Source organism: Enterococcus sp. BSD2780061688st2 D3 (assembly GCF_005844145.1).
GTDB classification, from domain to species: domain Bacteria; phylum Bacillota; class Bacilli; order Lactobacillales; family Enterococcaceae; genus Enterococcus_B; species Enterococcus_B durans.
Genome location: NZ_SPHN01000010.1, coordinates 1 through 57,671 on the forward strand (window position 1 = coordinate 1; position 57,671 = coordinate 57,671).

At 36.4% G+C, this 57,671-nt stretch carries 50 protein-coding genes and 3 pseudogenes (1 of these 53 running past the window's edge); 37 read left to right on the top strand and 16 right to left on the bottom strand.

Features of this window, described 5'->3' with window-relative positions; all coding sequences use genetic code 11:
• Nucleotides 1-360 precede the first annotated feature (360 nt).
• Together FGQ66_RS09125 and FGQ66_RS09130 are read left to right on the top strand one after the other, a co-directional pair.
• On the top strand, nucleotides 361-1,641 hold the full coding sequence (locus FGQ66_RS09125; RefSeq protein WP_138302246.1) for a radical SAM/SPASM domain-containing protein: 1,281 nt from the start codon (nucleotides 361-363) through the stop codon (nucleotides 1,639-1,641).
• A gap of 106 nt (nucleotides 1,642-1,747) precedes the next feature.
• Nucleotides 1,748-2,941, top strand: coding sequence for an MFS transporter (locus tag FGQ66_RS09130; RefSeq protein ID WP_138302247.1), 1,194 nt, complete (start codon nucleotides 1,748-1,750; stop codon nucleotides 2,939-2,941).
• Nucleotides 2,942-3,127: 186 nt separating this feature from the next.
• On the opposite strand, the gene FGQ66_RS09135 is transcribed toward FGQ66_RS09130, so the two are convergent.
• Both FGQ66_RS09135 and FGQ66_RS09140 read right to left on the bottom strand, forming a co-directional pair.
• Complete coding sequence (locus tag FGQ66_RS09135) at nucleotides 3,128-3,757, bottom strand: helix-turn-helix domain-containing protein (RefSeq protein WP_138302248.1); 630 nt, start codon at nucleotides 3,755-3,757, stop codon at nucleotides 3,128-3,130.
• A 608-nt stretch (nucleotides 3,758-4,365) separates the two neighbouring features.
• The gene (locus FGQ66_RS09140; RefSeq protein WP_138302249.1) at nucleotides 4,366-4,731 is read right to left on the bottom strand and encodes a lactococcin 972 family bacteriocin; all 366 of its coding nucleotides are present in this window, start codon (nucleotides 4,729-4,731) and stop codon (nucleotides 4,366-4,368) included.
• 126 nt (nucleotides 4,732-4,857) lie between these two features.
• Between FGQ66_RS09140 and FGQ66_RS09145 the strand changes: the two genes are divergently transcribed.
• The 3 genes from FGQ66_RS09145 to FGQ66_RS09155 all read left to right on the top strand — a co-directional run bounded on the left by FGQ66_RS09145 (nucleotide 4,858) and on the right by FGQ66_RS09155 (nucleotide 8,294).
• Complete coding sequence (locus tag FGQ66_RS09145; protein ID WP_138302250.1) at nucleotides 4,858-5,370, top strand: helix-turn-helix domain-containing protein; 513 nt, start codon at nucleotides 4,858-4,860, stop codon at nucleotides 5,368-5,370.
• A gap of 156 nt (nucleotides 5,371-5,526) precedes the next feature.
• Nucleotides 5,527-7,680: a bacteriocin-associated integral membrane family protein gene (locus FGQ66_RS09150; protein ID WP_138302251.1), complete on the top strand. Its 2,154-nt coding sequence runs from the start codon at nucleotides 5,527-5,529 to the stop codon at nucleotides 7,678-7,680.
• Entirely contained in the window at nucleotides 7,677-8,294 is a 618-nt protein-coding gene (locus FGQ66_RS09155; protein ID WP_081135202.1) for an ABC transporter ATP-binding protein, read from the top strand. The genes FGQ66_RS09150 and FGQ66_RS09155 overlap by 4 nt, the downstream gene beginning before the upstream one ends.
• A 155-nt stretch (nucleotides 8,295-8,449) precedes the next feature.
• Here the strand turns inward: FGQ66_RS09155 and FGQ66_RS15690 are convergent.
• Together FGQ66_RS15690 and FGQ66_RS09165 are read right to left on the bottom strand one after the other, a co-directional pair.
• Nucleotides 8,450-8,578 (bottom strand): annotated as a pseudogene (locus tag FGQ66_RS15690) (DUF3788 family protein); the annotation flags it as partial.
• A 110-nt stretch (nucleotides 8,579-8,688) separates the two neighbouring features.
• Complete coding sequence (locus tag FGQ66_RS09165; protein WP_171024592.1) at nucleotides 8,689-9,561, bottom strand: Rgg family transcriptional regulator; 873 nt, start codon at nucleotides 9,559-9,561, stop codon at nucleotides 8,689-8,691.
• 506 nt (nucleotides 9,562-10,067) lie between these two features.
• Between FGQ66_RS09165 and FGQ66_RS09170 the strand changes: the two genes are divergently transcribed.
• The 3 genes from FGQ66_RS09170 to essC are packed head-to-tail and all read left to right on the top strand — an operon-like array spanning nucleotide 10,068 to nucleotide 15,182.
• Nucleotides 10,068-10,418 (top strand): EsaB/YukD family protein, encoded by a 351-nt coding sequence (locus tag FGQ66_RS09170; protein ID WP_230315265.1) that lies wholly within the window; start codon nucleotides 10,068-10,070, stop codon nucleotides 10,416-10,418.
• A gap of 32 nt (nucleotides 10,419-10,450) precedes the next feature.
• Complete coding sequence (locus FGQ66_RS09175; RefSeq protein WP_113846395.1) at nucleotides 10,451-10,681, top strand: type VII secretion protein EssB/YukC; 231 nt, start codon at nucleotides 10,451-10,453, stop codon at nucleotides 10,679-10,681.
• Nucleotides 10,665-15,182, top strand: coding sequence for a type VII secretion protein EssC (gene essC, locus FGQ66_RS09180; RefSeq protein ID WP_138302253.1), 4,518 nt, complete (start codon nucleotides 10,665-10,667; stop codon nucleotides 15,180-15,182). Before FGQ66_RS09175 ends, essC begins: the two co-directional genes overlap by 17 nt.
• Nucleotides 15,183-15,213: 31 nt before the next feature.
• Here essC and FGQ66_RS15205 read toward each other — a convergent pair whose 3' ends face one another.
• A complete protein-coding gene (locus FGQ66_RS15205) occupies nucleotides 15,214-15,396 on the bottom strand; it encodes a hypothetical protein (RefSeq protein ID WP_171024593.1) in 183 nt (60 codons plus the stop codon).
• 394 nt (nucleotides 15,397-15,790) lie between these two features.
• Here FGQ66_RS15205 and FGQ66_RS15210 point away from each other — a divergent pair, with 394 nt between their 5' ends.
• The 10 genes from FGQ66_RS15210 to FGQ66_RS09225 all read left to right on the top strand — a co-directional run bounded on the left by FGQ66_RS15210 (nucleotide 15,791) and on the right by FGQ66_RS09225 (nucleotide 24,042).
• Complete coding sequence (locus FGQ66_RS15210; RefSeq protein ID WP_171024594.1) at nucleotides 15,791-15,937, top strand: hypothetical protein; 147 nt, start codon at nucleotides 15,791-15,793, stop codon at nucleotides 15,935-15,937.
• A 91-nt stretch (nucleotides 15,938-16,028) separates the two neighbouring features.
• The gene (locus FGQ66_RS09185; RefSeq protein ID WP_138302254.1) at nucleotides 16,029-17,114 is read left to right on the top strand and encodes a DUF4352 domain-containing protein; all 1,086 of its coding nucleotides are present in this window, start codon (nucleotides 16,029-16,031) and stop codon (nucleotides 17,112-17,114) included.
• Complete coding sequence (locus tag FGQ66_RS09190) at nucleotides 17,107-18,183, top strand: YvbJ-related protein (RefSeq protein ID WP_138302255.1); 1,077 nt, start codon at nucleotides 17,107-17,109, stop codon at nucleotides 18,181-18,183. The genes FGQ66_RS09185 and FGQ66_RS09190 overlap by 8 nt, the downstream gene beginning before the upstream one ends.
• A 184-nt stretch (nucleotides 18,184-18,367) precedes the next feature.
• A complete protein-coding gene (locus FGQ66_RS09195; RefSeq protein WP_081135221.1) occupies nucleotides 18,368-18,559 on the top strand; it encodes a hypothetical protein in 192 nt (63 codons plus the stop codon).
• Nucleotides 18,560-19,098: 539 nt separating this feature from the next.
• Complete coding sequence (locus tag FGQ66_RS09200; protein WP_138302256.1) at nucleotides 19,099-19,479, top strand: hypothetical protein; 381 nt, start codon at nucleotides 19,099-19,101, stop codon at nucleotides 19,477-19,479.
• A 10-nt stretch (nucleotides 19,480-19,489) separates the two neighbouring features.
• On the top strand, nucleotides 19,490-21,019 hold the full coding sequence (locus FGQ66_RS09205) for a cutinase family protein (RefSeq protein WP_138302257.1): 1,530 nt from the start codon (nucleotides 19,490-19,492) through the stop codon (nucleotides 21,017-21,019).
• A gap of 17 nt (nucleotides 21,020-21,036) precedes the next feature.
• Nucleotides 21,037-21,330: a hypothetical protein gene (locus FGQ66_RS09210; protein WP_138302258.1), complete on the top strand. Its 294-nt coding sequence runs from the start codon at nucleotides 21,037-21,039 to the stop codon at nucleotides 21,328-21,330.
• Between the two features lie 7 nt (nucleotides 21,331-21,337).
• Nucleotides 21,338-21,649, top strand: coding sequence for a hypothetical protein (locus FGQ66_RS09215; protein WP_138302259.1), 312 nt, complete (start codon nucleotides 21,338-21,340; stop codon nucleotides 21,647-21,649).
• An 823-nt stretch (nucleotides 21,650-22,472) separates the two neighbouring features.
• Nucleotides 22,473-23,306, top strand: a complete 834-nt coding sequence (locus FGQ66_RS15215; RefSeq protein WP_171024595.1) for a GHKL domain-containing protein — start codon at nucleotides 22,473-22,475, stop codon at nucleotides 23,304-23,306.
• A gap of 4 nt (nucleotides 23,307-23,310) precedes the next feature.
• Nucleotides 23,311-24,042 (top strand): LytR/AlgR family response regulator transcription factor, encoded by a 732-nt coding sequence (locus FGQ66_RS09225; RefSeq protein WP_230315266.1) that lies wholly within the window; start codon nucleotides 23,311-23,313, stop codon nucleotides 24,040-24,042.
• A gap of 28 nt (nucleotides 24,043-24,070) precedes the next feature.
• On the opposite strand, the gene FGQ66_RS09230 is transcribed toward FGQ66_RS09225, so the two are convergent.
• On the bottom strand, nucleotides 24,071-24,805 hold the full coding sequence (locus FGQ66_RS09230) for a CPBP family glutamic-type intramembrane protease (RefSeq protein WP_138302262.1): 735 nt from the start codon (nucleotides 24,803-24,805) through the stop codon (nucleotides 24,071-24,073).
• 510 nt (nucleotides 24,806-25,315) lie between these two features.
• On the opposite strand from FGQ66_RS09230, the gene FGQ66_RS09235 reads away from it, so the two are divergent.
• Nucleotides 25,316-26,965, top strand: coding sequence for a MutS-related protein (locus tag FGQ66_RS09235; RefSeq protein ID WP_081135248.1), 1,650 nt, complete (start codon nucleotides 25,316-25,318; stop codon nucleotides 26,963-26,965).
• Between the two features lie 508 nt (nucleotides 26,966-27,473).
• Here the strand turns inward: FGQ66_RS09235 and FGQ66_RS09240 are convergent.
• Complete coding sequence (locus FGQ66_RS09240; protein WP_113846381.1) at nucleotides 27,474-28,706, bottom strand: MFS transporter; 1,233 nt, start codon at nucleotides 28,704-28,706, stop codon at nucleotides 27,474-27,476.
• Between the two features lie 125 nt (nucleotides 28,707-28,831).
• Between FGQ66_RS09240 and FGQ66_RS09245 the strand changes: the two genes are divergently transcribed.
• The 5 genes from FGQ66_RS09245 to FGQ66_RS09265 all read left to right on the top strand — a co-directional run bounded on the left by FGQ66_RS09245 (nucleotide 28,832) and on the right by FGQ66_RS09265 (nucleotide 33,926).
• Nucleotides 28,832-29,686, top strand: a complete 855-nt coding sequence (locus FGQ66_RS09245) for a helix-turn-helix domain-containing protein (protein WP_113846380.1) — start codon at nucleotides 28,832-28,834, stop codon at nucleotides 29,684-29,686.
• A gap of 694 nt (nucleotides 29,687-30,380) precedes the next feature.
• A complete protein-coding gene (locus tag FGQ66_RS09250) occupies nucleotides 30,381-31,316 on the top strand; it encodes an ABC transporter ATP-binding protein (RefSeq protein WP_005879070.1) in 936 nt (311 codons plus the stop codon).
• Nucleotides 31,309-32,079: an ABC transporter permease gene (locus tag FGQ66_RS09255; RefSeq protein ID WP_081135255.1), complete on the top strand. Its 771-nt coding sequence runs from the start codon at nucleotides 31,309-31,311 to the stop codon at nucleotides 32,077-32,079. The genes FGQ66_RS09250 and FGQ66_RS09255 overlap by 8 nt, the downstream gene beginning before the upstream one ends.
• 248 nt (nucleotides 32,080-32,327) lie before the next feature.
• The gene (locus FGQ66_RS09260) at nucleotides 32,328-32,849 is read left to right on the top strand and encodes a GNAT family N-acetyltransferase (RefSeq protein ID WP_005879074.1); all 522 of its coding nucleotides are present in this window, start codon (nucleotides 32,328-32,330) and stop codon (nucleotides 32,847-32,849) included.
• A gap of 108 nt (nucleotides 32,850-32,957) precedes the next feature.
• Entirely contained in the window at nucleotides 32,958-33,926 is a 969-nt protein-coding gene (locus FGQ66_RS09265; RefSeq protein ID WP_005879075.1) for a tRNA dihydrouridine synthase, read from the top strand.
• A 291-nt stretch (nucleotides 33,927-34,217) separates the two neighbouring features.
• Here FGQ66_RS09265 and FGQ66_RS09270 read toward each other — a convergent pair whose 3' ends face one another.
• Entirely contained in the window at nucleotides 34,218-35,201 is a 984-nt protein-coding gene (locus FGQ66_RS09270; protein WP_171024596.1) for an AraC family transcriptional regulator, read from the bottom strand.
• Nucleotides 35,202-35,312: 111 nt separating this feature from the next.
• Between FGQ66_RS09270 and FGQ66_RS09275 the strand changes: the two genes are divergently transcribed.
• The 6 genes from FGQ66_RS09275 (at nucleotide 35,313) to fucO (ending at nucleotide 42,088) form a co-directional block, all read left to right on the top strand.
• Nucleotides 35,313-36,620 carry an MFS transporter gene (locus FGQ66_RS09275; RefSeq protein WP_113846378.1) on the top strand — a complete coding sequence of 436 codons (1,308 nt, stop codon included), beginning with the start codon at nucleotides 35,313-35,315 and terminating at the stop codon, nucleotides 36,618-36,620.
• Complete coding sequence (gene rhaB / locus FGQ66_RS09280) at nucleotides 36,617-38,074, top strand: rhamnulokinase (protein ID WP_138302263.1); 1,458 nt, start codon at nucleotides 36,617-36,619, stop codon at nucleotides 38,072-38,074. The genes FGQ66_RS09275 and rhaB overlap by 4 nt, the downstream gene beginning before the upstream one ends.
• A 57-nt stretch (nucleotides 38,075-38,131) precedes the next feature.
• Entirely contained in the window at nucleotides 38,132-39,394 is a 1,263-nt protein-coding gene (gene rhaA, locus FGQ66_RS09285; RefSeq protein ID WP_113846376.1) for an L-rhamnose isomerase, read from the top strand.
• Between the two features lie 66 nt (nucleotides 39,395-39,460).
• Nucleotides 39,461-40,294, top strand: coding sequence for a rhamnulose-1-phosphate aldolase (gene rhaD / locus FGQ66_RS09290; protein ID WP_113846375.1), 834 nt, complete (start codon nucleotides 39,461-39,463; stop codon nucleotides 40,292-40,294).
• Nucleotides 40,291-40,602, top strand: coding sequence for an L-rhamnose mutarotase (gene rhaM, locus FGQ66_RS09295; protein WP_113846374.1), 312 nt, complete (start codon nucleotides 40,291-40,293; stop codon nucleotides 40,600-40,602). Before rhaD ends, rhaM begins: the two co-directional genes overlap by 4 nt.
• Nucleotides 40,603-40,933: 331 nt before the next feature.
• A complete protein-coding gene (gene fucO / locus FGQ66_RS09300) occupies nucleotides 40,934-42,088 on the top strand; it encodes a lactaldehyde reductase (protein WP_113846373.1) in 1,155 nt (384 codons plus the stop codon).
• A gap of 155 nt (nucleotides 42,089-42,243) precedes the next feature.
• Here fucO and FGQ66_RS15695 read toward each other — a convergent pair.
• Nucleotides 42,244-42,354 (bottom strand): annotated as a pseudogene (locus FGQ66_RS15695) (DUF3788 family protein); the annotation flags it as partial.
• A 438-nt stretch (nucleotides 42,355-42,792) separates the two neighbouring features.
• Between FGQ66_RS15695 and FGQ66_RS09310 the strand changes: the two are divergent.
• Nucleotides 42,793-44,286, top strand: a complete 1,494-nt coding sequence (locus FGQ66_RS09310; protein WP_113846372.1) for a phytoene desaturase family protein — start codon at nucleotides 42,793-42,795, stop codon at nucleotides 44,284-44,286.
• Nucleotides 44,270-45,160, top strand: a pseudogene (locus tag FGQ66_RS09315) (phytoene/squalene synthase family protein). Before FGQ66_RS09310 ends, FGQ66_RS09315 begins: the two are co-directional and overlap by 17 nt.
• A 300-nt stretch (nucleotides 45,161-45,460) precedes the next feature.
• Here FGQ66_RS09315 and FGQ66_RS09320 read toward each other — a convergent pair.
• The 3 genes from FGQ66_RS09320 to FGQ66_RS09330 form a co-directional block, all read right to left on the bottom strand.
• Nucleotides 45,461-46,714 carry an ROK family transcriptional regulator gene (locus tag FGQ66_RS09320; RefSeq protein ID WP_113846370.1) on the bottom strand — a complete coding sequence of 418 codons (1,254 nt, stop codon included), beginning with the start codon at nucleotides 46,712-46,714 and terminating at the stop codon, nucleotides 45,461-45,463.
• 223 nt (nucleotides 46,715-46,937) lie between these two features.
• Complete coding sequence (locus FGQ66_RS09325) at nucleotides 46,938-48,530, bottom strand: hypothetical protein (protein ID WP_113846369.1); 1,593 nt, start codon at nucleotides 48,528-48,530, stop codon at nucleotides 46,938-46,940.
• Between the two features lie 128 nt (nucleotides 48,531-48,658).
• Nucleotides 48,659-49,126: an Rrf2 family transcriptional regulator gene (locus FGQ66_RS09330; RefSeq protein WP_081135275.1), complete on the bottom strand. Its 468-nt coding sequence runs from the start codon at nucleotides 49,124-49,126 to the stop codon at nucleotides 48,659-48,661.
• 125 nt (nucleotides 49,127-49,251) lie between these two features.
• On the opposite strand from FGQ66_RS09330, the gene FGQ66_RS09335 reads away from it, so the two are divergent.
• From FGQ66_RS09335 to FGQ66_RS09345, 3 genes are all read left to right on the top strand, one after another.
• Complete coding sequence (locus FGQ66_RS09335) at nucleotides 49,252-50,097, top strand: SDR family oxidoreductase (protein ID WP_095443651.1); 846 nt, start codon at nucleotides 49,252-49,254, stop codon at nucleotides 50,095-50,097.
• 459 nt (nucleotides 50,098-50,556) lie between these two features.
• Nucleotides 50,557-51,831, top strand: coding sequence for a glycoside hydrolase family 73 protein (locus FGQ66_RS09340; protein WP_113846366.1), 1,275 nt, complete (start codon nucleotides 50,557-50,559; stop codon nucleotides 51,829-51,831).
• Nucleotides 51,832-52,026: 195 nt separating this feature from the next.
• A complete protein-coding gene (locus tag FGQ66_RS09345) occupies nucleotides 52,027-52,467 on the top strand; it encodes a DUF2798 domain-containing protein (protein WP_005876920.1) in 441 nt (146 codons plus the stop codon).
• A 116-nt stretch (nucleotides 52,468-52,583) separates the two neighbouring features.
• Here the strand turns inward: FGQ66_RS09345 and FGQ66_RS09350 are convergent, their stop codons facing one another.
• Nucleotides 52,584-53,099, bottom strand: a complete 516-nt coding sequence (locus tag FGQ66_RS09350) for a PadR family transcriptional regulator (RefSeq protein ID WP_115234868.1) — start codon at nucleotides 53,097-53,099, stop codon at nucleotides 52,584-52,586.
• A 114-nt stretch (nucleotides 53,100-53,213) separates the two neighbouring features.
• Between FGQ66_RS09350 and FGQ66_RS09355 the strand changes: the two genes are divergently transcribed.
• Both FGQ66_RS09355 and FGQ66_RS09360 read left to right on the top strand, forming a co-directional pair.
• Nucleotides 53,214-54,407 (top strand): MFS transporter, encoded by a 1,194-nt coding sequence (locus tag FGQ66_RS09355; RefSeq protein WP_138302264.1) that lies wholly within the window; start codon nucleotides 53,214-53,216, stop codon nucleotides 54,405-54,407.
• Between the two features lie 117 nt (nucleotides 54,408-54,524).
• Nucleotides 54,525-54,836, top strand: coding sequence for a hypothetical protein (locus FGQ66_RS09360; RefSeq protein ID WP_138302265.1), 312 nt, complete (start codon nucleotides 54,525-54,527; stop codon nucleotides 54,834-54,836).
• Nucleotides 54,837-55,228: 392 nt separating this feature from the next.
• Here the strand turns inward: FGQ66_RS09360 and FGQ66_RS09365 are convergent, their stop codons facing one another.
• The 3 genes from FGQ66_RS09365 to proB form a co-directional block, all read right to left on the bottom strand.
• Nucleotides 55,229-55,573 carry a hypothetical protein gene (locus tag FGQ66_RS09365; RefSeq protein ID WP_005876910.1) on the bottom strand — a complete coding sequence of 115 codons (345 nt, stop codon included), beginning with the start codon at nucleotides 55,571-55,573 and terminating at the stop codon, nucleotides 55,229-55,231.
• Between the two features lie 97 nt (nucleotides 55,574-55,670).
• On the bottom strand, nucleotides 55,671-56,915 hold the full coding sequence (locus FGQ66_RS09370; RefSeq protein WP_081135686.1) for a glutamate-5-semialdehyde dehydrogenase: 1,245 nt from the start codon (nucleotides 56,913-56,915) through the stop codon (nucleotides 55,671-55,673).
• Nucleotides 56,912-57,671, bottom strand: partial view of a glutamate 5-kinase gene (proB, locus tag FGQ66_RS09375; RefSeq protein ID WP_005876906.1) — the 3' portion only. Its footprint extends 47 nt past the window's final position; the window shows 760 of its 807 coding nt (coding positions 48-807); its start codon lies off the right edge, out of view; the stop codon is at nucleotides 56,912-56,914. The genes FGQ66_RS09370 and proB overlap by 4 nt, the downstream gene beginning before the upstream one ends.

Below are 57,671 nucleotides of genomic sequence, written 5' to 3' on the forward strand. Positions count from 1 at the left end.
TGGTAACTTCAATATAACATGGAATTCACGTGGCGTTTTTTTTATTTTAAATGGCTAAGTTCATTATAAAATCCGCCGTATGAAAAAACCAGAATTCATTCAAATCAATGCTTCTAAATCAACATCTCTACGTTTAGGTTCCACTCCAAAACGTTGCCAAAAAGGAAGAGTTTAATTACTCAAAGTCAAAGTAGGGATAGAATGATTTTAAACAAGTTATCTTTTTGACTAGATTACAAATGTGATTAAAGTCTATGGGTATAAATTGTTTCTAATCATTCTTTTCTATTTATAAGCACATTAAAAAATGTAAGTTTTGTTATTTTATAATATCTAAAATTTTGTAGAGGTGAAAAATTAATGTATCTATCACTGAAATCTGGAAATTTTGTTTTAAAACAACCTGATGGAACATTTTTTTCGTATTTATTTAATGATACAAGAATGACCATAGGGATAAATGAAAGTGCTGAGGAAATATTGACTTGTCTTAATGGTCAGTATAGTTATGATATGCTTATTAATTATTTTAGTAAAAAATACGAAGAATCGATTGAAGAAGTTAATTACCTCTTAAGAGATTTTATTGATAATTTGAAAAATAACAATGTCTTAATGGAAACTGTAGATAAGAAAGAACGAATGACCGTTAGAGGAAGTAAAGATTATTATACTCCAGAACATATTACTCTGGAGCTTACTCATAAATGTCCGTTGAATTGTAAGCATTGTTTTTTAAGTGCTGGAGTATTGGGAAATGAAATGCCTTTAGAAAAATCTATTTATTTGACCAAAGAACTACTTAATAAGGGTGTCCGTATTTTTCAACTAACAGGGGGAGAGCCATTCACTTTTGTAGGAATTGGAAAAATTATCAATCTGTTGATAGAAAACGATGCTTCAGTCCATGTTACTACTAGTGGGTACATTAATACAAAAAAAGTGAAGTCATGTTTAGACAGTTTAGCAGTTAGTAAAGATCCACTAATTCAAGTTTCAATTGATGGTACCGAACGTATTCATAATAATATTAGGGGCAGAAAAGATGCCTACAGAAGAACTATTCAGTTTATTAAAGAATGTAGAAGCAGAAATTTACCTACAATAGTTTCAACAATTCTTATCGATCAATCCTTGGAAGAAATAATAGAATTGACAGGAATAATTAAAAAATTAGGAGTCAAAGAACAACGATTAGGAATAATCACAAATCAAGGGAGAGCAGTGGAGAATCGATTGGATGGATATACGTATAAAAAATATAAATCTATTTTGCAATATTTAAAATCAACATTTGATGATGACAATTTTACCGTAGAAGAGATTGAAGAAGAGTGCAACGACCTAAAAGACTGTGGTGCAGGTTATAAAACATTGAAAATCACTCCTAAACTTATGGTTACACCATGTGCAATGATGCAAATGAACATTGGAAATTTAAATAGAGAATCTCTTGAAAAAGTACTGATTAGAAGTTATCAAACTTTTTCCAAACTTGAATTTCCGTCATCAAAATACTGCAAAGATTGTGTCCAGGAAGAATATTGTAAGGGATGTATTTCGGAAGCAGTTATACGAAAAGATACAGTTGATGAATGTAAGTGGCAAAATTCGCAAGTTCTAACAGAAACTTTAAGTTAAGTGAGGCAGTAGGAAAGGAACAATTTATGAAAAAAATTTAGAATATCTTACTTAGATAGAAAAAATTAAGAAGAACGATTGTTTCTTCTAAGTAAGGATGAGAAAGATGAAAAATAATCAAGCGTTTAAAAAATTAGTAGTAGGACAGATTCTAGCAAATATTGGTGACACAATCTATACTGTAGCAGTAGTCAGTTCAATTTTTTCCTTAACTCATTCGGCTTTGGCCGCCTCTATTGTCCCAGTACTAATCACAGGTGGAACGATCATTTCAGGTTTGCTTGTTCCTATAATAACCACTCATTTCTCTATAACTGGTGTTATCAAAGTAAGTCAATCCTGTAAAGTATTGATTTTGTTTTTCTTAGCAATCTATTTGCAATACAGGATAGCTCAACCTAACGTCATTATCATTTATTTATTAGTTGCGGGTATTTCTTTTTTTGATGGTTTCACCGATCCAATAAGTATGGCGCTGGTTCCACACTATGTAGAAAAAGAACTTTTGATGAAGTCTAATAGCTTGTTTAGTACACTACTACAACTTGTAAGTATCGGAAGTTGGGCAATCGGCTCTTCACTTCTTATAGTTTTTACAATCAATGAAATCGTATGGTTAGACCTGCTTATATTTATCATATCTGCCACGATTTTTTGGTTTCTACCTAAAATTCAAATAGCTGTTAATGTGAAGAAAAATAAGAAAGAAAATTTATTGAGTGGCTGGCATGAAATCCGAACACATGAAATCATCAGGACGGTCGTAGTGATGGATGTTCTGGAGAGTATTGCCAATACTGCTTGGGTCTCTGCGATAATTTTAGTTTTTGTAAGAGAAGTATTACATGTTTCTGATAATTGGTGGGGCTACATCAATGCAACCTATTTTATTGGAGCCATGATAGGAAGCCTAATCGTGATGAGATTATCCAAATGGATCAATAAAAACAAATCTAAATCTATTTATTGGGGTTCTTTTATTGGTGCGATAGCGACAGTGATTGTCTCCATAAGTTGGAACCCAATACTTATATTAGTATGTTCTATTTTCATTGGATTGTTTTCTCAAATCAAGAATATTCCGCAAGCCACCGCTGTACAACAAAAGATGTCTAAGAGTAAATTGGCTGCTATCTATGCATCCACGGGGGTCTTATATACAGGAGCATTTTCTATATCCATACTGTTAATGGGAGTTATTTCGGATTTGTGCGGTGTCAGAATTGTTTTCATACTTTCGGGAGCACTGTTATTACTTGTTGCAATAATAGCAAGAAAAAAGAAAAACTTGTTTGACTGATCGAGAATCATTGAAAACCGACTACCAATCAATTGTATCGTTTCAAGGCACTTTCCATATTTGAGAGTGCCTTTTTTATTTAACAAAAAGCTTGGTGGTGATTTTTATCTCGCAACTAGCTGTAAATTTCTAGTTGGTCAAAAAAATTACCAAGGAATCGTGTCTCAAATTCCTTGAAAATAGACATTATTTGTATCGAATATTTATCTCTTTGATATGTGAATAAGAACTTAGATCGATGTCAACCAGACCATTGTGCGAGACCTTTTTCTCACGCACACCTTCGTTAATAAATTTATACATGTCTATAGTAACGATTCCATTTTTATTGTCTACGTCTGTATAATATCCTGCGAAAGTGTTCTCCTTCGGTAGATTGAATAGCACTTCTACTTTTTTATTTTTTATTGCTATGTTTTTTAGATCTTTCTTTGTGAAAAGTCCAATATCAGAAGTACTCGGTTCATCGGACTTGATAAAATTAACTGTGGGTCTTTTTGTAGAAAATAGAAAGATACTAACACTTATCGAAACTACTAATAATGTTGCAAGTACTAAACTTAATTTTTTTAGCCATTTTTTCTTAGATAAGTCTTCGTCGATCTTCTCAACGATAGTATTATCTGTATTCAATAAAAAGTCTAAAGACACATCTAAAATTTTTGATAAATCAATGAGTGTTTGAATATCTGGATAATTTCGACCAATTTCCCAATTCGAGATAGCTGAACGACTAACATTTAATTCTTTTGCCAATCTTTCTTGAGTAATACCTAATGAAGTCCTTCTTTCTTTTAAAATTTCACTAAATTCCATAGTGTTCCTCCAAATGTATGTAGCGCGTGGAACAAAAGTAAGAAACACTTTTGTCTCATTCTTTAAAAACGAATAAACGGTGGGAACAGAAGCAACTCCTTCGGAAATAAGCCGAAATTCACAAAAATTTGAAAAGCAATTTTCGTTAATTTCTTCTTATTTCTTGGAGTTAAACACTTCTGTCCCAACCTCATAAAATCATTCGTTCTTGTAGTGAGTATAAAAAAGAAACCGGTATTTTTAAAGCCACAATTTGTGACAATGCTATTTGAAGGTGATTTGTGACACATAGTAAGTGAAGTAGAGTACTATAACGAATGCGAATGTTTGTGAAGCTTTTTTGTTGTAGAAATTATTATAGTGGCTACTTTTTGTTAGTGCTATAGAACCCCAATAGAAGAGGTCTTAATCAGACAACACGAAAACAAGCAAACTACACTCATCTAAATTCTTTCTCCGCCAAATGAGATAAAATGGCGGAGAAAAAGGATGAATGACGGTGAAAGAATATGATTATCAGTAGTTGAAAAATTGTTCTTTTTTTTGCATTATGTACGGGAAATCCTAGTAGAATCATTTTTGTAGACTGTATTCAGGCGAAATTTCTATTATTTAACATTGTTGTTCCACCAAACTGTATTGCCAGTAAGTGTAGAGTTTACTTGAGAAAATGCCTGCACTCCAGCAGCTCGAGTATCTCGTTTTCCAGCACCGTTACCATTTTTGGCGGTAGCTGAATGTTTTTTTGTTAGATGCTGGTAAGCAGAGGAATGTTTGGTGCCGTTAAAACCATAGATCCAAGTTCCGCCCCCGACTTGTTCAGTGGTTCTTAATTTCGGGCTATAGTTGTCCATATTGACCATTCCCTCAGTAGGTTCTGTATTCCCAAATTCATCAGCAAAGCTAATTCCTCCTAAAGCGATTGTTCCAATTGAAGCAATTGTGAGAAGACTAGTTATTCCTCTTTTTTTCATATTTTTCACTCCTTTCTGGATTAAACAATACTACATTTGTCAAAGAAATCTAGTAAATACTAATTTACATAGATATAATGAAAACAAAGTTTACATAAAGAAAAATAAAGAATAGGAGGGATTGAAATGAGCTTGGGGAAAAAACTAAAGTATTTAAGAAAGTTAGGAGGATATTCGCAACAAGAGGTAGCGGATTATCTTAATGTATCAAGGCAGTCGCTATCTAAGTGGGAGAATGATAATGGTTTTCCAGATGTGAATAATTTGATTCAATTGGCTTCTTTCTTCAATTTGAGTATGGATGAATTAGTGAATGAGAAACTGGTAGACTCCAAGCATCCAATCAGAAGAGAGGATCATTACAAACGAGTAAAAAATTTCTTGAACATTTTTAGTATTTTACTGTTGGTAGCAATTTTTTTCTTACTGATAAAATTCAGATTTTACTTTTACAATCATAGTATCTATGCGTGGGTATTCATGATTTGTACGTTGTTTTCACTATTATTTTTCATATTAGGTACTTCCGAACATATTGCAAAGAGGAGTCGAACATATTTTATTGTAGCAGCGATTGGTTTTGTTTCTTTCGTGTTGTTCGCTTTTTTATTGAGTATTTTTCTTCCTCAAACATTGTAAATATTGGTTTACATAACAGAATGACACTATATATTGAACTCTTCTCTATAGTTTTTCTTGGTATGATATGAGAAACATTATTTATTCCATTTTTACCGAAATTGTTTAGGAAATTTAGGTTGGAGTGGAATAAAGGAAGTAGGAGGGGGTTCATTGATGGTAAAAAAACTGATTATTTTAGGTCATTCGTTTTTCTTCTTTTTTGTACTCCTTTTTTCAATCGATTTTTGGTTGGATAAACAAATTGACGAATTTCTTTATAAAGACATTCAACAAGTTCAGATTTTATTTAATGAGAATCATTCAAAGCAGGAATACTTGGATTTTGTGAATCAATATTCGGAAGAGAATGGGCTAAATGTTAGTCAATATACTTTTCCGGAAAAAGATAAGATACTGATTTACTGTTCAAATCCGCAAAGTCAAGTCAATTGGAAGAAGCGACTGAATGCAACAAAAAAGTACTCACCAAATCCAACTGATACAGATAGTTATAGTATGATGGCGAATAATAGGTTCCAAATAGAAATGAAACCGTTAAATGATATGGTTAACACAGGCATAGGGAATTCATTTTATTTTAGTGAAATCAAAAAAGATACGCTTAGTAAATTTTCAAGATTTGGTCAAGTGAAAATAATTCCAGAATATCAGATGGATCGTGCAGCCATCTATACAGTCAATGGAGGGATTGTAGTCATCGCATTGTATCTGCTGACGTTCTTGCTATTCCTATTAGTGATAAATTTGTATACACGACTGAATGTAGTCTCTATAAAAAAGTCGTTGGGCTATCAAAAATGGGAGATATTTATTCAAGAAATACTTGATCTGTTTCCCTTGGTACTTTTTACAAATGCGATTATTTCACTTTTGTTTATAATTTATGACTTTGCAAAGAATTTTTCTGATAAATCATTTAATACTGTGCCAATTCTTGTGATTGGAATAACTATAACGTGTATTTTCTTAGCAATGTGTAGTGTTGTTAACTTCTTTGCTTGCTTTATCAAGTATAATGCTGACTATATTAGAGGGAAAAAATCATCAAGATATTTATTGCTGTTTTTTTATTTATTTTGTTTTATGGCTATGGTAGGATTCCTCTACTCTTTTAACTATGCGGGACAGAAATATCAAGAGTATAGTTACGAATCGGCAGCATTGAAAGATTTTTCGAAATACAAGGATGTCTATATGACGAATGTAACAAACCAGATAAAGCGAGAGGATGACCTTGTTGAAGCGGATTATGCAAAGAAAGCTAAAAATTTATACCGTGATTTGTCTCAGCAAAAGGATACCTTCATTGTCACAGCAGATAATTTCTCAATAGTAAATGGTGACCCGAATAATCCAATTTTTCTTTATCACATCAATACGGAAAATGAACATGATAAGATAGTCAGCCCTTACGGCAGATCTATAATCGTAGATGCCAATTACATAAAGAAGAATAATATACAACTTGTAGAAACAGGGAAAGTAGAAGAGCTTCTGCATTCGGATAAAGGAACGCTAACTATAGTAGTTCCAGAAAAATATAAACAGTATGAACATGAAATCAGGGAAAATTATTTGAAGGACTACCAGTTTCGGATGATTGAAATTGAGAATATGCTTAGGGATCGGCAAGCAGGCAATATTGATGAAACGTCTTTAAGTTTGTCGGTCAATATTGTCTATGCAAAAAATAATCAAACGTATTTTACATTTAATACTAACCATGGAAGTGCTCAGGACAGATATAGAATTGAAGATCCAGTTGCGATCATTTTTGAAGATAACTTAGATGGTGTATTTTATGGGAATCTCTTCACTTCAGGAGGAGGATTTTATTTTTACGAAAGCCATCCGAAGCCGTATGCTAGTATCTTGGATATTCTTATAAAAAATGATTTAGGAGCTATTATAGATCAAACACAATCTCTCTATTCTCAAAATGGATTAGCGCTAATGAATGTAAGATTTCAACTGATTAACAGTATTGTAAGTATTCTGATATTATCTATTTTGAGTATATTCCTACTTCTATCATTTCTTAAGCTATTATATAAATATTACGAGACAATCTACTTTTTAAAAACTTCGCTTGGTTACAGTTTTTGGAAACGTAATATCTTTTCTTTACTAACTACTTTTGTAATGGATATTTTATTGATAGGATGCACTATTGTATGGAAATTAAAGATGGGATCGGGCATTTTGTTACTCGGTATCATTGTTTTAGGGTTTGTTGCAATTGTTTTTTGTGACAAAAAGTATGCAACACGCTATTTTGAAAAATTCATAAGAGGAGGTTCCTTATGATAAAGATAGAGAATGTCCATAAATCTTACAAAGGTAAAAAAGTAATTGAAAATTTCTCGACTACAATCTCAAAAGGGGAATTTATATGTATATTGGGGGAGAGTGGCTCTGGAAAATCTACTTTATTGGGTTTGATGTCTTTGATGATCAAACCGGATGCTGGTAGTATTATTTATAAAGAAAAAAGTAGTCGATCGTCAAGTGAAATTCAAAAAATCAGGAGGAATACTATTGCCTATTTGTTTCAAAATTTTGCACTCTTAGATGATAAATCTGCTAAGTATAATATAGATTTGGGTGCTAAATTAAATCCGTCCTTTGAAAAGGAAGACTTGAGGGAAATTATAGAAAAAGTTGGTTTGACGGAATCGATACTTACTAAAAAAGTTTATGAATTAAGCGGGGGAGAGCAACAAAGGATTGCTTTAGCTAGAGCATTATCGAAAAAATTCGATGTTCTTTTTACGGATGAGCCAACTGGAAATTTAGATCATAAAAATACAAAGCATGTTTTAAACATTTTCAAAGACCTGTGTAAGAGTGGCAAATCTGTCGTTGTGGTTACACACGATATTGAGATAGCCGCATTCGCAGATAAATTGATCTATCTATAAGAACAACAATAAGAATCATGATTGGATTTTAAAATCTCGACAGATGTTCAGTCGGGATTTTTTTTGATAATTAGTCGAATAATATTTTTATTATTCGATACTTGAGCACTGACCTGAGAGTGGGACAAAAGTAAGAAATACTTTTGTCTCATGCTTTAAAATCGAATAAACGGTGGGAGCAGAAGTAAATCCTTCTTAAATAAGCCGAAATTCACAAAAATTTGAAAAGCAATTTTCGTTAATTTCTTCTTATTTCTCGGAGTTAAACACTTCTGTCCTAACCTCGGATCAGTGCTCTTTTTGCATTACCCTCATTCTTCCCCTGATTCACAGGAAACCTAACCCGCTATCACTCAGGAAGTAGTATCTGAAATCAATTTTTAGTATGAACGAGTTACTTGTATGGAATGACTTTGACTGTGAAAGTAGTGATTTCGCTTAGCATTCGGATCAGTGAGTGACAATCGAAAAAGGCTAGATGATCGAGTAATGTTTGCATTTCTGTAAGTGTATCGTTGGAAGGATTTTGAATGTAGATGGAGAGCTGCTTCCAAAATTTCAAGAGAATTTTTTCGTAAATATGTTCTTCGCCGACTTCGATTTGTTCTAGTTCTTTGATCGCAACCAACGCTAATTTGAAATTTTTCATTTCTAATAGGTGGATAGCAATATTTGAATAAAGACGAATCGATTCTTTTATATAGGGGTGATAGTCTTTTAGTGCTTCTGATTTTTTCTTTGCAATGAGGAGTAGAGATAAAGTATCGGCTAAATCAAATGCAAAAAAAGTATTGGAGAATAAAACTAATTCATAGTGGTGCCAATTGTCTACGTTTTGGAGATACTCAATCACACGATGAACTCTGGGAGGAGTTGAAAAATCTCTAGTGGTCCTCATGTACAAGCATTCACATATGATTGAAAGGTGAAGGTATTTGATCTTCTTTGTGGCTAAATAAGTAGTGGAAAATGCGGATTCTAGTTCTTTTAATTTTTCATGGTCTTGACGATTAAAAGCTTCGGAGATGGTCATCATTGAATGCTGTAGATCATTCTTACTTTCTGGTAACAGATAAATGAATTCTTCAAATTGTACATTCAAGTTTTCAAGCAGGTTTAAAAACTTTGTTAGACCAATATCGGATTCTTGTTTAACAAATCGATAGTATTGGGATTCTGACAACTCGTTGTTTCGAACAATATCCTTTACTGAAATCTTTTTTTCATCTCTAATTTTGCTAAAAGCTACTCCTAAATTTTCATACATAAAAAACACTTCCATATCCGCGAGTTAATCATATAGGAGATCATGAAAACTTTAGTATCTTTCCTCATAAAGAATGATTTTTGTGTCAGCATGGTTCCTATTGATTTTTTTATTATTTTAGCACTGGCAGAGATTTAGTGTCAATCTTAGGTAAGATTTCCATGACTATCTTTGTTTCTGCTGAAACAAGTTTATCTTCGTGCAAAAGAAGGCATCGAATAACAGATTCCAGCAGTCAATAGTATGGATAATATGGTTGCGCAAGATGCTAAATCCTTTGGGTTTAACTAAATACGGAAAGTCAGTACGAAGGTGCTGGCGTTTTTTGTATATAGGTTGAAGAAATCAGGAAGGAGAGAACAGGTGAAACAATCAGTCAGACAAACAAAACAGATGCCCAAAATGTTGTAAATAACCAACAGAAATCCGATTTAAAAGCGTATAAAATTTTGTATGAAGAGTTCATTTCACCGCTATCATGGAAAATCGACCATGGGAGAATGACGATGCCTAACTGGTTACTGGTTGTATTGATGGGCATAGTGGGCATTGTTGCTATAGGTGCAGGGGTGCTTTTAGGCAAAAAATATGCTGGTTTAGGGGAGGAAACGGTGAAAACAACCATCAATATCAGTCTGCATATCGAAAATCATGAATTGGATTTGCGGATCCCAAATCAAGTTACACTGGTGCGATTAAAAGCATTGTTAGAGCCAATTTTACGAGAAGAACGACTGTTACAGTATGAGGAGTTTGAATTAGTCATTGAGAATAAAAAGATAGTAGTAAATGACCAGCAACCATTAGCTGATTATCCATTAAGCGATGGCGATTGTTTTAGAGTGTCATTTCGCTGATCTAATCAGGAAAGAGCGGAGGAAGGTTATTCATGGAGAAGATGTCTAATGGAAGTAGTGAAATTGAATTGGAACGATTAGAGATTGCTCAAAACTTTGGGGATGACCAGTTGATTTTACATGCGTATACAAAATTATATGACGCAACAAAAAATAGTACGATGTCTGGAGCGAAGAAGCAGAAACAGTTGGAAGAATACCAAAAAGCAATTGATACTTACACGGCAAAAGTGGGTGGTGAAAAAAATGATATCAACAAATGAAACCACACACTCTTATCCTATAATACCTAACTTTGATGACCAAATTATTTCAAAAGAAGCAGTTCTCTATGATGTGTTTGTTTTTGGGGATACCTTTCACCATTTTGAAATGAGCCCTACGAATGCTGTCTTGCAGTTTGAAGGGATAATGATTGAATTAACGCACGAGAATTTATTTTTCAATCAACAGAAATGGGAAACGCCAATGATTCGGTACAATGGAGAGCGATTTTTTGCGGTTCCTCATCAATCCTTGAATGTGTTCACTACCAATCTTCCTTACGATAAACTGATCATTTCTGAAAATAAAGGCAGTGACATTGCTTTTCCGACTACAGCTTTCGCGATCATCGGGCCGAAAATGAAAAACAGTCCAATGAAGGAAGAAGATTTTTTTCTTTCTTTGTCTGTAGATCAAGAATGCGTTTATTTGAATGAACAGCGTATATTCAATGGAACATATACGTTGAAAGTAGGGGATCGCTTAATTATCGGTGGTATAGCGATGGAGTATCGACCAAAGCAATTGAAATTAACTGAAATTTATCAACAAGTGACATTGAATTCTTGGAAATTATTGCCACAAGCCTTTGAGCCAGAAGTGCCGATGAATTTTCCTGATTTTCGGCGCAGTCCAAGAATCTTGTTACAACAACCAACAGAAAAAATAGCCATTCAACTGCCAGAAAGTTTAATGGATACAGGAAAAAGTGACATCATCCGCACGATTTTACCTCCGTTAGGTATGTTAGTGGCCAGTGGTGCGACTAGTTTATTAAGTGGTGGGAATCCTTTGATGATGGTTGGGATGGGTAGTGCAAGTTTATTGACGGCAGCTTTATCTGTTTCTTCTTACTTTACCAATAAGAAAGATTTTGCCCATAAGAAAGTAGAACGAGAAGAGAATTATCAAAGCTATCTACTAGAAAATACCGCAGAATTAGAGCGGCTAGCTCAAAAGCAACAACAAACATTCGACTATCATTTTCCTGATTTAGAAAAACTTTCACAGTTAGTCATTAACTATAGTCCCCGAATTTATGAGAAGACCATAAATAATGCAGATTACTTGGAGTTTTCACTGGGAACAGGGGATTTGACTTCTTCTTATGAAGTCGCTTTTGATGGCGAACAAGCAAAAGATCCTTTAGTGCTATTTGCCAAAGAACATATCGTTTATCCTTATTCTGTCGTCAAGCAAGCCCCAATCAGCACTAATCTTCAAAAACAAACATTGGGCTTGGTAGGCACTTACCCTGTTTTACGAACAGTAGTTTCTAGTATTTTATTTCAACTTGCAAGTTTTCATTCCTATCATGATTTGGAAATGATTGCCTTACTTCCCGAAGAACAGTACGACAAAGACTGGAAAAAATGGCGGTGGCTACCACATTTTCAAATCCATAGTTTGAATCTTAGAGGGCTGATCCATAATGCGCAAAGTCGGGATATGGTCTTGAATAGTTTTTATCAGCTGATGAATAAACGGAAACAGGCGCTGAGAGAAGCTGGGGGCAATAATAAAACCCAGTTTTCGCCCCATATAGTTTTTACCATTTTAGACGATAGTTGGTTAGCAGGACACGGATTGAAAGAATTTTTAGCAGAAGACATGAGCGACTACGGTGTCACGGTTATTTGGGGGAAAGAAGCGGAAGCCATGTTGCCGGAAACTGTTACGACACTTGTGAAGTATACTTCTAGTGAAAGTGGACAATTGGTAAATGAAAAAAATGTCTATCTTGCCAAAGACTTTAAACCTTATCGTTTACCAGAAAAATATCCATTAGATCAAGCCATTCGTCATTTGGCGAATTTGCATCATGTGGAAGTCGAAAAAAATGCAATTCCTGAATCTGTCGGTTTTTTGGAAATGTACCAAGTGAAAGAAGTGGAAGAACTTCAAGCCTCCACCCGATGGCAGTCAGCCAATACCGCAAAATCCTTGGCAGTACCACTAGGATACCGAGGGAAAGATGATCTAGTGTCACTTAATTTACACGAACGTGCCCATGGTCCACATGGATTAGTGGCAGGAACGACTGGATCAGGAAAATCGGAAATCGTACAAAGTCATGTATTAAGCCTTGCAATTAATTTTGCGCCAGAAGATGTCGGATTCTTGCCGATTGACTTTAAAGGTGGTGGGATGGCGAATCTATTTGCCAATTTACCCCATTTACTTGGTTCTATTACCAATTTAGACGGTGCCGGCTCTGCTCGGGCCCTAGCAAGTATTCGTGCAGAATTGCAAAAACGCCAACGTTATTTTGGAAAATATGGGGTCAATCATATCAATGGCTATACGAAACTCTATAAAGCAGGAAAAGAAATTCATGACTCAGAAGAGAAAAAGAAATACCCTAGTGAACCATTGCCACACTTGTTCTTGATCTCAGATGAATTCGCCGAATTAAAAGCAAACGAACCAGAATTTATGGCCGAACTGGTTTCAACAGCTCGGATTGGTCGTTCTTTAGGTGTTCATTTGATTTTAGCCACACAAAAACCAAGTGGTGTAGTAGATGATCAGATTTGGTCGAATTCACGGTTCAAATTAGCATTAAAAGTTCAAGATGCTAGTGATTCCAATGAAATTTTGAAAACCCCGGATGCTGCCAATATCACTTTGCCAGGACGTGCTTATTTACAAGTCGGGAACAATGAAATCTATGAACTCTTTCAATCCGCTTGGAGTGGCGCAACGTATGATCCTGAATCGGTAAATGAAGAAAAAGTGGATGAACGTATCTGGAAAATCAACGACTTGGGGCAATATGAATTATTGACGACTGATTTATCTGAGGATGAAGAAATTGGTGTTGTGCAAGAGGAAGAACAACAGACGGAATTAGAAGCGATTGTAGATTATTTAGCAGCAGTGGCAAAACAAACACAGGCAATTTTACCAGAAAAGCCATGGTTACCGCCTTTAGAAATTGAAATTTGTACGCCACCGATTTCCCGAGAAAAAGAGTGGCAGGCTACTCGAGAGCTGACAGTTCCTTTTGCTTTTATGGATATTCCTTCACGACAAGCACAAGAGACATTCTTTTTTGATTTTAATGAATTTAGTCATATCGCTATTTACGGCAGTGCTGGTTTTGGAAAATCTGTCGCCCTCCAAACGCTTGTGATGAATCTCGCGCGAAAGAACACACCAAAACAGCTTCATGTTTATCTGTTCGATTTTGGGACCAATGGGTTATTGCCATTAAAAGATCTGCCTCACGTAGCGGACCTTGTTCATCTGGAAGAAAACGAGAAATTAGTAAAATGTGTCAAAAAGATTCGTCAAGAACTAACAAAACGAAAAGAGGAGTTCTCTTTATATGGCGTTTCTAGTCTTTCTCAATACGAATCAAAATCCGGCAACTCTTTACCAGTCGAAGTCATTGTATTAGACAGCTACGACCCACTAAGGGAAAGTCCTTTAGAAGAAGCGGTAGAAAGTGTGCTGAACCAATTGTTACGAGAAGGTGCAAGCTTGGGCATGTATCTGGTAGCAACCGCCTTAAGAGCAGATTCTTTCAAGATCAGCATGACCAGCAACCTCCCAACACGGATTGCCTTGTACCTAGTCGAAGATAATGCTGTAAAAGATATTGTCGGTCGTGATGCCTTGATCCCACAAGAAATCACCGGTCGCATTCAAGTGAAGTTAGATGAACCAATCGTGATGCAAGTCTATTTGCCAACAGAAGGAAACAACGACATTGAACGTCTGAACAACTTAGAAGCTGAAATCAAGGAAATGGACCAAGCATGGTCGGGGGATAGACCGGCGAAGATCCCGATGGCACCCAAACAATTGACGGCTAAAGAATTTTATTCCTACCCCGAAGTTGAAAAGCACTTGTCAGAAGGAAATCTGCCATTTGGTATGAGTTTAGAAACAACTGAAATTGTCGCCTTTTCTCCAGTGGATGATGGCTATTGTGTCATTGCTGACGATACCCCATCACAGACAGAATTTTTGAACCGAACCATCATAGAAGGATTCAAAGCACTTCAACAACAGTACTATCGCCTTGTCTTTGATTATGGAAATCAGTTTGAGTCTACTACTGCTTTTGATCAGATTGTTTCTGATACTGAATACAATCAAACGGCCCTTGAGTTACTAGGAGAGATCGATAATCGATTGGAAAATAACGCAGCACCAAGAGAAAAAATGCTGGTGTATATCCCAGAAGTAGTGCCATTTTCCGAGAAGAGTCTGTTGTTTGAAGACCAAGTGAAAAAAATGTTGAAAAATGGTCCTAAAGTGGGTATTTATTTTATATTCCAATCACCGAAAAGCAAGTTAGATATTGCATTTGATGACGTTAGTAAATTGTTGCGAAATAATCCACCGACAGGCTTGGTGGGCTCACGTTTAACGGATCAAGAATATATCAAAGTAAAGTCTAATTTTAGTGAAGCAGAACTAGAGTATGACCAGCATAATTTTTATGCTCAACGTAAGGCAGAACGAATCAAATTAATCAGTGAGTGGTGAGACAAATTTCTATATGTGAATAGATTAAATACTAAAATAATCGTAAGGGCGAAATCGACTGCTTTTTTGAATGCTGTAGATCATTTTTGCTTTCTGGTAGCAGATAAGTGAATTCTTCCAATTGTACATTTAAGTTTTCAAGCAGGTTTAAAAACTTTGTTAGATCAATCTCCGATTCTTGTATGACAAAGCGATAATAGTGAGATTCAGACACCTTATTGTTTCGAACATTTTCTTTACTGTACTCTTTTTTTCATCTCTAATTTTGGTAAAAGTTACTCCTAGATTTTCATACATAAAAAACACTCCCATATTTGCGAGTTAATCGTACAGGAGATCATAAAAACTTTAGAATCATTCCTCAAGGGGGATGATTTTTATGGTAGGGGTTATTTCAGTTACACCTGGGCAGTTAAAACAACAAGCACAAGTCTATCTTCGTGCAAAAGAAGGCATCGAACAATAGATTCAAGCGGTCAATAGTATGAATAATACGATTGTGCAAGAATGGAAAGGTCAATCTTTTCGATCCTACTTAGAACAATACAATCAAATTAAGCTGACCGGTGAAAAAATTTGAAGAGTTGCTGGTCTTTATCTTTTAACGGATGCAATTGATCAACTATAAAGGACTCAAAGACTTTTTGCTCATGAATTTAATGGAAAGCATGCTGATGTGTGTGACAGATATAGGAAGAGAAAGCAAATATCGACTACTAACTTATCCAGAGATTGGTGAAAAAATAGATAGTTAGAGGTTTAATAAAAACGATTTAAAAGCTGAGGATATTTCCCGAATTAGGTAGAAAAAAACAACTATGTATAGAATTTTGGAGGAGGAACATTATGAAAAAAGTGAGCACAGCGGGATTAATATTGGGAACGGTTTTACTTCTAGGGGCCTGTGGAAATAGTGATAAGGGATCTGTCACGAAACCAGCTGCTGAAGCTGGAAGTACAGCTGTTAAAATTAAATCTGGTTCATATGTATTAGAGGAAGGGGACAAAGCTGGAGACGGAACAGGTTATTTGGCATTGGAAGTATCTGTCAAGAATATATCTAAAAACTCCATTGATTTGTCCTCACAGGATTTCTCTTTGTATGATAAAGATGACGACAAGATTTCTGAAAAAAACATATATTCAGAAGATGATTCTTTTCGATCGTTTGATGGAACTAGCTTATCGAAAGGAAAGAGTGTTGATGGCTACATCGTGTTTCCTGTAGAGAAAGAACAAAAATATGAGTTGCACTTCAAGCCAATCCTTCAAAGTGATGAAAAAAGTAAAGAAATCACGCTAAAAGTTGATGCATCCAAATATCATGATGATACCGAGAACATCAAGAAGCTTGCTGAACAATATGTTTCCCAGGTTTTTCTGAACAAAACGACGGCAGCTGATAAAGAAAATAAATTGAAGTTGAATAATGATCTAGGAAAAGAACATAATGATTTTAATCAACAGTTCTCCGCACGCTTAAAAAAAGAGTTTACCGAGTATGTCCCATCTGATGCAGAGTTGGGTAAGGCTGTTGAAAGTTTTGAAACAGCAAATCAGAAAAAGGCTAAAATAAATTATACAATTGATCAATTGTTCCCGAATGAGGCAACAGTGAATGTATTACCTGAGATGATTACTTTTGATGGAATTGATACTGATAGCATTATTACTCAATTTGTCAATGAAAATGAAGGCAAGTATGATGATTATGAGAAGGCTTCGATAGATGCAGAAAAGTACTTACTTCAGCAACTACCAAGCAAATTTGATAGTGCAACTACTTCTCAGCCAAGTGATATAAGTGGTGAAGGCTATAAGATTAATTTGACTCAAAAAGATGGAAAATGGATTGTAGATTCTAGTAAGTCAGACAGTAACTATGATTATCAAGCGCTTGTGTCTTCTTTTATGGGCGGGTTATATGAGTAAAATCAATAATATGAAATTCCTAATACTATTTTTAGTATTAGGGATTTTTGGAATTGGAGCAGGACTAAATTACTGGCATCATTATACTTCGACAGAGTATCAATCAAAACAATTGGCACTAGCAATACAAAAAAATCAATATACAAATTTCAAAAAGATCTGTCCACAGTTTACAAACGGACAAGTTATAGATAAAGAAACTTTTCAATTGTATCGAAGTAGCCTAGATACTAAGTCTAAGCTAGTTGATTTAGAAAAAATGATTCGTGACGTAGAACAATTTGAGATGAAAAATGAAAATAATTTCTGGCGACCAACTCAGTTCTATGCAATACCTCGAACAATTGAAATTGAAATGGCGAACGATACGAAACTTATTTCTAAAATTTCAAATAAAACAATTCCCTTGAAAAATAAGAAATTAGGACCGTTTATCTCAAGTGAATACTCTGTGAAATATCTCTTGGATAGCCCTATTTATGGAGAAATTGAAAGTAACAAAAAAGAAGATTTAAGAAAGTCAAATCAGAAAGTATCATTAGATGAGTCTTCTATTTTTATACAGAATGATTCCTTTCAAAGAAAATTGTTGAAGCGAATCGTTGAGTATTATGTATCAATGAACCAATGTATTAAAAATGATTTATCCTTTGGTGCTCTGGATGCGGTCACAATTGATGAAAAGAAAAAAATACAAGCTGAGTTTGACGAACTACGTCCATATATGAATAGTTACGATCAAAAATTTCAAACTTTTGTTTTTAATAGTGAGTCATTCAAAGTAGAGAGTGGGAATGAGACTAAAGTCACCTTTGATTTATACACGGATAACGAACTAACGGTGCAGCTAAAGAAAGAAAGCGGGATTACAGAACCGTTGATTGATAAGAGTCACAATGCTGAGGTAACGATGTTGTATGATCAAGATCAAAAGGACTGGGTTATACAGACCCTAGATTTTGAAACATACGTCCAAGATCCTTCGAAATGGACCAAGCAGCAGAAAATAAAGTTGGAACAGGTAAATGAGGGAACTTGGGATAGTGAGAATCCCAAGGAAATGATCTGATAGTGTAGCTAGAAAAGCGACACAAAAAATCTAATAATTGATAAAGTCGACACCATGAACAAGAATGTCAGTGACAAAAGCCATAAATATCAACACTCCTATCAGCTGTGGTTATTGCAAAAAATTGCGGGATTTTCTAATTCTGGTGAATATCTATTTAATAAATGTAAAAAGGAGATATAAAATGAGTGAAAAGAAGATCCAACGAAAATGGGCATTATTTTTAGCAATTTTAGTAACTATATTATCTATTAGTCAATTGATGAAAGACAAACTAGATATATCAGACCCTTATGATCAAGGGCAGCTCTTAGCACTAATCGCAATTCCTGGATTATTCTATTACCTTGCTTTTAAAAAGAAAAAAGGGAAATGATATGAGAATATAATTGTCCATCCTGATTGAATCAATTTTATAGCTACTAGTTAGCTAAGTGTAAGATTTTTGACAAGATGTCGGAAATCTTGCGCTTTTTTTAATTTTGAAGGGAGGTTGGGACAGAAGTGTTTAACTCCGAGAAATAAGAAGAGATTCACGAAAATTGCTTTTCAAATTTTTGTGAATTTCGGCTTATTTCTCGGAGTTTCTTCTGTTCCCACCGTTTATTCGTTTTTAAAGAACGAGACAAAAGTGTTTCTTACTTTTATCCCACGCTCTGTAAATACATATCTATCGTGATTTAGAAAAGGAACAGCGTTTATATGGGCAATAGATCATTAACAGCTAGTTCAATCTCAAAAAATTCAAGGTGTGTATGAAAAATAGCTTGAATAATTGTCCGAATCTACTTCCAACCTGATCCTACCGTAAAAATAATCAAAGAAAAAAATTTTGGTAGATAAAAAATAAAACGCGACTTAAAAACATATATTAAAGTATATAGCAATGCTTTTATCTATAAAGAGGTGAACAAATTGAAAAATAAAAAACGAACAGAAATCGTCATCTTAGTTGTAGTGATAGTGGTAGCCGTACTCGGAACGATAGGAGTGGAAAAAATGAACGAACCAACAGAAAAAGAAAAACAGATTGCTTTTTTGAAGGAACACGAAGAAGAAATGACAGAGTATGTAAAATCTCAGAATTCAAAAATTGTTACTGTTCAATATGATTGGAATAGTGTTGATGAAGTAATTGTTGGAAATGGACTTCCAAAAGGAGCAGGAAGAAAAATACAAATTTTTGGTTTCGTAAACAATCATTCAAATTTAGATTTTCGAATGGATGTATCCGTAGATAAAAATAGCATACCTATCATGTCAACATTACATTTTGGACAATCAATAAATTTATAAGGAGAACATCATGGCTGATTTAGAAAATCAGTATAATATATATGCAGATATAGCTCAAGGTTCATATAAAGGTAGAGATGATAACTTTTCTTATGAGGAATTAAGTCCTAGTAAAAGAAATAGATTAGATAAAGGTGAATCGGTTAAATTCAATTTTCCCCACGCAAAAAACGCTCATGGAAATGATGCAAGCACCATCTATCTCCAACCCGATCCTATCGTAAAAACAATCAAAGAAAAAAACTTTTTGGGCAGAGAAAAAGAATATCAAAAAGGACTTTTAACAGACGAAAAAGCAGGATATAACTCTTATTTTGTGACAGATACACCTACTTTAAATGAAAAGACGAAGCACGCGTATTTTGCAACCCGAGGAAGCGATGCACTTTCTTTACATACTTTAAATGACTGGGTAGAAAATAATGGTTCGTTTACGTTATTCAATTCGTATATTCCCCAAGCAAAACTTGCTACAAAAGCGCTGCACCAAAAAATAACAGAAATGACTACTAAAGCACCTAATGCCACCGTGGCTGTTACTGGACATTCTTTAGGAACGATGGTGTCCATTCAAGCAGTTGCGAACCTTCCAGAAAAGGATATTGCCAAAATCGACAAGGTTGTCTTATTCCAAGGTCCTGATGCACGCAAAAGCGTGAATAGAATGTCTGAACAGGCACAAAAAAATATCCAACAATTGGAAGAGCAAGGGAAAATCGACTACTATGTGAACGCCTTTGATATTGTTTCAATGTTGAACCGAAACAAAAAAGGAGTAGATGAAATCGGAAATGTGCATTATTTATTACCAAAATCATTTACTACAACATTTGATCTAGAGGATAAGAATGGTTCAAGTCACGATTTTGGACAATACCAGTTAAATCCTGATGGTGTGCCTAAAGAAGCAAATTTATACGAACATGCGTATATTTTTGCAGCGGGTATCAAGGTCTCTAAACTTATTGACAAATATTTGGCATTGATCGTAAGGAATACAAAGGTGAATATTACTTCTGGTAATTTATTAGCCACACTGATGGGTGGTGGTGTACTTTATTTAAAATTTCAAAAAGAGTATAAAGCGATTATTAGTGAAGCTAAGACTGCTAGCCAATGGCAAGAAAAAGTGACAAGTATACAAAAAAGTTTATCCACTGCATCAGGCAATAAGAAGATTGAACTACGTACGGATCTTGCACGTGCAGTGGCTCAAAAGGCAAAGAGTATTGGTGAAGAATATGAGAATCTAACAAAAAATATCTTACAAGAAACTGAAGAAGAAATCGATGCTCTAGCTAGGGAAATAAAGGAAGGCGCAATGTCTATCCGTCAATACCTATCCTATGCAGAAGTCCAAGAAATGATCGCACCTTATGAAAAAAGCCGCTTATGGGACAACGGACAAGTAACAAATAATCATAATCAAGTAAAAAAATATAAAGAGAAAATGATTGCTTTTAGTGAAAAACTAACAACAGTGGCTAAAAATATACAGGACTATGATGGACAAGCTGGAAATGTATCGTTCAAAAAATAAGGAAGGTTGTTTTTCTAATGGAAGATAAAGCGGCTAAAGCATTTCAAGAAGAATTAGAACGAGAACAAAAAGCACGAGAAAGAGTGGCTATTCGAGCAGTCATTACAGCTAAAAAAATACGTATTAGTACAATAAAACAGAGCTCGATGAGAAGAGTTGAAGAAATTTCAGAAGCAATGTTTCAACAAACTAATAGTGTCCTACCTAATGCATTAAAAGGGGCGTTACAGGGGAAAAGTGCAGAAGCAGCGGATAGATCTTTAAAAGAATATAAGAAACCAGCTTTAAAAACGCCAGTGAAAGAAGGTTGATTTATTGATGGAAGAAAAACAACACAGACAGCAAGAGTTAGAAGAACAATATGATGAAGAAGCACAAAGAATTAGGCAACAGCAAGAAAAGTTAAATGAACAATTCATCCATTTTAGAAGAGAGACAGGTCGATTAGTGGAGGAAGTCATGCATTTCACTAAAAATGATTCATGGAACAACCAACGATTTTATCAAGTCATGGAACAAAGCAATCGCGTGATTCGCCAAGCGAAAAATCATTATATGCAACAATTAGAGGAAAAAGCACGAAAATTGACCAAACACTACCAAAAAGAATTAGAAAAATTTCAAGAATAGAAAAAGCGCACTCTTACATAGAAGTAGTTGAAATAAAGAAGCACTGTATCATAAGGATAATAATCAAAAAGGTCTTGATAATCACGCATGGCTCAAGTTGCCAATAGCTAATAAACGTCCATTGAGCCAAAGATCATATCCAGCCTTGTTTCTCTGCAAAGTTAATGGCTTCGATTCGCGAACGGGTTGCTGTTTTAAAATCTTAGATAAAAAGATAGGAAAAAAACGAAAATTATTTTTTGTTATTTTAAATTAGGTATTTAGATTCCTAGATCATAATAATTTTTTTATGATATAATTTTGTTAGTGTGTTTAATTTTAAAAAAGTTAGAAAAATTCATTTAGGGAGCGCTAGATGGACAAAATATTCTTTTATTATATGTCTTATTTTCATTTAATCATTTTTACTTTTTGCTTTTTTGTTTTGGAAAAATTATATAGACAAAAAAACATATGTGTTATTTTTTATTTTTTGTTGTCTTTTATTGCTGTGAGCATAAGGACTTCATTTTTTACATTAGAGTTTCTAGTGATGTTCATACTATTTTTTGGTTTTTCTTATAAAGTTTTTCCTCAAAAAAATTCTGTACAGATTGTTTTATCAATCATGTGTTCAGCAATGATTAAACTGCTATTTACATTATTTTATGGAATGATCATACCTTGTTTTTTAAGACTAAGCGGATCTAGTAAAAATATCATGCTAATTTTAATCTGCTTTTTGTCACTATTTATTTGTTTGATTGTTTCTACTGTACTTAGAGAAAGAGTATATCCATATCTATTTAGGAAAAATATAGCATCACAGACTTCATTTTTGCTGATGGCAGTGATTTTAGGCTATCAAATAGTAGAAATAATTCAAAGATATACTGAAAATAGGAATCTGCTTTTTACGTTGCTGATTTTCTACTGTTTATTGTCTGTCTTGAGTATTACGACTGTCTACGCTCTATCTCAAAAGAAATTACTTGAGGAAGAATTAAATAAACACAAAGTGATCTTAGAATTACAAGAAAAATATACGAATGAGATAAAAAAGCAATATCAAGAAACTAGAAAATTCCGACATGATCATGCCAATCTACTAGCAGCGATCCATTATTATCTAGAAAACAATGAGGTTGCTGAATTAAAGAAATTTTTTTTTGACGATATCGTGAAATCAAATGAGGAGAGCAACAAAAATTTTTTTCTACTGGATGAGTTACAGAATATTGGCTCTTTAGGTGTTAGAGGTATTTTCTATACAAAATTAGTATCAGCCCAAGAAAAGGGCATAGATATACAAGTTGAAATCAACGATTTTTTGTCGGAAGAGAAAAAAGTGAGGACGAGTTCGCTTGTGCGACTATTTGGGATTTTTTTAGATAATGCCATTGAAGAGTTAGACTCCATTCAAAAAGGTAGTTTAATAATAGTAGGATTTGAAGAGAACAACAATTCAGTTTTCATCATTCAAAATACAATTAGAGACAAAATTGTACCGCTTCAACTTCTCAAAAAGGAAGGATTTTCAACTCGTAGCAAAGAAAGAGGTCTGGGTTTAGTAAATGTTGAAGAAATCCTATTAGCTGAACCTAATATTCTTTTAGAAACAAAAATTACTGATGATTTTTTTATTCAAAGAATAACTATTGTTAGCGAGGTGGAGTGATTTGTTGTCAATATTTATTTGTGAGGATAATACGATACATAGAAGAACAATCGAAGGCTACATACAAAATTATCTATTGATTGAAGAGTTAGATATGACGATCGAATTGAGTACGGATGATCCATATGAAATTATTTCTTACCTAGAAAAAAACTCCGTCCATAATGGCATTTATTTTTTAGATATAGACTTACAATGTGAGCTTGACGGAATAAAATTAGGTGCAAAAATCCGAAATATGGACATTAGCGGAAAAATAGTCTTTATCACTACCCATAGTGAAATGATGTACTTTACGTTCAAATATAAAGTTGAGGCAATGGATTATATTATCAAAGGCAATATAAATGATCTCCAGAAAAGAATCATAGCTGCTTTGGAACAGGCAAAAAAGCATTATCAAGAGGATAAAAATGACCAAAAAGAACGAATAAAAATAATAATCAATAAACAGGTCCGCGTTTTTCCGTTGAATGAAGTCATGTTTATCGAAACATCACAAGTTCCTCATAAATTGCTTCTTCACTTATCCCAAAATACTATCGAATTTTATGGGAAAATACATGAGATTGAAAGTTTGTCTTCTTCACTGATTCGTATCCACAAATCAGTTGTCGTAAATATTGAAAATATTGCTACGATAGATAGAAGAAAATATATGGCTGTCATGAAGAATGGTGAAAGCTGTCCAATTGCTATTAGGAAGATTTCCATGTTAAAGAGAAGACTAAGTTAGAAAAAATGATTTTTTGATAAGCGCCACTTTATTTAAGTAAAATGATTGATAGGATAATCAAGATGATTATTGAGCCAAAGATAAGTGGCATATGTATTGTACTTTGCAAGAAAATAGCATAGTAAATAGTGAAAGTTACAGTTAGATTCGTCATCGAGTGAAAAATAATAGTATAAAACAAATTCTCATCTTTGCGATAAAATAAGTTTAATGCTAATGAAATAAGGAAGTAGAATGGTGCTGTAATTGGAGAATCAACTATTTGTATAAAATGGGCTAGCATGAAGGAAATAGTTAAAATCAGTATATAAAATTTAGGGAAACTATTTTTAACATCTGAATAAAGAAGTTTTCTAAAAACAATTTCTTCAATGATGGGAGCTATAATGATTGAACTAGGTAGAGATAGCAATACGTTCGTAAAAGAGGGAAGATGTCTTACAAAATCTGACATTTCGAATTGCGTCAATCCATAAGCTATTTGGATGAAAGTATGGCAAACAGACAGACAAATAAAAAAAATTATTCCTAAAAATAAGTTTTTTTTATTCGAAACTTTCGTTCTGTTTTCAAAAAGTCTACCATCTTTACCTACGCTAGCAAAAAAAAGAATGGGGATATACAGAAGCAACAAGGCATTTAATTCCTCTATGAAAAAATGGTCATTATGGAACAAATTGATAAGAACATTAGCTAGTGAGGTATTGTAGATAAATGCATAAAAAGGGATACCCACTAATTTAATCAATATCTTTCTCTGCATAGAGTATCCCTCCTTTGTAAAAAAACACCTAAATAGATCCTTCCATTTTTGGTAATAGTATAGTTTTGTGCTTGAGACCAACTTCGTTCCTTTGAAATTAAAGGCTCGATTACGTAATAATTTTCATCATCTTCAAAATACTGGTCAAGAGCAAGTTTGTATTCCTCAATAATTTTTGCGTGTATAAGCGACTATACCCACTAATATTATTGACCAAAATGGTTTATCTAGCGTCTTTTTATAAAAAAAAGACCATTTTTACACTTGATAGTACATATCAGATAAATGAGAAACGATGATGATATCTTGAACGTTTGATTTTTTTCCTCATTTTTACATAAAACTTATCTGTTTTAGGAACGTTATAGATTTTTTTTTCATCTTTTCTATGTTGTTCGAAAAATGCAACAGAAAGCAAGAATGTAAAAAGCGATACCTCGCTAAAATAATCCCTCCCATCCAAGCATTTCAATGCTATACTTAAGCCAATTGAAAGATGGAGGAAGCGGGATGGATCAAAAAACGTTTATTGTGGCAATGATTCTTGCGGTCATTGTTTTATTGATTGGTTTGGAAGTGCATGCGCGGTATAAATTAAAAGAAAGTGTCCACCAAAAATGGGGAAAGTTACCTTATCAGCCGCGGTTTGATAAAGAAGAGAGCTTGAAGGATGCATGGTTGACGGAGAAAAAGTTTCGTTCGTGGGCCAGTGAAGTAGATGATTTGACGTGGTATGACTTGGACATGTTCGAGGTGTTTGAGGGGATCAATCTGACGTATTCGAGTATTGGCTCAGAGGCGTTGTATCAACGGTTGCGAAGCTTTGACTTTACGGAGGATAAACGGTTGGAACGATTGATCGCTTTTTATCAAGAAGAGCCATTGGTTCGTGAAAAGATCCAATATCAATTTGCCCGGCTTGGTAAAAAGGATGGAAATTTTACCAAGCAATATCTGGCAGATGGGAAAAGTAAGAAAATCGGACATATCGGGTTATTTACTTTTCTAGGTTTTTTACCGCTCATTGGCGTACTTCTGCTTTTATTAGGGCAAGTTTTTGGAGTGTATTTAGCGATCGGTAGTTTGGTTTTTAATACGATCTATTATCAAGTAAAAAAACAGACATTAGAAACAGAGCTCAATAGCATGGGCTATCTGGTTTCAACGATTTCAACGGCTAATCAGCTGGCCAAGATCAAAACACCATTCCAAGAAGAATTGCGACAAAATGTGAAACCGTTAAGAGATATTCCTAAATTTGGTTTTTCTTTTCGTGTGAAAAGTGGTTCGGAAGCGGAAATCATATTTGATTACGTGAATATGATGTTTATGTTGCCGTTTATATCTTATCATTTTGTCATTAGTAAATTAGAAAAGAAAACAGCAGAGGCAATGAAAGTGTGGGAATTACTGGGAGAATTGGAAGTTGCGGCGGCGGTGTTGAATTATCGAACATATATGCCGATTAATTGCCAACCACAATTCGCTAAAGGTGGCGTAGAAGCGGAAGATTGCTACCATCCGCTATTGGCGGAAGCAGTGGTAAACCCAGTTGACTGGCATAAGAATACTTTAGTGACGGGTTCGAATGCTTCCGGGAAATCTACCTATGTAAAAAGCATTGCCATTAATTGTATTTTAGCTCAAAGTATCCAAACGGTGTTGGCGGAACGTTTTACGCTTGAACATGGCCATGTGTTGACATCAATGGCAATCGAGGACGATTTGTTTGAAGGTGACAGCTACTTTGTGTCAGAGATCAAGTCGATAAAACGATTGCTGGATCAAGTGGCATCTAAAGAGCGTTGTTACTGCTTTATTGATGAAATTTTAAAAGGGACAAACACGATTGAACGGATCGCCTCTTCTGCAGCAGTGGTGAACTGGTTGTCTGATTATCCATCCTTGGCATTTGTAGCGACACATGATATCGAACTGACGGAAATTTTAAAAAATGAGTGTGAGAATGTCCATTTCGAAGAACAAGTCACACCAGAAAAGGGGATTAGTTTTGATTTCCAATTAAAAGCAGGACCAGCGATAACCAGGAATGCGATCGCGTTATTGAAAGTGTTGGATTATCCTGATAAATTAGTCAAAAATGCGAAAGAAGAAGCTACTTTCTTTGATCATAATCGCACGTGGCGTGTATTTGAGTAAAAAATGAGATAAAAAGGAATAACGGGATGACTTCATCCGTTACATCTAAATAAGTAGCGGGAATAGAAATGGCTCCTCTGAAATAAGTTGAAATGAGGTCGAGACAAAAGTCGCTTAGGTTTGAGAAATTGGAGAGAAAAGAGGTTGGGATAGAAGTGTTTAACTCCGAGAAATAAGAAGAAATTTACGGAAATTGCTTTTCAAATTTTTGTGAATTTCGGCTTATTTAAGAAGGAGTTGCTTCTACTCCCACCGTTTATTCGTTTTTAAAGAATGAGATAAAAGCGTTTCTTACTTTTGTCCCATGTTTTTTTATTTCCGAAAAACCTGACTTTTGGACGCCGTTTATTCGAGAGTTTGTAGCAAACCTGATTTCTAGATTTGTCCCATATTCGTTTTGTTTCGTGAGCCACTTCTTTCCCACCTTTTCATGTCTAATTTTAAAAGAAGAGAATTTTTTCTCCGCTATTTTTAAAAGGGTGATTTGTTCTTGCAATAGTTGTTATCACTATTTGACTCTACTCTTTTTAATAACGTGGACTATCAATAGGAAGAGTGAACTAATCAGCAAGAGGTAGATAGCCCATTCTGGTGAGAAAAGACTAGAAATAGCAACGACGACAAATGTTGCAAGTGGTGCAAGACCAATCAGCAATGTATTGACCATTCCGATTGTGGTAGCTAGTTTTTCTTTTTCTGCTACACTGACGATCCAACCAGTTAATTTGGGGATCATGGTGCCTACAAGAAAATAAATGGGCACGAGCAGTAACAAGATAGCAAAAATTTTGTGAGTCAAAATGACGGGCAAAAGCAGACAAATACTAACTAAACAAAAAACAATCAACTGTTTGAGTGAAACGTTTTTCAAATATTTGGTACCCAATAACCCACCTAATGCTAACGATGCAGAAACAGTCACATTCAGCAAGACAAGCGTAAAACCATAAGAGCCAACGATCAACCGTTTATCTGCTACGATCAACATTTGTAGGATGGGTACAAGTGAAGAAAGCATCCCATTAAGAAAAACAACAGCAGAGATGACTCCCAGCAATGAAGTTTCGTCTTTCAAGGTGTGAATACTAGTGATGATGACTTTTCTAAAAGATTGTTGCGATTGCTCACTAGAGAAATGTTCATTGATAGACAACTTTTTATGTTGTTTGAAAAAAAGGAACATGATCGTTCCAGACAGAAAGAAGGTCAATGCATTCACTACGGCAAGTTGCGCATAGGTAACAATAAACAATAAAGATGCACCAGCAAATTGTGCCATAATACTAAGAATTTGTGACATGCTTTGAGTGAAGCCAGAAGCTTGGACAAACTCACTTTCTCCAGTTACTCGGACAATTAGGGGTTGTCGTAACCCGGAAGCGTAAGTACCATAAAAATCAGAAATCAAGTTTAGTAGAGCAATCGCACCGATGATGAACCAGCCTGTAACATCGAGAACAAATAGGCTCCCTACAAGTAGATAGATCCCTGAACGGAAAAGATCAGATAAAATCAGAAAACGGGCTCTTTTTCTGGTACTATCAGCAAGATAGCCCGTATAAGACGAGAACATTTGTGGAATCAACTCTGAAGCAGTGATCAAACCGATAGCCAACTGAGCATTTGGCAGTGTAGAAACGTACGTCATCATTGCTAAATAAAATAATTTATCACCAACCATTGAAAAAAAATTAGCAAGTGAGAGTTGACGAAATGCACGATTGTGAATAAAAACATCCATAATAGGAACCTCCTTTTTTGTCACTGTATCAGGAAGGTAGAGAAGATGTGTGGAACTTTCGTATACGAAATAGGCTTGTGGATGGGACGAATTATCAGTATCTTAATAATAAAGGGAGTGAAGACATGGAAATTGGTGAAATCTTGAAATTGTATCGAAAACAAAAAAAGAAGACGCAGACAGAATTTATTCAAGGGATCATTTCTGAGTCATATTATTCAAAAGTGGAAAACGGGCAACATCGGATCAGTGCAGAAGACTTATTTGAATTATTACAAAGAAACCATATCGCCTTACAAGATTTTACTGAGTATTTAGCTCTAGATAAGAAGCGAAGCACCGTAAAAGTATTCGAAAATAAATTGTGTGTCTTGTTTTATGAAGATCAACTAGATGAGATAAAGGATATGGCTGCTTCGGTTAACTTTGTTTCTGAACTGAGTGATCATGAAAAAAAACTAGTAAATGTCTTAGCGGAAGTACTAACCAGCATAATAGAAAAAGGGACAGTTTCTGAAGAAAGCAAACGGTTTTTAAAGTCTAAGATAATCGAAGATGAGAATTGGACGATCCAATCGATGAAATTGTTTACGAATACATTGCATTTATATGAATTTGAAGAGACAGTTTTTTTATTTCAAACGTTGATTAGAAAACGTTTAAATTTTCAATTTGATACATTGAATGATGAAACGAAAACATTTACGACACTACTTTTGAATTTTATCGGTATATGCCTTAACAAGGGGGAATGGGCATTGTTGAGGAAACCCTTGGAATTACTAGCACGAATGCCTAAAACACCAGATTTTGCATTTTATCAATTGATGCGTTTATTTTATATTGAATTGATCCACTTGCTCCATGAACCTACTGCATCTAGGGAGAAGCTAAACCAAGTGATTGAAGCTGTTTCTTTAGTGAGCGGCAATCATTTTTCACAGGATCTACGAGCGATAGTGACCGATCAGCTCCAATAATCAGTAGAGATTGCTTAATCAATAAAATAAATCTACCCATTTTATTTGTTTTGGTTAAACTAAGAGAAACGGGCAACATCAAAACTAGCCTCAAAGGGAGAATAAGCTTTGGGGAGAAAAGACTTGTCCCGTTTTAACTATTATTGTTTGGAGAGGAGGAGCTGATGTTCTTTTTACATTTTGATTACTTTATACTTTTTCTGTATATGATTGGTTTAGGAATGGTGTTGGGAATCATTGCTTTTCGCAAGAATTTTACATATTTATCGCGGTTACAAAAGTTAAGTGTTGTTTTAATTGCTATTGGTGTAACAGGGATATTCTTATTTACGCTCATCGTACAAATTATGTGGACTCTTAATATGTAACCAGAAGAATTAGAGTTGGAAACAGAAGGGATGACTTCTACTTTCGACGTTTATCCATACCTAAATTGGGAGAGCATGGGACAAAAGTAAAAAACACTTTTGTCCCATGCTTTAAAAACGAATAAACGGTGGGAGCAGAAGCAACTCCTTCGGAAATAAGAAGAAATTCACAAAAATTTGAAAAGCAATTTTCGTGAATTTCTTCTTATTTCTCGGAGTTAAACACTTCTGTCCCAACCTCTCTTTTTTTGGTCTTTTCCACGGATGAAAAAGGAGATTTCATGGTACAATAGAGAATCAGTTGAACAAAGGAGATCATTAGAAAAATGACAAATGCTCTTGAAATAAATGGATTAAAAAAAATATATGCAACAGGGGTCGAGGCGTTACGTGGGATCGACTTGACTGTTGAGGCGGGAGATTTTTATGCGTTGTTAGGCCCAAATGGTGCAGGAAAATCAACGACGATCGGTATCATCACGTCTCTAGTCAATAAAACTTCGGGTAAGGTAAAAGTATTTGGGTACGATCTGGATACCGATTTGGTTCGAGCGAAACAACAGATTGGCTTAGTTCCACAAGAATTCAATTTCAATCCTTTTGAGACGGTACAACAAATCGTAGTGAACCAAGCAGGTTATTATGGGGTTTCACGCCAAGAAGCGCTAAAACGCAGTGAAAAGTACTTAAAACAATCAAATTTGTGGGAAAAGCGAAATGTGCGGGCACGGATGCTTTCTGGCGGGATGAAACGCCGGTTGATGATTGCTAGGGCACTGATGCACGAACCTAGATTGCTGATTTTAGATGAACCTACTGCGGGTGTAGATATAGAATTGAGACGGGAAATGTGGGAGTTTTTACGTGAATTGAATGAAAGTGGCACAACGATCATTTTGACGACCCATTATTTAGAAGAAGCAGAAATGCTGTGTCGAAACATTGGGATCATCCAATCAGGTGAGTTGATTGAAAATACAAGTATGAAATCCTTACTCTCCAAGTTACAGTTTGAAACGTTTATCTTTGATTTGGCACCATATGAGCAAACACCTACGCTTACAGGCTATAATTACTCGTTTGAAGATGAACGGACAATTGCGGTGGAAGTCGAACGTGATCAAGGTGTCAATGGCATCTTCGATCAGTTTAGTCAACAAGGTGTCAAAGTTCTTTCGATGCGGAATAAATCGAATCGTTTGGAAGAATTATTCTTGAAAATCACGGAAGAAAATGGTCATGTGGAGGAAAAAAATGTTTAGTCTTTATTTTACAGCTTTAAAAAGTTTAGCTATCAAAGAAACCAATCGCTATTTACGTATTTGGGTCCAAACTTTAGTCCCACCTGTTATTACTACGTCTCTTTATTTTGTTATTTTTGGTAAAATGATCGGCGGGCGTATTGGGGATATGGGTGGATTTTCTTATATGCAGTTTATCGTTCCTGGACTGATTATGATGTCAGCGATCACTAGCTCTTATGCAAATGTTTCATCGTCTTTCTTCTCGCAGAAGTTCCAAAAAAATATTGAAGAGATCTTGGTTGCCCCAGTGCCTACACATGTGATTATCTGGGGCTTCGTCATTGGTGGATTAGGACGTAGTGTGCTGGTAGGATCGTTGGTAACGGTAGTGTCGCTCTTTTTTGTTCCACTACATGTCCATTCGTGGGTGATCATCATCGTGACCTTGTTGATGACGGCGATTTTATTTTCTCTTGCTGGGTTGATCAATGGGATCTTTGCTCAATCCTATGATGATGTATCGATTGTACCAACATTTGTTTTACAACCTTTGACATATCTAGGTGGAGTATTTTATTCGATTTCAATGTTACCGCCTGTTTGGCAAGCTATTTCAAAAGTCAATCCAATCGTGTACATGATATCTGGATTCCGTTATGGTTTTCTTGGGACAAAGGATGTACCGATTGGCGTTTCCCTTACGATTTTAGTCTTGTTTATCATCGTCCTATATTCAGCTTGCTGGTATTTGATCAATAAAGGACGCGGGTTGAGAAGTTAAAACATTGCCAGAAAGAAGCTGAGAGGTTAACTCCGAGAGACAAGAAGAAATTAATGGAAATTGCTTTTGTGAATTTCGGCTTGTTTTTCGAAGAAGCTGTTGCTACTTTCGCCATTTAAATGTATTTAGAGCGTGAGATAAAAGTAGTACTTACTTTTATCGCGCTCTTTTTTATCAAATTTTAAGATGGAGTTGCTCAAGGATCATTATTTGTATTAAAATAGAAAATTAAAAAGGAGTGGATGGGAATGAGCCTTGTATTTCGGGAAACAACAGTAGAAGATTTGCCAGCTGTGATGAAAATCATCAATGATGCGAAGGCGTTGTTAGCGGCTGCCGGCAGTCCACAGTGGCAAAATGGCTACCCTAATGAAGAAACGATCAAAAATGATATTGAAGAGGGGATTTCTTATATTCTTCTAGTCGATGGAGTGGTGGCTGGAACACTGGCATTGCAACGGACACCAGACAAAAATTACCAAGAAATCTTTGAAGGAACGTGGGAAAACGAAGCAGATCCATATACAACGATCCACCGTATTGCCCTGTCGGAAGAATTTCGTGGGCAAAAATTGGCGTATCGCTTGATTGAATTTGCAGAAGCCGAAACGAAAAAACAAGGAATCCATCAAATTAGAGTGGATACACACAAAAAGAATAAAGGGATGCAGCGTATCATGGACCATAGTGGTTTTGAGTTGCGAGGCATCGTTTATGTGAGTGACTATACAGATAATGAACGATTGGCTTATCAAAAGCTTGTTCGTTAAAGAAGTGAAGCGCTGATTTTGCTTCTTTTACATATAACTAGTATAATGACCATGTTTTTTTAAAGATGAAGATCAATAAAGAGCCAGTAATGAAATGGAGTGTATGATGTGAAAGAAAATTTTTGGGCAGCGTTACCTAAGCCCTTTTTTATATTAGCCCCGATGGAAGATGTCACAGATGTGGTTTTTAGGCATGTCGTGAAAGAAGCAGGCGCACCTGACGTATTTTTTACTGAGTTTACGAATTCAGATAGTTTTTGTCACCCTGATGGTAAAGAAAGTGTTCGAGGTCGATTGACTTTTACAGAGGATGAACAGCCTATGGTAGCCCATATCTGGGGGGATAAGCCAGAATTCTTCAAAGAAATGAGTATCCAACTGGCTGAAATGGGATTTAAAGGGATCGACTTGAATATGGGGTGTCCTGTACCAAATGTCGCTGAACGAGGCAAAGGCAGTGGGTTGATCCTTCGTCCAGAAGTAGCGGCGGAATTGATCCAAGCTGCAAAGGCAGGGGGACTACCGGTTAGTGTGAAAACACGGATTGGGTTCACGCAACAATCGGAATTAGATGATTGGATCAGCCATCTCTTGAAACAAGATATCGCGAATCTTTCTATCCACTTACGAACAAGAAAAGAAATGAGTAAAGTAGCTGCCCATTGGGAGTTGATTCCAAGGGTTGTAGAGCTGAGGGATGCACTTGCACCGCAAACATTGATCACTATCAATGGGGATATTCAAGACCGACAAATGGGCTTGGAATTGGCAGAAAAATATGGAGTAGACGGCATTATGATCGGCCGAGGGATCTTCAAAAACCCATTTGCTTTTGAAAAAGAAGCGAGAGAACATTCGTCAGAAGAACTGATTGCATTACTCCGCCTACAATTAGATCTGCAAGATCAATATGCGCAGATCATTCCACGTTCGATCACAGGATTACACCGTTTCTTCAAAATCTATGTCAAAGGTTTTCCTGGTGCAAACGATCTGCGTGTTCAACTAATGAATACCAAAACAACAGATGAAGTGAGAACAATACTGGACACATTTCAAGCGAACAAAAACAGATAAGGCTGAGATGAAATAATCAAGGCCAAAAATATAAGCCGAAATTCACGGAAATTGCTTTTTTGATTTTTGAGAATTTCGGCTTTTTTAAGAGGTTGTGCCAGTATAAAAAAGAAAATCGAAAAAAGGTTGTAACACTAATCAAGTAGGCTAGGATACTCGTTCGTGTGGATGAATGAAACAAGCCAAAAAACGCCTAAGAGATCAATCTAAATGAAAAATGAAGAAGCCACGAGAAATTCAGTTGGATTTCTTGCGGCTTCTTTATTTTAAGGGGAGTCATTTCAAGTGATGTTACGGTTCTTCAGTCATTTTTCTGAATGCACTTGGTGTTTTGCCATAAATTGCTTCAAATTTTTTGTAAAAATTGGTGCGGTTCTTTAGACCTACCAATTCAATGATCGAACCAATTGAAAGAGTAGAGCTTTCAATCAAAAACTTAGCCTGCTTCATTCGTTGTTCTGTTAGCAGGGTTGAAAAATTTTTATTTGTCTTTTGTTTGATGATATTGCTCAAGTAGTTTTTATTATAGCCAAGTTGTTTAGCTGCATTTTCCAATGAGAGGGTGGCATAATCTTTTTCAATCAGTTTCAAGGTATCGATGACGACTTGATGGTTGGTCTTGTCTTTTTTTTCTTCGTAGAAATCATAGGTACAGTTGCCGATCAATTCGGTAAACAGAATTGGGATGTACAAAGAAATGATTTCATTTGCGAAGACGGGTTCAGTAAAATATTTATTGATCATTTGATCTAGAATCATTTGGACATGTTCATTTTCGGAGCAACGGAAAATCAAATATTCTTTTCGTGAACGAGTGGCCATCGTCTGAGCTAAAAAATTAAAGAGTACACTATTTTTAACATTTAAATTAGACAGCCAATCAATGTCGACTTTGTCATTTGGAAAAATAATATCGATGAGAATATCTTGTTCCCCATGGACTTCTAAGGAATGGGAAGAACCGCGATCAAGCAATAAAATCTCGCCTTGATTGATCACCTCACGTTTATTGTTGATATACTGAACTGATTTTCCTGAATAAACATAATTTAGTTCTAAAAAGTGATGACTGTGTTTTGGATAAGGCGCAAAACGTGGATGTTTACTTATATAGATATAATTATTTTTCAAGAAGTAATCTTTCAATAAAACCATGTCTTCTTTTGCGGTTTGAAAAGATGTCGAAGGAATATCCATTACGAATTTTTTTTTATTTAATTGAGCTTCTTCCACTTGCGTATGATGATGTAAATAGTCTTCTACGATTTTATTCATATTAATACATCCCTGTAATTTTGATACATTTATTCTATACCCACGATATTGAAAACGCAACCATAAATTCCGATAATAAGAATGTAAATAAATTTAAGGAGCGAATGAACTATGAGTGGTCAAAGCGGTGGAGGAAGAAAAGAGACCATTGCGGTTTCTTTAACGAACTATTTGGATTCTGGTTGTATCGTAGCAGGTGCAAGCGGATTGACCTTATGGACGGAGCATTTTGGTTTAAGTAGTTTTTCTGTTGGATTGTTGGGAGCCTTGAGTGCGAACGCTTTTGGTGCGGCGATTGGTGCATTGATTGGTGGACGGTTATCTGATAAGTATGGACGTAAATTCATCTACACCTACAACTTATTGATTTATATAGTTGGCGCCCTGTTTATTATCTTTGCAATGAATTTTCCAATGCTGTTGGCAGGATTTTTGATTATGGGGTTGTCTGTTGGTGCAGGAGTTCCGGCATCGTGGTCATATATTGCTGAAATGGCACACCCTGAATCTCGAGCACATAATATTGGAATTTCTCAATTAGCATGGTCATTAGGGCCAGTAATTATTTTCACACTAGGAGTAATTTTAGCACCTTTGGGATTATTTGGTAGTCGTTTATTGTTTGTTTCACTGGTTGTTGTTGCCATAATTGCTTGGGTTTTACAACGACAATTGGAAGAATCAAAAGATTGGGAAGAAGAAAATGCACGCCAAGCAGCGACAGCGGAAAAGGCGCATCCATACAAAGAGCTTTTTTCAAATGTTGTGAACAGAAAATCAATCATGTTTTTAGTAGGTGTGTACCTATTTTGGAACTTAGTAGCAGGAGCGATGGGATTTTTCATGCCGTTTGTATATGAAACAGTTGGTGGTTTGACGAATTCACAAGCAAATATGCTACAGGCAGTACTTTGGATATTGACATCGCTTGCTTCTTATTTTGGCTTTGCGAAACTGGGAGACAAAGTAAATCAACGTAAGTTTTATTTTGTAGGCGCTTTAATGGCGGTTCTCTCATGGGTCATTTTGACATTCGTCGGGATGTCTTGGGCAGGATTAGGCGCATTTGTTGTCCTCTGGGGTATCTCTGCAGGGATCGGTGCACAAGCATTCTATGCTTTGTGGGCATCAGAGTTATTTCCTACTAAATTCCGCGGTGGCGCACAAGGAATCATGTTTTTCTTAGTTCGCGGAAGTTGCGGTGTTTGGTCAATCATTTTCCCAATGATCTTAGCAAGTTTAGGTTTCACCATTGCTGGAACAGCTATGATCGGCTTACTGATCGTATCGCTAGTGATTGGGACGGTTTGGACACCGAAAACACAAGGTAAAACATTAGAACAAATTACGGAAGAACGATATGGCGACAGCGTTGAAGCAACAACACATCTGCCCCATGGACAAGAGGTAACGAAATGACAGACACATATATAGCAGTAGATATTGGTGCATCAAGTGGACGTTTGATGCTCTCAGAAAAAAATCCATTCAACAAAATTTCATTAGAAGAGATTCATCGTTTCAAAAATGGGTTTGCTGATAGTAATGGTACAGATTACTGGGATGCAGATCACTTGATTGAAGAGATTTTGATTGGTTTAGAAAAAGTGAAGAAGCGTGGTGTTGAAAAATGCTATGTAGGTATTGATACTTGGGGCGTTGATTACTGCTTGCTTGATGAGCAAGGAGAGGCAATAAGTCAACCTGTTAGTTATCGTGACAACCGAACAGAACAGGCTATAGCAGAATTTGATGAACATTTTTCACTACAAATGCTGTATCAAAAGACAGGTATTCAACTACAACCATTCAATACAGTTTTCCAATTATTCAAAGAAAATCGTGAAAAATTGGCGCATGCCAAACAGTTAGTGTTGATGCCTGATTATTTAGGCTATGTCTTGACTGGACAGGCAGTGTTGGAAAAGACGAACGCTTCCACGATGCAACTGATGAATTTGCAAACACGACAACTTGATGAAGATGTATTGAACGCAATCGATGTCTCCAAAGAATTATTTCCGAATTTAGTGGAACCGGGAACAATCTTAGGAAAGATACAAAAAGAAAAATTCCCGACTTATGATCTTCCAGATGCTACATTCATTACAATTGCCTCTCACGATACAGCTTCAGCAGTGGTAGGCACACCGGGAAAGGGAGAAAATTGGGCATACATCAGCTCAGGTACATGGTCATTAATGGGCGTGGAAATCAACGAAGGTATCGCAACTTCGGAAGCATTTGAGGCAAACTTCACCAATGAGTGGGGAGTTCAAGGAACTATCCGTTTCTTGAAAAATATTATGGGGATGTGGCTGATTCAAGAAGCATCTAGAATGCTGGATTATCAGTATTCGTACCCTGAGTTAGCAGAGCTGGCAAGCCAGGAAGAAGCATTTGTTACATTGATCGATGTCAATGATCCGCGTTTTATGAATCCTAAAAATATGATTACGGAGATCCAAGGTTACTGTCGGGAAATGAATCAAAAGATACCCGAAACGCCTGGGGAACTGGCACGATGTATTTATGATAGTTTGGCACTGTGTTATGCGGTAGAACTTGAAAAATTGGAGAAAATCACGGGGCGCACGATCACACAGCTACACATTGTGGGTGGAGGCTCAAACAATGATTTCTTGAATCAATTAACCGCAGATGCTTGTGGAATCCCTGTTTTAGCAGGACCTGGAGAAGCAACAGCAATCGGTAATATCATCGTTCAAATGGTTGCGACAAAAGGTTTTGGAACGTTGGCGGAAGGTCGCGAAGGAATAAAAAAATCTTTCCCATTAAAACAATTCCAACCGCATATAGCAAATCAACTTGCCATTGAGAAATACCACGCATTAACAAAATCATTTGTATAAAAACGAAGAATCAGCGTTTTATTGAATAAATTTAAAAGATAAGGGAGCAGAAATAAAATGACAAAAACAGTAGAAGAACGTTATCAAGACGCAAAAGCTCGTTATGCAGAAATTGGGGTTGACACAGAAGCTGCACTGAAAAAATTGCAAGATTTAAAAATCTCAATGCATTGCTGGCAAGGAGATGATGTCAAAGGATTCTTGAATCCGGATGGTGAACTAACTGGTGGGATCATGTCGACAGGTAATTATCCTGGTGCTGCCCATACGCCAGATCAATTACGACAAGATGTTGAAAAAGCTTTTTCATTGATTCCAGGAAGCCATAAATTAAACTTACATGCCATTTATTTAGATACAGATGAACCAGTAGACTTAGATGAAATCGAACCAAAACATTTTGCAAAATGGGCTAGTTGGGCGAATGAACAAGGTGTTGGTTTAGACTTCAACCCAACCTTCTTCTCTCACCCAATGATGAAAGATGGAATGACTCTGGCACATCCAGATAAAGAAGTCCGCGACTTTTGGATCGAACATGGTAAACGCAGCCGTAAAGTAGCTGAATATCTAGGAAAAGAAACTGGCCAAACATGTATCAATAATTTCTGGATGCCAGATGGTATGAAAGATAATCCAATTGATCGTTACACTCCACGTAAACGTATGATGGAATCACTAGATGAAATCTTTACAGAGGATTTGAATGAAGAATATACCCAAGAAGCTGTTGAAAGCAAACTATTTGGACTAGGTGCAGAAGCTTATACTGTTGGTTCTCATGAATTCTACATGGGTTATGGGCTAACACGTAACAAATTGATCTGTTTAGATGCCGGTCATTTCCATCCAACTGAAGTGATCTCAAACAAATTGAGCTCATTGGCACTATTCTCTAAAGGAATCATGTTGCATGTCTCTCGTCCAGTTCGTTGGGACTCTGACCATGTTGTGATCATGGATGATGAATTGCAAGAAATCGGAAAAGAACTCGTTCGTAATGATCTTTTAGGAAAAACAAACATTGGCTTAGATTTCTTTGATGCAACTATCAACCGGATCGCTGCTTGGGTCGTGGGTACACGTAATACTCAAAAAGCTTTATTAAAAGCAATGTTAGAACCAACTGAAGACTTAAAAGCGATTGAATTAGATTGTGATTATACGAAACGAATAGTCTTGACAGAAGAATTAAAAGACTTTCCGTATGCAGATGTATGGAACTACTTCTGTGCATTAAACAATGTTCCTGTCGGTATGGATTGGTATGAAGAAGTCAAGAATTATGAAAAAGATGTCTTAGCACTACGTAACAAATAATGACAAGCATGAATTGGCGGGGAGTTTGTCCCCGCCTTGATAGATAAACATTTGGGGGAATTAATCGTGAAAAATATTTTAGAAGCACCTTTTGTCAAAGAAATGGTCGATGTTACTAGCAATCTCTACCGTCTGGGTTGGGATGAAAGAAATGGCGGCAATGTGTCCTATTTATTGGATGAAGCAGATGTTAGCGAGTACTTGGATACTAAAAAGGTAATACGAAATATTCCAATGGATTTTGATGGATCAGCCCTTAAAGGCGATTACTTTATCGTAACTGGTTCAGGTAAATATTTTAAAAATGTAGCACAAGATCCAGCGAATAATCTAGGGGTCTTACGAGTAGCTGACGACGGTCAAAGTGTGGATCTACTTTGGGGCTATACAGACGGTGGCGTACCTACAAGTGAATTACCAGCTCATTTGATGAGCCATATTGCTCGTCTAGAAGTTGATCCAGAAAATCGTATCGTCATGCATTGTCATGCAAGTCACTTATTAGCAATGACCTTCAGTCATGAGTTGACTTCTAAAGCAATTACACGAACACTTTGGGAAATGTGTACAGAGTGTATGGTTGTTTTCCCTGAAGGCGTTCAAGTATTGCCATGGTTGATTCCAGGTTCTAATGAAATTGGGGAAGCAACGGCAGAAAAGATGAAACAAGCACGTTTAGTATTGTGGTCATTCCATGGTGTTTACGGAGCTGGTCGTACGATGGATGAAACATTTGGTTTGATTGAAACTGCTGAAAAAGCAGCGCAAGTCTATACCTATGTGCAAGCACAAGGTGGTGTTCGTCAAACGATTAGTGATGAAAACTTTATTGCTTTAGCTAACCAATTTGGCATTACTCCAAATCCAGAATTTTTTGAAGCTGGAGTGAAGAATGCATGATAAAAAAAGCGGTTCGAATGAAACTTTATCCTGGATTGAAAGAAGAATATGCGAAGCGGCACAATGATTTATGGCCTGAAATGCGGGAAATGCTAAAAGAACATGGTGCGATAAGCTATTCTATTTTCTTGGATCCTGAAACTGATTTTCTTTTTGGTTATTTGGAAATTGAAGATGAGGAAAAATGGGCGCAGACAGCGGACACAGAAATTAATCGAAAATGGTGGGATTATATGGAAGATGTCATGGACACGAATCCAGATAACTCACCAGTAGCGGTCGATCTGGAACAAGTATTTGAATTATAAGAGGTTGGGACAGAAGTGTTTAACTCCGAGAATTTCGGCTTATTTCCGAAGGAGTTGCTTCTGCTCCCACCGTTTATTGGGAGTTAGAGTCTGTGGCAAAACTGATTTTTAGTTTTGTCCCACGCTCTTTACCTCTTTATGTGAAAAAAGGTACAATCGTTGAAAGTGAATGCGACACAAGGAGATAGTAAAAATTCAGGTTTAAAAAGTCAAACAGTGTTGAGTGGTAAACAAAATATTAGTTTAGGGTAAAAATTACAAACAGAAGTCGTGGCAGCCATTCTAGTATAGGAATTATTTGTGAAATGGCATACGAAAAGGAGAGAATATTATGACAGTCAATCGGATGATTCTGAACGAAACATCTTATTTTGGTAAAGGTGCGATCAAAGAAGTCGCAAATGAAGCGAAAAAACGGGGATTCAAAAAAGCTTTAGTGGTCACAGATAAAGACCTATTGAAATTTGAAGTGGCAACGAAGGTTACAGCAATTTTAGATGAGGCAGGATTAAGTTACGACATTTTTGATGGTATTGTACCAAATCCTTCGATTGAAGATGTTAAAGCTGGAGTCAAAGCCTGCCAAACAGCTGGAGCAGATTATATCGTAGCAATTGGGGGCGGCTCGCCTATCGATACAGCAAAAGCAATCGGAATCATTACAACCAATCCTGAGTTTTCAGATGTGATTAGTCTGGAAGGAGTGGCAGATACTAAAAATCCAGCATTACCGATTTTAGCAGTACCGACGACTTCAGGAACTGCTGCCGAAGTAACGATTAATTACGTGATCACAGATAAAGCTAATCAACGTAAATTTGTTTGTGTTGATCCACGTGATATTCCTGTAGCTGCGTTTGTAGATAGCGATATGATGATGGGTATGCCAAAAGGTTTGTGCGCTTCGACAGGTATGGATGCTTTAACCCATGCAATTGAAGGCTACATTACAAAAGGTGCTTGGGAAATGACGGATATGCTCCATATCAAAGCAATCGAAATCATCAGCCATGCTTTACGCGATTCTGTTGCAGGGAATCAAGAAGCACGAGAAAAAATGGCATTGGGGCAATACATTGCCGGTATGGGCTTTTCCAATGTTGGGCTAGGCTTGGTTCATGGAATGGCTCATCCATTATCCGCTTGGTACAATACGCCTCATGGAGTGGCTTGTGCAACGCTCTTGCCATTGATAATGGACTTCAATAAAGAATATACTGGTGAAAAATATCGCGATATTGCCGTTGCCATGGGCGTAGAAGGTGCGGCTGATATGTCATTGTCAGAAGTTCGTGATGCAGCAGTCCAAGCAGTGAAACAACTTGGTATTGATGTAGGGATCCCACAAAGTCTGACTGAGATTGGCATGAAAGAAGCCGATGTATCAAAGGTTTCTGAAGATGCTTTACGCGATGTATGTACACCAGGAAATCCACGAGATGCTACAGTGGACGAAATCAGTGCATTATATAAATCGATGCTATAAACAATGAGCGAACTCTCTCATAATAAAATGCAACGGTCGTACCCCCAAAAAAATGATGGAGTAAACTATTCAAGTATGGCGTAAAATTACTAATGAAGACAGAAAATTTCAACTGAATGTGGGACAAATCTAAAAATCAGGTTTGCTACAGACTCTCGAATAAACGGCGGGAGCAGAAGTAACTCCTTCGGAAATAAGCCGAAATTCACAAAAATTTGAAAAACAATTTTCGCTAATTTCTTCTTATTTCTCGGAGTTAAACACTTCTATCCCAGCCTCTCTCAAATAAACGGCGTCCAAAAGTCAGGTTTTCCTCACCAATTTATTAAACCTAAACGACTTTTGTCTCGACCTCTATCAATGATTGTATCAGCTGGAATTTTTTCCGTCAGGACAAACAATAAAAAACGTGTAAACAAGCTCAGCTACCGATGGCTGTCTCGAGTTTGTTTACACTTTTTTTGTTATTGAGTTGGTTTTTAGGTAATGTTCTTTCTCCTCAAAAGTTGCTTCAATTTCATCTATACGTTTTTATGAATATACCGATATCCTAAGAAAATACGTAGATCTTTTTATAATTCTTGGATTACTTAAAAGTGTTTATTCAATAAAACAGATTTTTGAGCGTATTAGTTTATCGCTTGATAAATTTAATGATATCCTAAAATTGATCGAGTGATAAAGAAAGAGATGTAGGTGATCCCATGAAAAAGATTCTCGTAATAGGCGCAGGAGTCGCCGGTCTAAGTGCCGCAGTTCGGTTACAAAAATTAGGTTATGCAGTAACACTGTACGAAAAAGAAAGTCAGCCTGGTGGGAAAATGAACCAAATCAAAAAAGATGGCTTTACTTTTGATTTAGGACCAACTATCGTGATGATGCCCGAAATCTATCGTGAAGTTTTTGAATTTTGTGGAAAAGACCCTGATGACTATATCCCAATGAAAAAAGTTGATCCGATGCTCAAATTATATTTCAACAAGGAGCGTCCTCTTGAATTTTCCAATGATTTAACTGAGTTAATGCGAACGTTAGAAGACATATCATCAGAAGATGCTCAAGGATATATGGCTTTTTTAGCCGATATCTACAAACGTTATACGATTGCCAAAGAAGCTTTTATAACCAAGTCTTTTCGCGGATTCTGGGATTTTTATAATCCTAAATCATTGTGGGCAGGGATTCGCTTGCGCACATTCAGTGATGCATATTCATCTATTTCAAAATTCGTGAAAGATGAACGATTAAGAAAATCACTGGCATTTCAAACATTATATATTGGTGTTTCTCCTTACCAAGGACCATCATTATATACGATCATTCCAATGATCGAGTTATTTTATGGTGTGTATTTTATTGAAGGTGGCATGTACACGTTAGCGACTTCTTTGGCTAAGTTATTTGTAGAATTAGGCGGGAAAATAGAATATGGAACGCCTGTCGATGAACTGATCATCGAAAACAAAGTAGCTAAAGGAGTTCGTATTGGAAAAAAACAAGTTACAGCTGATGCGATTGTTTGCGGTGCTGATTTCCCTTATGCGATGCAAGAACTGATTCCAGATGAACGCAAAAGAGGAAAATATACGAATAAAAAAATCGAGAGCATGGAGTATTCTTGTTCCTGCTTTTTGATGTACTTAGGGTTAGATAAACGCTATCCGGAAGAGCAACTGCATAGTATTTATTTTGCCGATGATTTTAAGCAAAATGTGGATGATCTATTTGAGATCGGTAAGTTGCCGGAGGACCCATCCTTTTATTTGTATCGTCCATCATTGATGGATCAAACACTTGCCCCTGAAGGACAGGAAGGGCTATATGTATTGGTCCCTGTTCCGGAGTTATCGATGTATGAGGATTGGTCAGATGAGATCGTTCAAGAGTATCGGCAAAAGGTCTTGACGTTAATCAAAGAGAAGACACTCTTCAAAGATATCGAAGCGCACATCGTCTCGGAAACGTATATGACACCAAAGGATTTTGAAAAACAGTTCAATGCATACAATGGTGCAACCTTTGGATTGAAGCCGACATTGAAACAAAGTAACTACTACCGTCCGCATAACAAGTTTTCTGCGGCAAAAAATTTATATTTCTGTGGAAGCAGTACCCATCCAGGCGCAGGTGTACCGATCGTGATGCAAAGTGCGAAGCTAGCGGTAGAGGAGGTGCTGAAAGATGACAGGCGACAATGAACGATTATTTGAGGTCTATCAAGCGGATTTTACTTACTGTGAAGCAGTCATCAAACAACATTCCAAATCATTCTATACTGCTTTTTCTCAACTGCCAAAAAGAAAGGCACAAAGTGTTTATGCTATCTATGCTTTTTGCCGCCAAGCAGATGATCTTATTGACTTGGAAGGAAATGTTGAAGGGTTGGATCAATTAGAACAGCAATTAACCGATTTTGAAGCAGGAAAAGTACCCAATACTCCTATCTGGCGTGCATTAGCTGTGGTGTTTGCAAATTTTCCGATGGATTTAGCACCCTTTTACGACATGCTCAATGGTCAATGAAAAGATATATCATTTACACAACCAAAGGATATGAAGGCACTTGAGGACTATTGTTACTATGTAGCTGGAAGCGTGGGGCTAATGTTGCTGCCATTGTTGACGGACCAAGCAACTAAAATAGCTGAACCAGCAAAAAAATTAGGTGAGGCGATGCAGCTGACCAATATTTTGCGTGATGTAGGGGAAGATTACCAAATGGGCAGAGTATATTTACCAAAAGAAGAGATGGAAAAATTTCAAGTAACAGAAGAAATGTTGAAAAATAAAACAGCTACACCAGCTTTTATTGCTTTATGGGAATCTCTGGCTGTGCAAGCAGAAGAACGGTATAGGCAATCCTTTGAAATGCTACCATTGATCCACAAAGATTGTCAGCTGGCACTAACAGCTGCAGCGTTTATTTATCGGGAGCAGCTGGAGGCTATTAGAAAGAATCATTATCAAGTGTTTACTAGAAAAAATAAAATCAGTCATTTCCGTAAACTTCAGTTGCTACGTGAAGTGACAAGTTATTTGGAAAAAATCAATCGGACTTCTTCTTTTATCTGAAAAAACGATAAAGGATCCACTCAGAACAATCCGTGGAAAAGGAAGGACAAAAAAGTTATTTGTTTGGATCTAGGCTTATTTTAAAAGGAATTGTCTTTACGCTGTATATTCGAAAAAAGAGGTCGAACAAAAGTCGTTTAGGTCTGAGAAATTGAAAAAAAACGAACAATACGCTTTTTGTATTGCTCGTTTTTTTTCAATTTCCGAAAAACCTGACTTTTGGACGCCGTTTATTTGAGAGAGGCTGGGATAGAAGTGTTTAACTCCGAGAAATAAGAATAAATTAGCGAAAATTGCTTTTCAAATTTTTTTGAATTTCGGCTTATTTCCGAAGGAGTTGCTTCTGCTCCCGCTGTTTATTCGAGAGTCTGTAGCAAAACTGATTTTTAGATTTGTCCCACATTCTTTAAATTTTAATTTGCGGATGTTCAAGAAGTGTTGAGCAATGACAGCTACGCCGCCGAAGAGAATTGCTTTTTCCCCGAGAAGTGTATTTCGAACAATGATTTCTTTTGTAAAGCGACTGCTTAGGGCGTTATTGATATAGTCGATCATTATCGGCAATTTACGGTAGAGGGGACTGTTGACCACGATGATATCAGGATCATAGATCATACTGATATTATTGATACCAATACTTAACAATTCCGCATTTTTTTTTATTAAATGAAGTGCATCAGGATCTGCTTGATTCGCATAAGTCGCAATGATGTCTGAATTCGCATATTCAAGGTTTTTTTTGTGCGCAAATTCTTCATAGATGGCTTTGTTTGAAGCATATTGTTCTAAACAACCATGATTGCCACAGGGACAAGGGATGCCGTTGGGATACAAAATCGTGTGGCCGATCTCTCCAGACTTGCCATGTTTACCGATTTTTAAAATCCCGTCTTCCACAATGCCGCAACCAATGCCACTATGGCTACTGATACTGATCAAATTTTGTAAGGGAGAAGAAAAAGTATATTCACCTAAAGCAGCTAGATTCGCTTCGTTATGGATAAAAACCGGGAATGAGTAGTGATCCATCAATTGCTGTTTCAAATCAATCGTGTCTAAATCATAATAAGGGGTAAAAATTGCTTGTTCATCCAAGATGACCCCGTGGATGCCAATCGTCACACCTACGATATCATACGGCGTGGATGGGTTATGTGTCATCAAGTCAGCAATCGCTGTTTGCAAAAGTGCAACTACGTTTGTCGAATCAACAGAGATTCTCTCTTTTTCGACCGTAGCAATCGGCGTGCCATCAATATAAGACAACATCCCCTCTAGATAGTCATAGCCGACATCAAAAGAAAGAGCAGTGGCAACTTTTCGATTGAATGTCAACATGATCGGCTTTCTGCCACCAGAGATTGAGGCATTCCCAATACGAGTTTGAATGATTAGTTGATCAGCCAACAATTTTTTGGTGATGTCTGAAACAGAAGCTTTGTTCAAACCAGTGGTAGCAGCTAACTCAGCTCTAAAGACTTCTTGTTTGTCGATGATGGCTTTAAGAATGTTCGCTTGGTTACTTTCACGAATGGTATATTTGCTTGAAATCATAAAAATTCCTTTCCTTATCCAGGAGATATAGGTAATATAACAGGATTGTCTATAAGTATATAGTGAAACAAAAAGTTTAACAAATGAATTTTTTTAAATGGTCTCCCTATAAAAACGATCGTTATAAAAAAGATACCGAAGATGACCTGTCACCTTAAAAGTAAGTGGTACTAAAAAGGGGACAAGCCACCGCCAGATGATATGAGCAGGTAGTCATTCCTCGTTATAGTTTCTTTTCAACTAATTTTAATTCTTCAAGTAGGGCTTTTCGTCGAGGATACTTTTCCTTTAATTCTTTGATCAAGAGTTGAGCGGAAACGATACTATTTGGTAAGCTAGCCATTTCTGTGATTAATCGAGCAATTTTGTGATAATGCGTTCGAGTACCGGTTGGCTGGGCCATCTTTCGCAGTTCATATTCATATTTCTGTAAAAGGGCATCTGGTGCATGCTTTTTCAAATAAATGAAATAATGGCTCGCATCTTCTAGTCCAGGTGCTTTAAGTACATAATCCAGCAGTAAATCATAGCGCTTTTCTTGTGAATAGAATAAGCCCACACCGACATGGTTTCGTAATTTTTCGAATAAGTCGGTACTACGTTTTTCCCATTCTTCGGGTGTACAAACTTTTTTCAATTGATGGATCAAATTCATATCTACTACACTATTTTCAATCAATAAGCGATAGATTTGATTTGCGTATTCCTGTATGTTGCCTAATTTTTGGTAAAGTCGTTTTAGGGAATAACGATGTAGTAAAACCAAATCTGGAGAATGATTATCCATTTCGATGCTTGCTTTCAATACAGTGACAGCTTCAGCATACGCCTTCTTTTTTTTGAGATAGTCCACATATTGCGAACGTGCAGTAGGAGAAGACCAGTTTTCTTTGACCGCATAGTGGATCTGATTGGCCGAATAATTCAGCATTTCCATCTGTTTCACTGAAAGAAACCGTTTTGGGGTTGCTGGATTCTTTTTTTTCTGGGTATTACTAGCGTAACCCGTATCTTCTGAATGACTGCCTATTTTCTCATTCAAGAGTTTATGTATGTATAAATTAGAATAGATTCGTTGTGGATCGCCTGCTTGAGCGGTAAGTCTTTGGATCAACTCTTCTTCTTCTCTTGCTGTAGCATAACGGAACAGTATTTTTAAAGAGGTATAACAATGGGTCAGCAAGTGATCAATTGCTTGAGCAGAATAACAAATTTCTGAAAAGTCGATTATTTTAATGACTGCATTGACTATTTCAAAACCATGTAAAATTTTCTTCTGTTTAATTGAACGTTTCACTTGTAACTCTGTAAAGAGGATCATCTCTGTTATGGATACGTCAATTCTTTCAGAATGGGTATCGCCATCAATGTTATTTTTATGAGTCGTGATAATTGTGTCGGAATGAGCAGGCGCTGCTGATCCATCTAGTGAAATATGCCGGTAAAAGCGTTGCGCCAACCGCAGATTCTCTTGTAAAACAATAGTCAAAAAACTTTGGATCTGCGTGTCATCTGCATGAGTGATCGATTGTGCTATCTCTCGCTCGCATTCTTTGGGAAAATGCGTTTCATATTCGAATAAGAGCGCAACTAAGTGGGGACATTGTTTTACAGATGGGCACAGGCAATCACAGGTTGTGTGTAAGATCTGATGTGTATCATCTAAAAGAATCATGGCATTTTTCTCTGTATCATCCGTGATTTTAGCGGTCATTTGTTGTTTTTCAATCGTAAACTCAAGGACACGCTTTTCTAAAAAATAAGAGTAACCTAAGTCTAATGTCTTTTCTAAAAAATAACTTTGCCAATCTTTCAAAGTAAATTCCTCCTTAAAACTTTTTTACTTAATAAGTTTAACGGATAATAGAAAGTAAAACAGTATTTTTTTCATAATACTATTGTTATTTAATAGAAAATGAATAAGAACTTTGTCGAGAATTTAACCTACAAAAATTTTTCAATGATTTCTTGATTTTCTGGGCGATGCTCATTTTCTAGTACAGCAATTTTATGGATCAACTCTGCTAAAGTCATTTGTTCCATTTCTCGTTCCACTTTTTCTTGTAATCGAGAATAGCTTTCTGTCAAAGCTTCTTGGATATTGGCGCCCACCACACAATTTGGGTTGGTTTTTGGGTCGACTTGGATCAAGTTTGTGTTGCCTTCAATGCTTTGATACACATCAAGTAGCGTGATTTTTTCTGGTTTTCTTGCTAAAGAAGGAGCTGCTTTGCCATTTTGAGTAATAATCAGTCCAGATTTTTTTAGTTTGCTCATGATTTTTCGGACATTTGCTGCGCTAGTTTCGATACTTTTGGCAATCATTTCACTTGATAATAGATTGCTGTCTTGGAAGATTTCAATGTAGGCTAAAATATGGATTGCATCACTGAATTGTAAAGAATATTTCATAGGAATACCTCCTGGTAGTTTTTCTCTTGACTTATCTTAGCATACTCTTTAAGATAATGGTGTAACTTATAAATGTACAGGTTAGAAATTTAAGAAATAGTTAGACAATCAAAGGAGTGGTCAATATGACTTATTTAGTAACAGGAGCAACTGGTGGTTTTGGGAAATACGCTGTAAATTATTTGAAAGAGCTTGTTCCAAATGAAGAAATCTATGTGCTTGCTCGGAGTGAAGAAAAAGGAGCAGGGTTAAAAAATGAAGGGTTGAATGTTCGAATTGGTGATTATTCTGATCTTTCGTCGATGAAGAAGGCATTGACAGGAATCGATCGTTTGCTTTTTGTTTCTGGTGCACCGGGGAATCGTCAAGAGGAACATGAGAATGTAGTGAAGGCTGCGAAAGAAAGTGGTGTCTCTTATATTGCGTATACTAGCTTTGCAGATGCAGATCATTCAACTAGTATCTTAGCTCCCGATCATCAATTTACAGAGAAAGTGATCAAAGATTCTGGTATTCCCCATACTTTTTTGCGGAATAACTGGTATTTAGAAAATGAATGGCCAATTATCGAACTTGCTTTAAAGACAGGTCGTTTTGTTTATGCTGCAGGTGACGGAAAAACAGGATGGGCGCTCAAACGCGAATACGCAGAAGTGGCGGCTAAAGCAGTAGCAGGTTCTGCATTTCCAGAAGTACTAGAATTATCAGGAAAACCAGTCACTTATGAAGAACTAGGTCAAACGTTGAAACAAGTGGTAGATCAACCGATTGAAATCATTCAAACTGACAATCAGGGATTTATGAAACACTTGGAAGAAGCAGGCTATCCTGAAACAGCGGCACAAATGTTTGCAGCTATCCAAGAGGATATCAAAAATGGCCAACTAAATGTTGTGTCTGATGATTTTGAAAAAGCATTAGAAAAACCGTTGATTTCTTTAGAAGAAGGCTTAAGAGAGTTAATGAAGTAACCCAATAAGAAAAGTGTTCCAGATGGCGTAGGAGGTCGAGACAAAAGTGTTTCTTACTTTTGTCTCGACCTTTTTTTTTGAAATTCCCGAAAAAAACTGGCTTTTGGACGCCGTTTATTTCCGAAGGAGTTGCTTCTGCTCCCGCTGTTTATTCGAGAGTCTGTCGAAAACCTGATTTAGAGAGCGTTGATTGGGATGCTTTTTTAGATGTTCGAGAAATTTTTCTGCTACTAGTGATGCGGTTGATGTTTGTTCACAGATCAAAGAAGAAAGTGAGGCTTTTCCTCTTTCTTCTTTTTTTTGAAGTAAACGTAACCATTTTTTCTTTATTTCATGTATACTGATTAATGTGTAGGATTTATGAGAATTTTTTTAGAATAGTTACTATTTTAACCATAAAATTCAACATTTAGACTATACAACATTCAGATAATAAAAAGAATCAATAAGGAGAGTGTCATGAAATTTAGAAGTTTTCTACTAAGTACGATTATTTTAGGGAGCCTAGTTGTCACCAATGCAACCGTTCTAGCAGAAGAAATCGGATCATCAACCTCTGAGACTACTGAAGTCAATCAAATGAATGAAGTACAAACAACCGAAACAAGTGCTAGTGTTCTAACACAAACAACGGAGGCTGTAAGTACAACAGATACAGTAACGGATACTTCCGCTACAAATGAAATGGCAACAAATGAAACAGCAGCAAGTGAAACACCAACAAACGAAAATCCAGAAACAGCAGAAGAAATCACAAATCAATTGACGGATGGACAAACGATCACACATACGCACCAAGCAGATTTATCTGAATTTACAAATGGTGTGATGGCGCGGTCAGCTCGAGTTGCCAACACTTCGCAGCAAGCATTTATCGATAGCATTGCTTCTTCCGCTCAAAGTCTAGCGAATGAAAATGATTTATATGCATCAGTTATGATCGCCCAAGCGATTGTAGAAAGTGGTTGGGGGAAAAGCACACTGTCCGCAGCTCCAAACTATAACTTATTTGGGATCAAAGGGAATTACCAAGGGCAATCTGTCACGATGCCAACTTCTGAATATGTAAATGGGCAGTGGATCACTGTCAATGCAGCATTTAGAAAATATCCTTCCTATAAGGAGTCATTGCAAGACAATGCCAAAGTATTAAAAACGACTTCTTTCCAATCTGGTGTATATTACTACTCTGGTGCTTGGAAAAGTAATACCAAATCATACAAAGATGCAACAGCTTGGTTGACTGGTCGTTATGCGACTGCGCCAAATTATGGGTCCACATTGAATAGTGTCATCGAAACCTATAATTTGACCCAATATGATACAGCGAAGGTGTCAACTTCCCCAATGTATCGCCTCTACAATAGACATACAGGTGAACATTTGTATACATTGAATGCTGGAGAAAAAGATTATTTGCCAAAAGTGGGCTGGAAATATGAAGGGATTGCTTGGCAAGCACCGAATAGTGGCCAACCGGTTTATCGGATGTATAACCCTTATAGCGGAGACCATCACTATACAATGGCACAATCAGAAATCAACTTTCTAAAACCATTGGGCTGGCGTTATGAAGGATTGAGCTTCTATTCTGGGGGGTCCAAACCGATTTATCGCCTGTTTAATCCAAATGAAAAAACTGGAACACATCACTATACTCTAAGCGCTTCTGAAAGAGATTTCCTTACGCCATTAGGTTGGAAATATGAAGGAATAGGTTTTTACGGGTATTAGTCCGCTTGTTTCACTAACTAAATAAAAAGAAGACCCTTTTCGATTGATTTCTTTATTATCAGGTCAGTAGACTGACAGGTAGATGAAGCATAAGTCGTAAAAGGGCTTTCTTTTTTTATTTGAAAAAAAATACTTACACAAAAGTTTTAAATGTGCTACGATGACCTTCGTGACAAAAATAAAGGAGTGGTATATTTGCCTACAAACAAAAAAGAAGGAATAATTTTTACAACAATGATGTGTTTCTTGATGGTATTAGGAATGAGTGTGTACAATCTATGGCTTCATGGAGACTTGCAATTTTCTAGTCTTTTAATCGGTCTAGTACCTGGATTCGTTGTTGCCTTCATTTTAGATGTGTTTATCATTGGAGTTATTGCAAAAAAAATAGCTTTCAAGCTACCTGTTAATCCAGAAAGCAAGTTTCAGATGATCGTGACGATTTCTTGTCTAATGGTCTTAGGAATGGTTACTTGCATGTCTTTATTTGGTATCATCCTTGAACAAGGTATTCCAGATCAATTACTTTCTTCATATTTAAATGCTTGGAAAATGAATGTGATTGCTGCATTGCCTTTGCAATTACTGATCGTTGGTCCAATTTCTAGAAGTGTATTAAGTAAAATCCAAAATTAACAAAAGGTATGTAATGATTCAATAGATGTAAAAAAAGCCGACTCTTCATTGGAGCGGCTCTCTAAGTTGGACTTCTAACTTGCGGGGGCGTTTCAATAGTGAGGGGCTTTTTTTATTTAATCGAAAAAGGTTTGCATCATTTCTCGTACTTGTTGGCACCATTCAAGTTCTTGTTGGCAAAGTAAGATTCGACGCTGGATTACGACATAACGACCAAATTCTTCTCGTTTATCAATCGAAAGATCGACCAATTTTGCTTGGTTTTTTTGCATGATTTTGTTCAATTGCTGTTCACGTGTAAAAAGCAATCCAGTTGCTGTTGTTTTATCTAAGGTTGAGAAGGCGTAGATTTTGGCTAGAAATTCGTCTTTTTGCGTAGGAGCAGGAGTTTCTTCTTTGATCCATTCTTCTACTAAAGAACGTCCTTCATCGGTTAGCGTATAAATCTTTTTTTGGGAATGTTCTTCAATTTCTAGAACAGTGATATACCCTTTCTGGTCTAATTTTGCCAAGGTAGTATAGATCTGGCTGTGGTGAGCTTCCCAAAAAATCGTAATAAGTTGTTTCAATTCATAACCTGATCGAGGTTTAGACAAAAGAACGCACAATAAGATATAGGCTAAAGTATTCATACGATACCTCCTGACTGATTTCTTTTTATTATAGCACATTCTTTCTTCTTAAGTTTACATGTGCATATTGACATGTAAAATAAATCATGTATGATGCTATATAGAAAGAAAGGAATGGGAAACTTGGAGAATCAATTAGAAATAAGTGAACAAATAAAAGGAAAAAATTCGGCACTTGTCGTAGCTGCTACATGCATGATTTCATTTATGGGGGTCGGTCTGGTCGATCCAATCTTGAAGACAATAGCTGCACAATTAGATGCAACACCTGCTCAAACGACGTTATTATTTACTAGTTATATGCTTGTTACTGGAGTAATTATGCTATTTACAGGCTTTTTATCAAGTCGTATCGGTTTGAAAAAAACATTGATGGCAGGATTATTTATCATTGTTATATTTGCTGGACTTGGTGGATTATCTAATAATATCAATACGTTGATTGGCTTGCGTGCCGGTTGGGGTGTCGGAAATGCATTATTTGTTTCAACCGCACTAGCAACGATTGTTAGTATCTTGGTGGGGAATACAGAAAAAGCGATCATGATGTATGAAGCTGCTTTGGGTTGCGGAATGGCAGTCGGTCCCTTAGTTGGTGGTATTTTAGGAAGTGGTTCATGGCGTTATCCATTTTATGGAGTAGCAACTTTGATGTTTTTAGGATTTATTGCACTAGCATTTCTTTTACCAGAAGCTGAAAAGCCAAAAACAAAAGTTGGCTTTTGGGAAGGCGTGAAAGCATTAAGCAACCATAAGTTACGCTCCGTTGGTTTGATTGCTTTATTATACAATTTTGGATTTTTTACGTTATTGGCTTATGCACCTTTCTTATTGGTAGGCTATAGCGAATTAGAAGTCGGTTTTGTTTTCTTTGGCTGGGGTGTGTTATTAGCGATTGCTTCTATTTTCGTTGCACCAGCACTAGAAAAAAAATTCACGACTTACCGCACGATTTTAGTTGCTTTTATTTTCTTCATCATTTGTTTGGCATTATTGGGAGCAGGCGCATCGTTCCAAGTACTTGTACCAATCAGTATTGTTCTTTCTGGTTTTTTCCAAGGGATCATCAATACATTGCTAACAACGATTGCAATGGAAATACCTGGGTTGCAACGAAACGTTGCTTCTTCAAGTTATAGCTTTGTCCGTTTCTTTGGTGGGGCACTGGCTCCGTTTATTGCCGGTGAGATTGGTGAAAAAATGGGAGAAAGTTATGCGTTTTATTTTGCGGCAATCATTGTGGTGATCAGCGTAGTGTGTATCATTTATCATCGCAACTATTTTGTCACAAGTGAAGGGGAAGAATAAGTTTGATAGGATCTTGCTTTTTGCGTAAATACGCAAAAAAGGCAAGGTCTTTTTTTACTTTACTGGAAAGTCGAGCAGTTATGAGATACAATCCAAGGGAGAAAGGGAGGGGAAAACATGTTAGAAGAGTATTTTAAAGAAGTTGGCCTAACGTATATTGAGCTTCCTATTGAATTGGTAGATGGCCGTCCTGTGTATCAAGGCTATCTAAAAGAACTACCTACACTTAACGCAACTGGCGAGTCGAGAAAAGTGATGCAGCAGAAATTGGCGAAATTATACCAAGCCTATCGTGAACAATTGCTTGCTGAAGTGGAAGAAGAAAAAGAAAAAACGATGAATTTGTCAATGGATGAACTTTTGCGCTATTACGATGGGGAAGCATTTGATGGTTTTGCTATTTTGGACCATGAAGGTGAAAGTTATTAATAATAGATTGTAAAAAATATGCTAAGAATATTGGGTAAAGAATATTTTTGAGAAGACTGTAAGAGAAGCTAGAACTAGAACAGAAGTGTTTTGTTTCAAGGGGAAATCTTTGGAAATTTCAAAAAAAACGAGTGTGGGACAAAAGTAAGAAACACTTTTGTCTCATTCTTTAAAAACGAATAAACGGTGGGAGCAGAAGCAACTCCTTCGGAAATAAGCCGAAATTCACAAAAATTTGAAAAGCAATTTTCGTGAATTTCTTCTTATTTCTCGGAGTTAAACACTTCTGTCCCAACCTCATTTTTTCTTCAATTTCTCAAATCTAACCGACTTTTGTCTCTATCTCTTTTCTTAATTGATAAAATGACTGATTTTCTTACTGTTTGTATCCATTATTTGAATCGATTGGTAAGGTTACTCTTATTTAATTGGTATTTATACGAAAGATGGAAGATACCTGCAATCAGTAAAGTGATCGTATAAGCAATCGATTGGTTAAAAGCAAAAGTGTAATTGAGTATAGCTAGGGCACTTAAAGCAATCATATAACTGAGGTATAAGCGCCGAACCATTCCTTTTGGACCAATTCGTTGCAGATAATTACTCCACTTTGCTTGCGCATTTCGCAAGCTTCTTTTTTTAAACTGGAAAAAAAGAGCTAAAAGGCCAACACCTAAAAAAGCAGAGAGATTCAAGGAAACGATATAAACAAAGAAAATTTTTAGAATTTCAAACATAGTGGGACCTTTCTAAATAAAATTTTCAACATACATACTAAAAAGAAGATTTAGCATAGTTTATTTTGAAGCACGTAAATGTTTCGTGTGAAACAATTTAACGGATTTGACCATCTCCATAAATGACATATTTGGTGGAAGTCAATTCATTCAACCCCATTGGGCCACGCGCATGTAGTTTCTGTGTGGAAATGCCGATTTCTGCACCAAAGCCGAAGACAGCGCCATCTGTGAAGCGAGTAGAGGCATTGACATAGACAGCGGCGGCGTCAACTTCATTTAAAAAGCGTTGGCTGGCTTGGTAACTGTCTGTGACGATGGCTTCAGAATGCTTCGTATTATGCTGATTGATATGTGTGATTGCATCATCTAAGGAATCAACCACTTTTATTGCTAAAATATAATCCAGATATTCGGTATCCCAATCACTTTCTTCTGCTAGCGTAGCGGTTTCTAGGTAGTCCATAGCCCGAGCATCTGCGCGCAGGGAAACGCCATGTTCAACGAGTTCTTTTTCAATGACTGGTAAAAAGAAAGGTGCAATTTCTGAATGGATCAGTAAGGTTTCTGCTGCATTGCATACCGAAGGACGAGAGGCCTTGGCGTTGACAATGATCTCAACCGCCATAGACAATTGGGCATCCTTATCGATATAGACATGGTTGTTTCCTGTGCCTGTTTCAATAATCGGTACTGTTGCTTGTTCTTTGACGCGACGGATCAAATTTGCACCACCACGAGGAATCAAAACATCCAAGTAGTCGGTTAATTTCATCAATTGTTCTGCTGTTTCATGTGACGTGTCATCAACAAATTGGATGGCATAAGGGGATTGTCCAGCGCTCACTAATGTTTGTTGCAGTAATTGAACCAACAACTGATTTGAGGAGAAGGCTTCTTTTCCACCACGTAGGATGACCGCATTTCCTGATTTAAAACCCAAGCTGGCTGCATCAGTAGTGACGTTTGGTCGGGATTCATAGATGATCCCGATGACACCAAGTGGCACTCGTTTTTTCCCAATCAAGAGACCATCAGCATTGGTCCACATTTGATCTACTTTTCCAATAGGATCATCTAATTGGGCGACTTTGTTCATTTCTTCTGCCATTGCATGGATTCGTTCCGGTGTTAGACGTAAGCGATCTAGCATCGTTTCGTTGATGCCATTTTCTTCAGCTTGTGCTAAATCTTTCTGGTTGGCTTCTAACAGTGCGCCTTGATTTTTTTTGATCGTCAACGCCATTTGTTTCAATAGAGAATTTTTTTGCTCAGTACTCATCAATGCGAGTGTATGGGCACTTTTCTTTGCATCTTTTCCAAGTTGGTTTAAATCAGTCATGACTGTTCCTCCTTAAATAGTGTGCCAATTTCTTTTCCAGCTAATAGGTCAAAAATGATCTTAGGATCTTTTCCATTTGCCAAGATCATCGTGCTTTGTGCTTCAAAAATACGTAGGGCGGCTTTTAATTTACTATGCATGCCGCCAGTTCCAAAGGTCGAACCTGCACCACCGGCTTGTTCCATTAGTGTATTATCGATTGCCGTAACAGTTTGGTACATTTTAGCATTGGGATTGACTGTCGGATTATCTGAATAAAAGCCATCGATATCGGATAAGACGATCAATAAGTCCGCATTGATCAGTTTTGTAACAATGGCAGACAATTGGTCGTTGTCGCCGAATTTTGTTAAGTGATCTAATTCATCGACGGCTACAGTATCATTCTCATTAACGATCGGGATCGTGCCCATCGCTAATAACTGCTCCAACGTATTTACAACATTCTTTCTGCTTTCCGGAAAATCGATCACATCTCTAGTAACTAAGATTTGGGCAGTTTGCTGATTGTAGACAGTAAAACGCTGATTGTAGATGTTCATTAATTCAGCTTGACCGATTGCCGCTATGGCTTGTTGTTCAGGAATGGTAGCAGGGCGAGTCGAGCGATTCATTTTATGCATCCCGACACCTACAGCACCAGAAGAGACTAAGACGACCTCTTTTCCACGATTGTGCAGATCAGATAGAACAAATGCAAGTTGATCGATGGCAGCTAGATTGATTGTCCCATTAGGATAGATCAACGTACTTGTT

Bases quoted from the DNA above. Each gene is read 5' to 3' on its own strand.
- FGQ66_RS09125 (WP_138302246.1), top strand. From the start codon at position 361: ATGTATCTATCACTGAAATCTGGAAATTTTGTTTTAAAACAACCTGAT.
- FGQ66_RS09130 (WP_138302247.1), top strand. From the start codon at position 1,748: ATGAAAAATAATCAAGCGTTTAAAAAATTAGTAGTAGGACAGATTCTA.
- FGQ66_RS09135 (WP_138302248.1), bottom strand. From the start codon at position 3,757: ATGGAATTTAGTGAAATTTTAAAAGAAAGAAGGACTTCATTAGGTATT.
- FGQ66_RS09140 (WP_138302249.1), bottom strand. From the start codon at position 4,731: ATGAAAAAAAGAGGAATAACTAGTCTTCTCACAATTGCTTCAATTGGA.
- FGQ66_RS09145 (WP_138302250.1), top strand. From the start codon at position 4,858: ATGAGCTTGGGGAAAAAACTAAAGTATTTAAGAAAGTTAGGAGGATAT.
- FGQ66_RS09150 (WP_138302251.1), top strand. From the start codon at position 5,527: ATGGTAAAAAAACTGATTATTTTAGGTCATTCGTTTTTCTTCTTTTTT.
- FGQ66_RS09155 (WP_081135202.1), top strand. From the start codon at position 7,677: ATGATAAAGATAGAGAATGTCCATAAATCTTACAAAGGTAAAAAAGTA.
- FGQ66_RS09165 (WP_171024592.1), bottom strand. From the start codon at position 9,561: ATGTATGAAAATTTAGGAGTAGCTTTTAGCAAAATTAGAGATGAAAAA.
- FGQ66_RS09170 (WP_230315265.1), top strand. From the start codon at position 10,068: ATGCCTAACTGGTTACTGGTTGTATTGATGGGCATAGTGGGCATTGTT.
- FGQ66_RS09175 (WP_113846395.1), top strand. From the start codon at position 10,451: ATGGAGAAGATGTCTAATGGAAGTAGTGAAATTGAATTGGAACGATTA.
- essC (WP_138302253.1), top strand. From the start codon at position 10,665: ATGATATCAACAAATGAAACCACACACTCTTATCCTATAATACCTAAC.
- FGQ66_RS15210 (WP_171024594.1), top strand. From the start codon at position 15,791: ATGCAATTGATCAACTATAAAGGACTCAAAGACTTTTTGCTCATGAAT.
- FGQ66_RS09185 (WP_138302254.1), top strand. From the start codon at position 16,029: ATGAAAAAAGTGAGCACAGCGGGATTAATATTGGGAACGGTTTTACTT.
- FGQ66_RS09190 (WP_138302255.1), top strand. From the start codon at position 17,107: ATGAGTAAAATCAATAATATGAAATTCCTAATACTATTTTTAGTATTA.
- FGQ66_RS09195 (WP_081135221.1), top strand. From the start codon at position 18,368: ATGAGTGAAAAGAAGATCCAACGAAAATGGGCATTATTTTTAGCAATT.
- FGQ66_RS09205 (WP_138302257.1), top strand. From the start codon at position 19,490: ATGGCTGATTTAGAAAATCAGTATAATATATATGCAGATATAGCTCAA.
- FGQ66_RS09210 (WP_138302258.1), top strand. From the start codon at position 21,037: ATGGAAGATAAAGCGGCTAAAGCATTTCAAGAAGAATTAGAACGAGAA.
- FGQ66_RS09215 (WP_138302259.1), top strand. From the start codon at position 21,338: ATGGAAGAAAAACAACACAGACAGCAAGAGTTAGAAGAACAATATGAT.
- FGQ66_RS15215 (WP_171024595.1), top strand. From the start codon at position 22,473: ATGGCAGTGATTTTAGGCTATCAAATAGTAGAAATAATTCAAAGATAT.
- FGQ66_RS09230 (WP_138302262.1), bottom strand. From the start codon at position 24,805: ATGCAGAGAAAGATATTGATTAAATTAGTGGGTATCCCTTTTTATGCA.
- FGQ66_RS09235 (WP_081135248.1), top strand. From the start codon at position 25,316: ATGGATCAAAAAACGTTTATTGTGGCAATGATTCTTGCGGTCATTGTT.
- FGQ66_RS09240 (WP_113846381.1), bottom strand. From the start codon at position 28,706: ATGGATGTTTTTATTCACAATCGTGCATTTCGTCAACTCTCACTTGCT.
- FGQ66_RS09245 (WP_113846380.1), top strand. From the start codon at position 28,832: ATGGAAATTGGTGAAATCTTGAAATTGTATCGAAAACAAAAAAAGAAG.
- FGQ66_RS09250 (WP_005879070.1), top strand. From the start codon at position 30,381: ATGACAAATGCTCTTGAAATAAATGGATTAAAAAAAATATATGCAACA.
- FGQ66_RS09255 (WP_081135255.1), top strand. From the start codon at position 31,309: ATGTTTAGTCTTTATTTTACAGCTTTAAAAAGTTTAGCTATCAAAGAA.
- FGQ66_RS09260 (WP_005879074.1), top strand. From the start codon at position 32,328: ATGAGCCTTGTATTTCGGGAAACAACAGTAGAAGATTTGCCAGCTGTG.
- FGQ66_RS09270 (WP_171024596.1), bottom strand. From the start codon at position 35,201: ATGAATAAAATCGTAGAAGACTATTTACATCATCATACGCAAGTGGAA.
- FGQ66_RS09275 (WP_113846378.1), top strand. From the start codon at position 35,313: ATGAGTGGTCAAAGCGGTGGAGGAAGAAAAGAGACCATTGCGGTTTCT.
- rhaB (WP_138302263.1), top strand. From the start codon at position 36,617: ATGACAGACACATATATAGCAGTAGATATTGGTGCATCAAGTGGACGT.
- rhaA (WP_113846376.1), top strand. From the start codon at position 38,132: ATGACAAAAACAGTAGAAGAACGTTATCAAGACGCAAAAGCTCGTTAT.
- rhaM (WP_113846374.1), top strand. From the start codon at position 40,291: ATGATAAAAAAAGCGGTTCGAATGAAACTTTATCCTGGATTGAAAGAA.
- fucO (WP_113846373.1), top strand. From the start codon at position 40,934: ATGACAGTCAATCGGATGATTCTGAACGAAACATCTTATTTTGGTAAA.
- FGQ66_RS09310 (WP_113846372.1), top strand. From the start codon at position 42,793: ATGAAAAAGATTCTCGTAATAGGCGCAGGAGTCGCCGGTCTAAGTGCC.
- FGQ66_RS09320 (WP_113846370.1), bottom strand. From the start codon at position 46,714: ATGATTTCAAGCAAATATACCATTCGTGAAAGTAACCAAGCGAACATT.
- FGQ66_RS09330 (WP_081135275.1), bottom strand. From the start codon at position 49,126: ATGAAATATTCTTTACAATTCAGTGATGCAATCCATATTTTAGCCTAC.
- FGQ66_RS09335 (WP_095443651.1), top strand. From the start codon at position 49,252: ATGACTTATTTAGTAACAGGAGCAACTGGTGGTTTTGGGAAATACGCT.
- FGQ66_RS09340 (WP_113846366.1), top strand. From the start codon at position 50,557: ATGAAATTTAGAAGTTTTCTACTAAGTACGATTATTTTAGGGAGCCTA.
- FGQ66_RS09350 (WP_115234868.1), bottom strand. From the start codon at position 53,099: ATGAATACTTTAGCCTATATCTTATTGTGCGTTCTTTTGTCTAAACCT.
- FGQ66_RS09355 (WP_138302264.1), top strand. From the start codon at position 53,214: ATGGGAAACTTGGAGAATCAATTAGAAATAAGTGAACAAATAAAAGGA.
- FGQ66_RS09360 (WP_138302265.1), top strand. From the start codon at position 54,525: ATGTTAGAAGAGTATTTTAAAGAAGTTGGCCTAACGTATATTGAGCTT.
- FGQ66_RS09365 (WP_005876910.1), bottom strand. From the start codon at position 55,573: ATGTTTGAAATTCTAAAAATTTTCTTTGTTTATATCGTTTCCTTGAAT.
- FGQ66_RS09370 (WP_081135686.1), bottom strand. From the start codon at position 56,915: ATGACTGATTTAAACCAACTTGGAAAAGATGCAAAGAAAAGTGCCCAT.